This window comes from Spirochaetota bacterium (assembly GCA_017999915.1).
In the GTDB taxonomy this organism is placed as follows: domain Bacteria; phylum Spirochaetota; class UBA4802; order UBA4802; family UBA5550; genus RBG-16-49-21.
The window spans coordinates 288,358-345,404 of the sequence record JAGNKX010000002.1 but is presented as its reverse complement, the minus strand read 5'-3'; the positions used below and the strand labels follow the sequence as shown (position 1 = coordinate 345,404).

Annotated in this window: 56 protein-coding genes, 1 tRNA gene and 1 other RNA gene (2 of these 58 only partly in view); 33 read left to right on the top strand and 25 right to left on the bottom strand. The window is 53.6% G+C overall.

The features are described from left to right. The 4 genes from hypF to KA369_05590 form a co-directional block, all read left to right on the top strand. Window positions 1-1,261: the 3' portion of a carbamoyltransferase HypF gene (gene hypF, locus KA369_05605; GenBank protein MBP7735432.1), read on the top strand. Its footprint begins 1,022 nt before the window's first position; only the last 1,261 of its 2,283 coding nucleotides appear in the window; its start codon lies off the left edge, out of view; its stop codon occupies window positions 1,259-1,261. Window positions 1,262-1,386: 125 nt separating this feature from the next. Beyond that, a complete protein-coding gene (locus tag KA369_05600) occupies window positions 1,387-2,769 on the top strand; it encodes a hypothetical protein (protein ID MBP7735431.1) in 1,383 nt (460 codons plus the stop codon). 437 nt (window positions 2,770-3,206) lie between these two features. Further along, window positions 3,207-5,876 carry a HAMP domain-containing protein gene (locus tag KA369_05595; GenBank protein ID MBP7735430.1) on the top strand — a complete coding sequence of 890 codons (2,670 nt, stop codon included), beginning with the start codon at window positions 3,207-3,209 and terminating at the stop codon, window positions 5,874-5,876. A 110-nt stretch (window positions 5,877-5,986) separates the two neighbouring features. Further along, complete coding sequence (locus KA369_05590) at window positions 5,987-6,817, top strand: SDR family oxidoreductase (GenBank protein MBP7735429.1); 831 nt, start codon at window positions 5,987-5,989, stop codon at window positions 6,815-6,817. 77 nt (window positions 6,818-6,894) lie between these two features. Here KA369_05590 and KA369_05585 read toward each other — a convergent pair whose 3' ends face one another. Then, on the bottom strand, window positions 6,895-7,695 hold the full coding sequence (locus KA369_05585; protein MBP7735428.1) for an ABC transporter permease: 801 nt from the start codon (window positions 7,693-7,695) through the stop codon (window positions 6,895-6,897). Next, entirely contained in the window at window positions 7,692-8,657 is a 966-nt protein-coding gene (locus KA369_05580; GenBank protein ID MBP7735427.1) for an ABC transporter ATP-binding protein, read from the bottom strand. The genes KA369_05585 and KA369_05580 overlap by 4 nt, the downstream gene beginning before the upstream one ends. 534 nt (window positions 8,658-9,191) lie before the next feature. On the opposite strand from KA369_05580, the gene KA369_05575 reads away from it, so the two are divergent. Next, window positions 9,192-10,751 (top strand): hypothetical protein, encoded by a 1,560-nt coding sequence (locus KA369_05575; protein MBP7735426.1) that lies wholly within the window; start codon window positions 9,192-9,194, stop codon window positions 10,749-10,751. A gap of 609 nt (window positions 10,752-11,360) precedes the next feature. Here the strand turns inward: KA369_05575 and KA369_05570 are convergent. Genes KA369_05570 through KA369_05555 form a run of 4 tightly spaced genes read right to left on the bottom strand, consistent with a single transcriptional unit; the run spans window position 11,361 to window position 13,992 of the window. Next, window positions 11,361-12,365, bottom strand: coding sequence for a radical SAM protein (locus tag KA369_05570; GenBank protein ID MBP7735425.1), 1,005 nt, complete (start codon window positions 12,363-12,365; stop codon window positions 11,361-11,363). Between the two features lie 8 nt (window positions 12,366-12,373). Then, window positions 12,374-12,643, bottom strand: a complete 270-nt coding sequence (locus tag KA369_05565; protein ID MBP7735424.1) for a PqqD family protein — start codon at window positions 12,641-12,643, stop codon at window positions 12,374-12,376. A 9-nt stretch (window positions 12,644-12,652) separates the two neighbouring features. Next, window positions 12,653-13,519 carry a hypothetical protein gene (locus KA369_05560; protein MBP7735423.1) on the bottom strand — a complete coding sequence of 289 codons (867 nt, stop codon included), beginning with the start codon at window positions 13,517-13,519 and terminating at the stop codon, window positions 12,653-12,655. Next, the gene (locus KA369_05555) at window positions 13,486-13,992 is read right to left on the bottom strand and encodes a hypothetical protein (protein MBP7735422.1); all 507 of its coding nucleotides are present in this window, start codon (window positions 13,990-13,992) and stop codon (window positions 13,486-13,488) included. The genes KA369_05560 and KA369_05555 overlap by 34 nt, the downstream gene beginning before the upstream one ends. A gap of 375 nt (window positions 13,993-14,367) precedes the next feature. On the opposite strand from KA369_05555, the gene KA369_05550 reads away from it, so the two are divergent. After that, window positions 14,368-15,588, top strand: a complete 1,221-nt coding sequence (locus KA369_05550; protein ID MBP7735421.1) for a nucleotidyltransferase family protein — start codon at window positions 14,368-14,370, stop codon at window positions 15,586-15,588. Between the two features lie 95 nt (window positions 15,589-15,683). Then, window positions 15,684-15,935, top strand: a complete 252-nt coding sequence (locus tag KA369_05545) for a hypothetical protein (protein MBP7735420.1) — start codon at window positions 15,684-15,686, stop codon at window positions 15,933-15,935. Between the two features lie 45 nt (window positions 15,936-15,980). On the opposite strand, the gene KA369_05540 is transcribed toward KA369_05545, so the two are convergent. From KA369_05540 to hypA, 4 genes are all read right to left on the bottom strand, one after another. Further along, window positions 15,981-16,217, bottom strand: a complete 237-nt coding sequence (locus KA369_05540) for a HypC/HybG/HupF family hydrogenase formation chaperone (protein MBP7735419.1) — start codon at window positions 16,215-16,217, stop codon at window positions 15,981-15,983. Between the two features lie 172 nt (window positions 16,218-16,389). Next, window positions 16,390-17,394 (bottom strand): hydrogenase expression/formation protein HypE, encoded by a 1,005-nt coding sequence (gene hypE, locus KA369_05535; GenBank protein MBP7735418.1) that lies wholly within the window; start codon window positions 17,392-17,394, stop codon window positions 16,390-16,392. Continuing rightward, complete coding sequence (hypD, locus tag KA369_05530) at window positions 17,391-18,458, bottom strand: hydrogenase formation protein HypD (GenBank protein ID MBP7735417.1); 1,068 nt, start codon at window positions 18,456-18,458, stop codon at window positions 17,391-17,393. Before hypD ends, hypE begins: the two co-directional genes overlap by 4 nt. Then, a complete protein-coding gene (gene hypA, locus KA369_05525) occupies window positions 18,458-18,838 on the bottom strand; it encodes a hydrogenase maturation nickel metallochaperone HypA (protein MBP7735416.1) in 381 nt (126 codons plus the stop codon). The genes hypD and hypA overlap by 1 nt, the downstream gene beginning before the upstream one ends. Before the next feature lie 169 nt (window positions 18,839-19,007). Between hypA and KA369_05520 the strand changes: the two genes are divergently transcribed. The 8 genes from KA369_05520 to KA369_05485 all read left to right on the top strand — a co-directional run bounded on the left by KA369_05520 (window position 19,008) and on the right by KA369_05485 (window position 25,872). After that, the gene (locus tag KA369_05520) at window positions 19,008-20,231 is read left to right on the top strand and encodes a glycosyltransferase (protein MBP7735415.1); all 1,224 of its coding nucleotides are present in this window, start codon (window positions 19,008-19,010) and stop codon (window positions 20,229-20,231) included. A 61-nt stretch (window positions 20,232-20,292) separates the two neighbouring features. Continuing rightward, entirely contained in the window at window positions 20,293-21,729 is a 1,437-nt protein-coding gene (locus tag KA369_05515; GenBank protein MBP7735414.1) for an SDR family oxidoreductase, read from the top strand. Window positions 21,730-22,085: 356 nt separating this feature from the next. After that, window positions 22,086-22,808 (top strand): hypothetical protein, encoded by a 723-nt coding sequence (locus KA369_05510; GenBank protein ID MBP7735413.1) that lies wholly within the window; start codon window positions 22,086-22,088, stop codon window positions 22,806-22,808. Window positions 22,809-22,826: 18 nt separating this feature from the next. After that, entirely contained in the window at window positions 22,827-23,279 is a 453-nt protein-coding gene (locus KA369_05505; GenBank protein ID MBP7735412.1) for a hypothetical protein, read from the top strand. A gap of 84 nt (window positions 23,280-23,363) precedes the next feature. Next, window positions 23,364-23,712: RNase P RNA component class A (rnpB, locus tag KA369_05500), an RNA gene on the top strand. 167 nt (window positions 23,713-23,879) lie between these two features. Further along, window positions 23,880-24,176, top strand: coding sequence for a hypothetical protein (locus KA369_05495; GenBank protein MBP7735411.1), 297 nt, complete (start codon window positions 23,880-23,882; stop codon window positions 24,174-24,176). A gap of 137 nt (window positions 24,177-24,313) precedes the next feature. After that, window positions 24,314-25,270: a signal peptide peptidase SppA gene (gene sppA / locus KA369_05490; protein MBP7735410.1), complete on the top strand. Its 957-nt coding sequence runs from the start codon at window positions 24,314-24,316 to the stop codon at window positions 25,268-25,270. Next, a complete protein-coding gene (locus KA369_05485; protein MBP7735409.1) occupies window positions 25,267-25,872 on the top strand; it encodes a YIP1 family protein in 606 nt (201 codons plus the stop codon). The genes sppA and KA369_05485 overlap by 4 nt, the downstream gene beginning before the upstream one ends. A gap of 2 nt (window positions 25,873-25,874) precedes the next feature. On the opposite strand, the gene KA369_05480 is transcribed toward KA369_05485, so the two are convergent. The 3 genes from KA369_05480 to KA369_05470 are packed head-to-tail and all read right to left on the bottom strand — an operon-like array spanning window position 25,875 to window position 28,326. Beyond that, the gene (locus KA369_05480) at window positions 25,875-26,687 is read right to left on the bottom strand and encodes a metal ABC transporter permease (protein ID MBP7735408.1); all 813 of its coding nucleotides are present in this window, start codon (window positions 26,685-26,687) and stop codon (window positions 25,875-25,877) included. Then, window positions 26,684-27,451 carry a metal ABC transporter ATP-binding protein gene (locus tag KA369_05475; protein ID MBP7735407.1) on the bottom strand — a complete coding sequence of 256 codons (768 nt, stop codon included), beginning with the start codon at window positions 27,449-27,451 and terminating at the stop codon, window positions 26,684-26,686. The genes KA369_05480 and KA369_05475 overlap by 4 nt, the downstream gene beginning before the upstream one ends. Window positions 27,452-27,465: 14 nt before the next feature. After that, a complete protein-coding gene (locus KA369_05470) occupies window positions 27,466-28,326 on the bottom strand; it encodes a zinc ABC transporter substrate-binding protein (GenBank protein MBP7735406.1) in 861 nt (286 codons plus the stop codon). A 97-nt stretch (window positions 28,327-28,423) separates the two neighbouring features. Here KA369_05470 and KA369_05465 point away from each other — a divergent pair, with 97 nt between their 5' ends. The 3 genes from KA369_05465 to KA369_05455 are packed head-to-tail and all read left to right on the top strand — an operon-like array spanning window position 28,424 to window position 29,228. Further along, window positions 28,424-28,657 (top strand): hypothetical protein, encoded by a 234-nt coding sequence (locus tag KA369_05465; protein MBP7735405.1) that lies wholly within the window; start codon window positions 28,424-28,426, stop codon window positions 28,655-28,657. Beyond that, window positions 28,590-28,769, top strand: coding sequence for a type II toxin-antitoxin system HicA family toxin (locus KA369_05460; protein MBP7735404.1), 180 nt, complete (start codon window positions 28,590-28,592; stop codon window positions 28,767-28,769). The genes KA369_05465 and KA369_05460 overlap by 68 nt, the downstream gene beginning before the upstream one ends. Before the next feature lie 3 nt (window positions 28,770-28,772). Then, the gene (locus KA369_05455; GenBank protein ID MBP7735403.1) at window positions 28,773-29,228 is read left to right on the top strand and encodes a type II toxin-antitoxin system HicB family antitoxin; all 456 of its coding nucleotides are present in this window, start codon (window positions 28,773-28,775) and stop codon (window positions 29,226-29,228) included. A gap of 126 nt (window positions 29,229-29,354) precedes the next feature. On the opposite strand, the gene KA369_05450 is transcribed toward KA369_05455, so the two are convergent. After that, complete coding sequence (locus KA369_05450; protein MBP7735402.1) at window positions 29,355-30,854, bottom strand: hypothetical protein; 1,500 nt, start codon at window positions 30,852-30,854, stop codon at window positions 29,355-29,357. Window positions 30,855-31,025: 171 nt separating this feature from the next. Then, window positions 31,026-31,322, bottom strand: a complete 297-nt coding sequence (locus KA369_05445; GenBank protein ID MBP7735401.1) for a hypothetical protein — start codon at window positions 31,320-31,322, stop codon at window positions 31,026-31,028. 613 nt (window positions 31,323-31,935) lie between these two features. Between KA369_05445 and KA369_05440 the strand changes: the two genes are divergently transcribed. Then, complete coding sequence (locus tag KA369_05440) at window positions 31,936-32,319, top strand: hypothetical protein (GenBank protein MBP7735400.1); 384 nt, start codon at window positions 31,936-31,938, stop codon at window positions 32,317-32,319. A gap of 18 nt (window positions 32,320-32,337) precedes the next feature. Further along, a complete protein-coding gene (locus tag KA369_05435) occupies window positions 32,338-33,057 on the top strand; it encodes a tetratricopeptide repeat protein (protein MBP7735399.1) in 720 nt (239 codons plus the stop codon). A 21-nt stretch (window positions 33,058-33,078) separates the two neighbouring features. On the opposite strand, the gene KA369_05430 is transcribed toward KA369_05435, so the two are convergent. Both KA369_05430 and KA369_05425 read right to left on the bottom strand, forming a co-directional pair. Next, window positions 33,079-33,864 carry an OmpA family protein gene (locus KA369_05430; GenBank protein MBP7735398.1) on the bottom strand — a complete coding sequence of 262 codons (786 nt, stop codon included), beginning with the start codon at window positions 33,862-33,864 and terminating at the stop codon, window positions 33,079-33,081. Window positions 33,865-33,867: 3 nt separating this feature from the next. Beyond that, complete coding sequence (locus KA369_05425) at window positions 33,868-34,647, bottom strand: MotA/TolQ/ExbB proton channel family protein (protein ID MBP7735397.1); 780 nt, start codon at window positions 34,645-34,647, stop codon at window positions 33,868-33,870. Between the two features lie 276 nt (window positions 34,648-34,923). On the opposite strand from KA369_05425, the gene KA369_05420 reads away from it, so the two are divergent. The 4 genes from KA369_05420 (at window position 34,924) to KA369_05405 (ending at window position 38,947) form a co-directional block, all read left to right on the top strand. After that, a complete protein-coding gene (locus KA369_05420; GenBank protein MBP7735396.1) occupies window positions 34,924-35,523 on the top strand; it encodes an MBL fold metallo-hydrolase in 600 nt (199 codons plus the stop codon). 169 nt (window positions 35,524-35,692) lie between these two features. Next, complete coding sequence (locus KA369_05415) at window positions 35,693-36,346, top strand: SagB/ThcOx family dehydrogenase (GenBank protein MBP7735395.1); 654 nt, start codon at window positions 35,693-35,695, stop codon at window positions 36,344-36,346. Window positions 36,347-36,577: 231 nt separating this feature from the next. Next, window positions 36,578-38,029 (top strand): hypothetical protein, encoded by a 1,452-nt coding sequence (locus KA369_05410; GenBank protein MBP7735394.1) that lies wholly within the window; start codon window positions 36,578-36,580, stop codon window positions 38,027-38,029. 36 nt (window positions 38,030-38,065) lie between these two features. Continuing rightward, window positions 38,066-38,947: a hypothetical protein gene (locus KA369_05405; GenBank protein MBP7735393.1), complete on the top strand. Its 882-nt coding sequence runs from the start codon at window positions 38,066-38,068 to the stop codon at window positions 38,945-38,947. Here the strand turns inward: KA369_05405 and KA369_05400 are convergent. Further along, window positions 38,930-41,122 carry a SpoIIE family protein phosphatase gene (locus KA369_05400; GenBank protein ID MBP7735392.1) on the bottom strand — a complete coding sequence of 731 codons (2,193 nt, stop codon included), beginning with the start codon at window positions 41,120-41,122 and terminating at the stop codon, window positions 38,930-38,932. The genes KA369_05405 and KA369_05400 overlap by 18 nt on opposite strands. A 286-nt stretch (window positions 41,123-41,408) precedes the next feature. Here KA369_05400 and KA369_05395 point away from each other — a divergent pair, with 286 nt between their 5' ends. Beyond that, window positions 41,409-41,921 (top strand): GNAT family N-acetyltransferase, encoded by a 513-nt coding sequence (locus tag KA369_05395; protein MBP7735391.1) that lies wholly within the window; start codon window positions 41,409-41,411, stop codon window positions 41,919-41,921. 48 nt (window positions 41,922-41,969) lie between these two features. Here KA369_05395 and KA369_05390 read toward each other — a convergent pair whose 3' ends face one another. Beyond that, on the bottom strand, window positions 41,970-43,055 hold the full coding sequence (locus KA369_05390; protein ID MBP7735390.1) for an endonuclease/exonuclease/phosphatase family protein: 1,086 nt from the start codon (window positions 43,053-43,055) through the stop codon (window positions 41,970-41,972). A 290-nt stretch (window positions 43,056-43,345) separates the two neighbouring features. On the opposite strand from KA369_05390, the gene KA369_05385 reads away from it, so the two are divergent. Beyond that, on the top strand, window positions 43,346-44,119 hold the full coding sequence (locus tag KA369_05385; protein MBP7735389.1) for an HAD-IA family hydrolase: 774 nt from the start codon (window positions 43,346-43,348) through the stop codon (window positions 44,117-44,119). 401 nt (window positions 44,120-44,520) lie between these two features. Continuing rightward, window positions 44,521-46,065 carry a Fic family protein gene (locus KA369_05380; GenBank protein MBP7735388.1) on the top strand — a complete coding sequence of 515 codons (1,545 nt, stop codon included), beginning with the start codon at window positions 44,521-44,523 and terminating at the stop codon, window positions 46,063-46,065. 407 nt (window positions 46,066-46,472) lie between these two features. On the opposite strand, the gene KA369_05375 is transcribed toward KA369_05380, so the two are convergent. Beyond that, the gene (locus KA369_05375) at window positions 46,473-46,805 is read right to left on the bottom strand and encodes a HigA family addiction module antidote protein (GenBank protein MBP7735387.1); all 333 of its coding nucleotides are present in this window, start codon (window positions 46,803-46,805) and stop codon (window positions 46,473-46,475) included. A 16-nt stretch (window positions 46,806-46,821) separates the two neighbouring features. Beyond that, the gene (locus KA369_05370; protein MBP7735386.1) at window positions 46,822-47,103 is read right to left on the bottom strand and encodes a type II toxin-antitoxin system RelE/ParE family toxin; all 282 of its coding nucleotides are present in this window, start codon (window positions 47,101-47,103) and stop codon (window positions 46,822-46,824) included. Window positions 47,104-47,700: 597 nt separating this feature from the next. Here KA369_05370 and KA369_05365 point away from each other — a divergent pair. After that, window positions 47,701-48,015 carry a hypothetical protein gene (locus KA369_05365; protein ID MBP7735385.1) on the top strand — a complete coding sequence of 105 codons (315 nt, stop codon included), beginning with the start codon at window positions 47,701-47,703 and terminating at the stop codon, window positions 48,013-48,015. Then, window positions 47,999-48,682 (top strand): hypothetical protein, encoded by a 684-nt coding sequence (locus KA369_05360; GenBank protein MBP7735384.1) that lies wholly within the window; start codon window positions 47,999-48,001, stop codon window positions 48,680-48,682. Before KA369_05365 ends, KA369_05360 begins: the two co-directional genes overlap by 17 nt. Before the next feature lie 71 nt (window positions 48,683-48,753). Here KA369_05360 and KA369_05355 read toward each other — a convergent pair. Then, window positions 48,754-48,828, bottom strand: a tRNA-Asp gene (locus KA369_05355). An 86-nt stretch (window positions 48,829-48,914) separates the two neighbouring features. Then, window positions 48,915-50,309, bottom strand: a complete 1,395-nt coding sequence (locus tag KA369_05350) for a CoA-binding protein (GenBank protein MBP7735383.1) — start codon at window positions 50,307-50,309, stop codon at window positions 48,915-48,917. On the opposite strand from KA369_05350, the gene KA369_05345 reads away from it, so the two are divergent. The 3 genes from KA369_05345 (at window position 50,308) to fmt (ending at window position 52,155) form a co-directional block, all read left to right on the top strand. Continuing rightward, window positions 50,308-50,457: a hypothetical protein gene (locus KA369_05345; GenBank protein ID MBP7735382.1), complete on the top strand. Its 150-nt coding sequence runs from the start codon at window positions 50,308-50,310 to the stop codon at window positions 50,455-50,457. The genes KA369_05350 and KA369_05345 overlap by 2 nt on opposite strands. Before the next feature lie 256 nt (window positions 50,458-50,713). Then, on the top strand, window positions 50,714-51,226 hold the full coding sequence (gene def, locus KA369_05340; protein MBP7735381.1) for a peptide deformylase: 513 nt from the start codon (window positions 50,714-50,716) through the stop codon (window positions 51,224-51,226). Next, complete coding sequence (gene fmt, locus KA369_05335; GenBank protein ID MBP7735380.1) at window positions 51,223-52,155, top strand: methionyl-tRNA formyltransferase; 933 nt, start codon at window positions 51,223-51,225, stop codon at window positions 52,153-52,155. The genes def and fmt overlap by 4 nt, the downstream gene beginning before the upstream one ends. Window positions 52,156-52,207: 52 nt before the next feature. On the opposite strand, the gene KA369_05330 is transcribed toward fmt, so the two are convergent. Together KA369_05330 and KA369_05325 are read right to left on the bottom strand one after the other, a co-directional pair. Next, the gene (locus KA369_05330) at window positions 52,208-54,373 is read right to left on the bottom strand and encodes a PAS domain S-box protein (protein MBP7735379.1); all 2,166 of its coding nucleotides are present in this window, start codon (window positions 54,371-54,373) and stop codon (window positions 52,208-52,210) included. A gap of 186 nt (window positions 54,374-54,559) precedes the next feature. Continuing rightward, complete coding sequence (locus tag KA369_05325; protein ID MBP7735378.1) at window positions 54,560-56,371, bottom strand: DEAD/DEAH box helicase; 1,812 nt, start codon at window positions 56,369-56,371, stop codon at window positions 54,560-54,562. A 475-nt stretch (window positions 56,372-56,846) separates the two neighbouring features. On the opposite strand from KA369_05325, the gene KA369_05320 reads away from it, so the two are divergent. Next, window positions 56,847-57,047 carry the 5' portion of an HNH endonuclease gene (locus KA369_05320; protein ID MBP7735377.1) on the top strand. 93 nt of this gene lie beyond the right edge of the window, so 201 of the gene's 294 nt are visible here — the first part of the coding sequence; it begins with the start codon at window positions 56,847-56,849; its stop codon lies off the right edge, out of view.

Here is a 57,047-nt window from a genome sequence, read left to right as displayed (position 1 = left end):
CGACGACACGGTGTTCGAGCGGCTGGGGCGCATCGCCGATTATTTCGTCACCTATGACCGCGAGATCATCGGCCAGGGAGACGACAGCGTCCTTTACGTGGTGAACCGGAAGCCCTACTTCATACGGCGCTCCAGGGGCTATGTGCCGGTCCCGTTCCTTTCCGGGGACGCGCCGGCGAACATGCTCGCCATGGGCGGCGACCTGAAGAACAGCTTCGCCCTGGCCAGGAAGAATTTCATCATCATGAGCCAGTACCTGGGAGACATGGCCGATCCCCTCACCTACGAGGTCTTCCGGCGAACGGTGGGGCACTTCATCGGGATCTTCGACGCGGAGCCTGAGGTGATCGTGGCGGACGAGCACCCGGCGTATCTTACAAGGCAGCACGCGGAAGAGCTGGCGTCGGGGGGGAAGCGACTCATCGAGGTCCAGCACCATCACGCCCATGTCGCCTCTGTCATGGAGGAGCACGGCCTCGAGGGCGCGGTCATCGGCATCGCCTTCGACGGCACCGGCTACGGCAGGGACGGCACCCTCTGGGGGAGCGAGTTCCTGGTGGCCACCAGGGGCGGCTTCGAGCGGGCGGCCCACTTCAGCGCCTTCCCCCTGCCCGGCGGCGAGAGCGCTATCAAGGACGTGTGGAAGATCGGCCTCTCCCTGCTGCACCGGCGTTTCGGCGATAACTATCCGGTCATGGCGCGTGATGGGGATTCAGCGGTCGTCATCGAAATTATAAAGAAGAAGATCAATTCGCCCCTCACCTGCAGCATAGGGCGGATATTCGACGGCATCGCGGCCATCCTGTGCATTGCCCGCTCCGTCAGCGCCGAGGCTGAGGCCGCGCAGCTCCTGGAGGAGGCGGCCCTGCGGGGGAGGGCGCCGGAAAAACCCTATCTTGTCCCGTTCTCCGACGGCGAACCGATAGTTATCGGTACCGATGACCTCACGGCTTACGTCGTCTCCCTCGTGGAGAAGGGGACCGCCGTCGACGACATCGCGGCGGCATTCCACCAGAGCATCATCCACACCACGGCCGCCGTGGCGGAGAGGATACGGGAACGGAGCGGCATCAACGGCGTTGCCCTGAGCGGCGGGGTCTTTCACAACCGGGTCCTCCTGGAAGGCATCATCGATCTCCTCTCGGAGAAAGGCTTCACCGTGTACACCCATAAGCAGGTTCCCTGCAATGACGGATGCATCGCCCTGGGCCAGCTCGCGGTGGCGAAAAAGCTTCTTGGATCGCCGGAAAATAAAAGTTAAAAAAATATCACCAAAACTTGACTTTCCCCCCTTCCTTGAATATTTTCATTCGGTTGCGCCTTTATTAAGATGGATGTCTGAGATGTGACACGGACCTTCCATCGGGCCGGCCCGGAGGATTTGTCATGTTGAGAGATATAAAGCGCAGGGAAACCGCGGCATCCATGATGCTTGCGGGAGTTATGGCCGCGGCGCTGGTTATTGCGTCCTGCAACGGCCATGGCGGGGAGCGGGACTATGGCGCCTCATTGCTGGCCTCGTCGTATTTTGCCAATCAGGAGCTGCCGGTAAAAGGCGACGGCCTGTACGTGTCGCCCGACGCAAAATCCAACCTGACGGTCAGCGGCCCGGTCCGCGTGCTGAAGCTTTCCGGGACGCGTTCCCGGATGGGTTATGCCTACGGGTATCTCCTCGCGGCGGAGATCATGAATACCATGAATCGGTTTTCCTGCTGGGTGGCTTCCCATCGCAACTATGATTACGCGGCGCTTGGGGACCGCCAGGCCTATGTGGCGTGGGACCCCGACTCACTCGCCGAGATGCAGGGTATGCTTGACGGGATGGGGGACGCGCTCCCAGAAGGGGACCTCGCGGTGAGGCCGGCGGGCGGCGTCGCTCACCGGGTAAACCTGGACGACCTCAAGATACTGAACACCCTGGCCGACTGGGCCTGTTCGAGCTTCAGCGTCTGGGGCGGGGGAAGGTCCCTGGACGGGGGATCGACTCTCATGGCGCGCAACCTGGATTATTATATCGATCCGGGCGCCACCATCAAGCGGAGCCATGTCATCATCTCGTATAATCCTTCTGCCGGCACACGGTGGGTCAATGTGGCCTTCTGCGGCATCATCGGCTGCATCAGCGGGATGAACGAATACGGCGTGGCCGGCATTATCCAGAACACAATCCATCTGCCGAACACCGATGCCTCCGGGTTCATTCCCCGCTCCATAGCGCTGCGGAAGGTGCTGGAAGGCTCTGACGGGTCCTCGACGCCGGCCGATATTGAAGCCATGCTGGAAGGATTCCCCAACTACAACGGCTGCAATTATCTCTTCGCCTATCCCTCGGCGGGACGGACAGGGGATGACATCGCCGCGGTCATGGAGTATGACGGCAAGGCGGATCATCCCGATGGCAGGGTGACGCACCGCAAGCCGTCGGACAACGGGACATTGCCCTGGAATGCAGATTATGACCAGAGGGTATCGCTATCCTACGCGATAATCAATACCAACCATTACCTGAAGCGATACAGTGAAATCAGCTATGTTGAATCCGCCAAACGGTACTGCACCATCAAGGAGATGCTGCCGGTTGCCCTGGGCGACGGCCATGTGAGCAGGGAAGAAGGCAGGGCAATCATGGAGGCAGTGGGAGGATACGGCACTCTCCACACGGTGATCTTCGAGCCGGATAATCTCTTCTTAAGAATATATCTTTCAAGCGGAGACAGGGGCGCCTTTGAGTATCCGGAGCATGATTTCCTGTTCGAGGAGTTGTTTTGATGACCAGCTATCTGGATTTAGTTTTGCTCTGACCCCACCTTTTTCCCAGGCGAAAGGTTCGTTTCCCCCGATAGTTATCGGTCCATGGATGCTCTGACCCCGGTGTGGACCGATAGTTATCGGTAATGCACGCCTGCTGGTTCGGCAAGATGCCTCAATCCTGGATGCGAAGCCCCCTTGTCTGGATGCTCTGACCCCTTCTTCCAGATCAAGACCGGCAAGGATCCCCGTGACATAGTCAATGTGACCGGCCGATGGCGGTTTCTTCTTTTATAATATGTAATCCCTCGTCTTGGCTATTTTGCCTATTCTGCCCGGATATTTCTTGACAGTCCGGTTGGTTTGTGATCAGTTATTTTATTATAAGCCAAAGGTTTCACGAATAGTAGCGCGGATTGACTGTCGCGCCCATGGGAGCCGATGAATTAGGGGGGAAGATGGGAACGGAACGAATATTTTATTTAAACTCATTTTCCATCGGCTCTCTCATTGCCGTCACCTTCTTTGTCGTCGTTGCCCTTTTTTTACTCTCCCTCAGGCAGAAATCAAAGGCGACCTTACACCTTGGCCTGGCTTTCGCCTTCCTGGCTGTGTTCAATTTCGGCTACCTGATCTGCGCCAGCATTTACCATCCCCTGGCGGCCTTTCACCGCTGGATCACCGTCGCCTGTATCCTCATCGCCGAGATACACGGCAATCTTTTTTATCTGTGCTATCCCGAAGTGACTTATCCCCGCTTTACGAAGTGGTACGGCAGGATCGCCTATGGCCTGATGAGCCTTTGTATCATATTTTTCTGTGTAATGACCGTCAGGGCTGAACGGGTCTTTCTCTACCACGGGCACTACTGGGACTTCAACGCCGATGAGATCAGCAAGTATATCGGCATCGTGATCGTCGCCAATATCGTCATAACCATAATCGTCGCCATCTGGAAAGTAATTGTCCTGAAAGGAAGGGAGCGCTGGATTGTCGCCCTCCTCGGCGGCGTCTATCTCGTGTCGAATATTATTCCGTCGCTCCTGAATACCATGAGCAGGGACGGCGTGGTCGGGCGTGATATATTCAACAACGTATGGGTCCTGCTGAATCTCACCGGTTACTTTTTCATGACCATCGTCTATCTCAATAATTCCAGGGACCGCTTCTCCTTCATCGGCAAGATCATCGGCATATCCCTCGTCGCCTTTCTGATCGTGCTCCAGTTCTCAAGCTATATCTCCCTCCAGGAGCGGGACGAGGCCTATGACGAGATTTACCACCGGGAGATGGATATGACCCTGCAGACCGGCCGTCTCACCAGGGCGGCGCGATACCGCTTCGTCTATACGGTCGATAAAGACGAAGTGACGGCCCATGATGGGGTTGACCCGGATGGGTTCCCGTCCATCGGCGTCGACCTGACAAACGCCTATTATTACGGCATGCTTAAAACATATTTCCGCGACAAGGATTTCACCGGGGCGAAGCGCTTCCTGGAGCAGGGACATCCCTATTTTGGCGGCTACAGGGGCGGATTGAAGGCGCTCCTTGAGAGCAAGCCGGAGAACGCCGCAGATCCGGTGAAGCTTCTGGATGATGCGATAGGGTCCCTGAACAAGACAACCTTTTATCATGGGAGTAAGATCCGGCAGATGCCCGATGATGGGTTTCGCGGCGTCATGGAGGCCTACCTCGCGAAGGAGCACAAGGGCTTCGGTCCCTTTGCCGACGCCATGAAGCGTCATCTTGCGGAGAGCGGCTCCACGGGTAGGGACCTGAAGGCGGAGATGCTGCGCTACCTCGCGCCGGTCCAGAAGCCCGGATCGCGCGTCTACCGGACCGCTTCCGGGAGCGGGGCCCACTATGTTTCGTTCTGCCGCGCCGATTATAAAGGCGGTCTCGTCCACGAGGTGGGCTTCTCCTACGAGGAGTACCGGGGATTCATGCACAAGTCCGTGCTGAAGCTCGTCCTCCTCCTGGGCGTCGTCCTGGTGGTGGTCCGGTTCGGATTCCAGCTCTTTTTCCGCGGCGTTCTCATCACGCCGCTCCGGAACCTCTCGCACGGCGTGCGCTCCGTCAACGGGGGCGACCTGGAAACGTCCGTTCCCGTCATCATGGAGGACGAGATCGGCTATGTGACGCGGTCCTTCAACACCATGGTGGCGACGATACGGGGGATGATCGGCACCATATCCACGAACAGCTTCGAGATCAAGACCGTGAGCAAAGACATGGACCAGGCGTCCCAGCACCTGGCCGATATCGCCCGGGAGCTCACGGCCATCGTGGAGGAGGCTGCTTCGGCCTACGAGGAGATGTCGTCGTCCTTCGAGAAAAACCTCGATTCGATAAGGGTCCAGATGGACAACTCCGAGGGCGTCAAGAACGAGATCACCCAGATCAACGCCAAGAGCGGACAGCTCTCCCAGCGGGTATCGAGCCTCACCGACAGCATCAACGAGGCCATCCGGCAGGTCGACGTCGGCGCCGAGACCATAGACAAGTCGATACGGGCCATCAGCGGCCTCGCGGAATACCTGAAGCGCATCGAGGAGACGGTCAACTCCATCAACGAGCTGGCCGACAAGATCAACCTCCTGGCACTGAACGCCGCCATCGAGGCTGCCCGGGCCGGTGAGCAGGGGAGGGGCTTTGCCGTGGTGGCCGACGAGGTGAACAAGCTGGCGGACCAGACCACCGAGCTGGTCAAGGGGATCCAGTCCACCATCGTGCAGCATACGTCCCAGGTGGCCGGCGAGCTCCAGTATATCAGCGGCACCGCGGACATCTTCATGAACGTGAGGTCGAAGATCCTCGAGACCGGCGACGTGATGAAGGACGCCATCGCCTTCACCACGGGCCTGAACGGCATGAACACCGAGATCCAGACGAAGATCGAGCAGCTGAGCGGCATCTCCGGCGATATCTACACGTTTTCCCATGAGCAGGTTGACGTGCTGCAGGAGCTGACCAAGATGATCAACACCATCACCGATATAGCGCAGAACACCCTCCAGAACGCCGACGTGGTCCGGAGCTTTTCGAAGATCATCGAGCAGATATCCAATGAGCTCAATGACAACATAGAAGCCATCCGGAAGCGCGAGTCCCCGGACGAGCAATAAAAAAACGAAGCGGTTTATAAATCCGGTCGACAGAGAGCTCCCGCTCTGGTAGGATGTGCGCCGTAATGCCGATGCATCATATCCAACGCGCAGAAGGAGGCTCCACGGCCATGAATGTTTTTGACGGCAAGCGAATATACATCACCGGCGGCTCCAGCGGGATCGGCCTTGAGATCGCCCGGCAGCTCGCCTCTCAGGGCGCCGACCTGCTCCTTTTTGCCCGCGACCCTAAAAAGCTGGAGGATGCCCGCGCCATCGTCGATGACGCCCGCGGCGGACTTACCCGGCGAACCGGGGTAATGTCCCTTGACGTCGGCGACAACGCCATGACCGTGAAGGCCATCGGGCGCGCGGTGAAGGAGTTCGGCCCGCCCGATATGATCATCAATAGCGCCGGCATAGGAAGCGCCAATTACTTCGAAAAGATTTCCTACGACGAATTTGACCGGGTCATGAAGACAAATCTCTATGGCACACGGAACGTCATCGCCGCGGCCCTTCCCCATATGAAGGGTAGTGGCGGCACCATTGTAATTGTATCCTCGATGGCCGGTTTCATGAGCATTTTCGGTTACTCGGCGTACGCGACGTCGAAATTCGCCCTGATCGGTTTTTCCGAGGCCCTCTGCAGCGAGCTGGCAGGGCGCGGCATAAAGGTATTGCTTGCCTGCCCGCCGGAGACCGACACACCCTTCCTGGTCGAGGAGAACAAGACAATTCCCCCGGAGTGCCGGGCGATGAAGGACATCATGGGGACCCTCGGCGTCGGTTACGTTGCTCGGCACATCATACGGGGCATCGCGCGCGGAAAGTACCTGATCATGCCCGGGCATGTGGCCCGGTTCCTCTATTACCTCCAGCGTTTTTCCCCGGGGTGGGTGTCCCGCATGATCGCTGATAGCACCGTGAAGCGGGCGGCGAGGAAGAAAACATCCCTCTAACTCGATGGGAGGGGATAGGGGAGTTTGCTATACGGATTCACTCACACCTCGCCGAGAGCTTCAGATTTGGAGGGAAATCAGTATTGCACCAGGCTCCCGTCCCTCTTGGCCCTTCTGACGGCAAAGCGGAAGGTTGCGATGCTTATCGGCGCCACGATCATGATGAATAGCACCAGATTCATCATGATCGTGCCGATACTTTCAAAGCTTATTCGTGCCAGGAGAAGTTCCCTTAACGCTTTAACGGCATGTGTGATGGGGAGCAGTTCCGCCATGTGCTGTAGTGGTACGGGAAGGACTTCCACTGGAAAGATAACCCCCCCCAGGAAATAGCTCGAAGAACCAAAAACAAACCTGATCGGGTCGCCTTGTTTGAATATCATGATGAATGAAGCTGAAAGCATGCCTATTGCAAGGAATGATAAAAGAGTCAGAACAAGAACTATGATCGTGCCGAGGGCGTGTGCCAGGGATATATTAAATCTGAAAAAAAACACCCCAATGCCAATGAGGATTAGTGATTCAGCAAAGGCCTCAATGAAAGACCAGAGGGAATTGCCGATGAGAATGGTATAAATAGACGTGGGAGTGCTCAGAAGGGCCTCCAGTGTTCCCTCGATCTGAGCGGTCCGTATTTCATTGGAAAAGGCATCAAGGCCCACTGATACGAAAGTGGAAACCGCATATCCTACAAGCACATATGCGAAATAACTGCCGCCGTAGCGTCCCAGGTAGGGAGACAGTGTGCTGCCGAATGTTTCTCCGATGAAATAAAACATGAGGAGTGAGATGATGACTTTTGCCGCCTGAATCGCAAGGTTGAATCGGTAGCTCATAGTGATCAGCATATCTTTCTTTAGAAAGGCGGCCAGTTTCATATGGTGCCTCCCCCGGTGAGGCGTGAAAAGATGTCAACTATTGATTCTTCCCTCTCAACACATCGTGTAATTCGACCACCGGCTGCAACGGCGGCCTCTATGGCATCCGATATGCTTGTTTTTGTTGCCACTCGGCATTCGATGCTGCCGCGTGTTGTGCTGATAATGGTAACGGGGATTTTCGCAGCCCAGCTCTTTTGTGGCATACGGGAGAAATCCATTGTAAAAGTTATGCCGGGATTTACCATGGATGTGAGCTCAGATGGGCTTCCCTCGGCAATCACCGCACCTTCGCTGAGGAGGATAATGCGGTCTGCCAACTGCTGAACTTCGTAGATGTCATGGGTGCAGAGGAGTACCGTGGTCTTTCTTGCGGCGATGAAATTATCTTTGATCAGGGTATGTATGCCGTCCTTCGCAATCGGATCGATGTGGCTTGTTGGCTCATCAAGTAAAAGAATATCGGGATTATGGAGGAGGGCTCTGGCCAGGAGAAATTTTTGTTTGGTCCCTGTCGAGTAAAGGCGGAAGGGTTTGTCTGCTTCAGCCTCGATATTCAATTCTTGAAGAATGGTTGATACCATTCTGCGGAGGGTCCGGCTTGTATAACCGTATAGGGCACAAAAGAATTCAAGGTTCTGCCGGCCGGTGAGGCGCCAGTAAAAAGAGCGGTCGTTGGAAGCCATGACCCCAATTTTTACGGATTCCCTCGCCGCGGCATCGTCAAGGGAAGTGCCGAGTATTTCAATGCTTCCGCCATCAGGGGATACAAGACCGGCAAGTATTTTTATAACTGTTGTTTTACCGGCGCCATTGGGGCCGAGGAGACATGTAATCTTGCCTTGGGGACATTTGAAGCTTATATTGTTCAGTGCGGATATTTTTTTTGAAGCCCGCCATGGCAATAGTGACGGTATCCGATATATCTTTGAAGTATTTATGAATTCTATGGCTTCAGTCATGTGATCTACTCCGCCGCTACAATAATTATTATGACCCGCGTTGTATATTATTTTTTATGCATAAAATTCATTATTTTTTTATAATCAATTCATTTGGCCATGATTACCGGAACTGAGAAACGATATGCCTTGAATGTTATTATCCGAAATATCGGCATTGCGCCACGTACAAAAATAAATGCCACATTCTTTAGAGTTGACAAAAATTATTAATATTCGAATTGTGCTTGATAGTCATTATGTGCAAATCATGTCGGTTATTTCTATCTTGTTGCCTGTTGAATGCATATATTAAGAATTTATTGTTGTGGCGGCGATTCATTATGTCGATCGAAACCGGCGGGTCAATCATTATTGTCAAACCCCTTTATCATAGTTGCCGCGAAATCAACGAGTAATTGGGTGTCCGGGAGCCTCTTTTCCAGAGGCTCTTTTATTTGTGGGTCTTGATGGGGAAGGCTTGCATTCAAAATGAACGTTGTGCGGCCCTGTGCCAGTGTAACAGGCCGGCGTGAATCCAAATAAAGGTACCCTATGATAAAAAAGATCAATGCCCTGTTTTTATCAAGCTATGAGACATCTAACTTCACCATCAGGCACAAGGCGACGGCCCTTCTCTATTTTGATTTCCTGATGCTTTTTTTGCTGACGATGCTGATAGTGTCCTACGCCGTAATCAATCCGGCCGGTTTCCTCAAGGTCTCCGTCGGCGCCGGCAGTATCATGTCCTTCGTCATTCTCAGCATCTTCTTCATCCTGAGGGGCAGGCTGAACTACGCGGTCACGGTCTATCTCTTCCCGACCATAGCCCTGGTCATTGCGGCCCGCTTCGTCAATGCCATGACGGCTCCCAATACCGGCTTTACGTCGTACCTCTACTATTTCTTTTATATCATCGTGTTCACCGCTGTTTTCGGCGAGAAAAAACTGGTGCCTATCGTGTCACTCATTTTCATTGCGGCTAATATCGCTTTCTATGTTTTTGTCAGGGACAGGCTCGACGGGTCTTCGTTGCAGGCGGCGGGCACGGGTATCGCCAACAGCACCGCTGCCCTCCTCATTACCGGCGTCGTCTCGTATATCAACATAACCCTGTCCGGTCTGTCGAACCGGAAGCACAAGGAGGAGGCGGAAGTCAGCGGGAAGCACTATGACATCATTTACCGTATCCTTGATTCCATAAAGAGCATATCCTCCGGCCTCCGGGCCTCGGCTGACACTTTCAACCAGAACGCTGGGAATCTCACCTCGAGGTCCCAGGACCAGGCCGCGCTGGTGGAGGAATCGTCCGCGGCCATGGAGGAAAACACGTCGGCCATCGAGCGCGTCACGTCGGAGGCGGCCGTGCAGGCCGGCGCGATCAATAAGATCGAAAAGGCCATCGGCGGATTGAACGACCTTATCACGGATGTGTCGGGCAAGGCCGGCGCGATCATGAGGGAATCGGAGCGGGCCATGCGCCAGGGTGACGAGGCCCTGGTCGTTTCCAGCAGGGCCCTTGACGGCATGCAGAAAATTTACGGCAGCGCCGAGAAGATCAAGGATATAACCAAGCTGATCACCGAGATTGCCGATAAGACGAACCTGCTCGCGCTGAACGCGTCAATCGAGTCGGCGCGGGCCGGGGAGGCGGGGAGAGGCTTTGCCGTGGTCGCCGACGAGATCTCCAAGCTCGCCGACAACAGCACCTCGTCGGCAAAGGAGATATCCCTCCTGATCAACGAAACCAGCGGAAACATAAATTCCGGCTACGAGATGTTCAACGTCATTCACAACCATGTGCGGGACATCACCGGCACCCTGGCTGCGTCTAACAGGCTCAGCGCGGAGATGAACGACGTGACCGGCAGGCAGATGGAGCTGAGCGATACCGTGTTAAAGGACGTGCAAGGCATCAATGCCCTGTCCAGCAGCATTTCCACCGCCATGAACGAGCAGTCCATCAATATGGGCGAGCTGTCGCGGGCCCTGGACACCATCAACGAGATCGCCCAGAGCAACGCCGTGACGTCCCATGAAGTTCACGAGGCCACTGATAGCCTGATGGAAAGCGTCAGGCAGCTCCTGGACCTGCTGAACAGGGAAGAAGGATAGATGGAATTGTTTCATCTAAAGGTTTTATCTATTATTTATTGATTAAAATCTAATTTGTTTTATATTGCTTATTGGCTATGTCGCCATAGGTTATAATCAAAGGCCTTATTGTTGTGTATATTGTATACCACAATAAGTGTCATTTATTCGTCGTGCGTAATCATTGAGTTGACAAATTATATTATTATATTATTATGACTTTAATATATATACTATAGTCTGATTACTATTTATAAAAAATAATACAAATCAACTGGAGAAAAATGAGATGAAGAAGAATTATGTTACTCCCTCTATAACAAGCGAAGAGATAAAAGTTGGTGTATTCGGTTGCTATGGATCTTCGGGAGGAAATAACGGCGGCGGACAATTCCATCACTATCGTCGCCACCCTTGGTTTTTATTCTTTTGTTAATACTTTTTGTATCAATTGTTAGAATTAAATATTTTTAACTGCATAATCGAAACTTCTGGTTAACCCCAGAAGTTTTTTTATTAAGATGGGTTCCGCGCATCTCTGTTTATTAAATTATAAAAAATAATTAAAGCATGCAATAAGACAACAGAAATGGGAACAGAGTCGATTATATTTCCAAGGCTTCTAGATTTTCATCTCTTGATTTTTCCAGCAAGGCGGCAAGAACTCATCGGTGATCCATGAACTGATCCTGTCTCAAGAAATGCGATTCCGGGGCATCGTTTGCAATTATTCTTCAATTCACATGAGTAACAACCGGAAGCGTCTTCGGGCTTTGATGTCCTGAGCTTGATAATAAAGGGATCGGGATTGTCATGCCATATTTCTTTGATGGTGTTTTTCCTGATTGTGCCTATTTTTTTCCTCATTATGACACAGGGGTAAACATCACCCTGTTGTGCTATGCAGGCTGATGTAATGCCGGCCTTACAGCTCAAAATGGCTCCACCCTCGGTGTTTTCGTCGGGTATCAATCCGCCGTTGATATGAACGGGATCCAATCGGATAAATTCATTGTCAGACAACATGCTGGCCTGTATACCAGTATCTCCATCTGTCCGGGGAGATATAACAACATTAGCCAGGAAAGGCAACCCCAGGGATCTGCAAAGGTCGGCCATGCCATCTAACTCCGAATAGTTCTGCTTCAGTATCGTACCTTTGATTATAATATTAATACCTTCGGAACGCAACAGTTTCACGGCTTTCATCATACTGTTGAATGCCCCCGGGTGGCGCATCAATGAATCATGGGTTTCCGGATTTGCGCCTAAAAGAGATGTTTCAATTCTTGAAATCTGTAATTTTTTTATCAGTTGAACCTCGGCATGACCCAATGTGATTCCAGTTGTAAGTATTGAAACAATAAAGCCGTTATTTCTTGCTTCTCCAAGAATTGTCGGCAAATCATTGCGCAGAAAAGGTTCTCCGCCGGATATGCTGATATTAATGGTCCCTTCTTCACGCAGTTGTTTGAAGAGATTGGAAATCTCATCAATGGTAAGCTCATCTCCATGTTCTTCTGCAAGGAGGCAGTGGATGCAGTCGCAGGGGCAACGGTGGGTGACTTCAAGCATGGCGCTGAATATTTTATTCCGTGCCAGGTACTTATTGTAAACATTCGTGTACAGGTTCACGATGGTCCTCAGAAACGGACCAGATTTTTATCTTTTAAAGTGGTGAGAAATTCAATAAGATCTCCTTCAGCCCGTGATCTTTCAACGTCATATTCCTCGCATATTTTCTCAAGGATCGCCAATGCGGATCTGGAACCGTCGATGAATTTCCATATTAATCCGCCGATTTCATCGAGGTTGTGCAGTAGATCCCCCTTCTCGGTTATGATGATGATGGAATCACCGAGTTCCCTGACGCATAATCCCTCAACGATAAACGGGGTAAAGTTTAAATCCATGATTATAAGTCACGCTCCTTGTGGATGATATTCTTTTTCAATCTCACTCCAGAATCCCTTGTCCTGAAGGAATTCCAGTTTGCGCATCGGCACCAGATCATATATTTTGTCGGCCTGGTCCATCATGTGAATGAAGATTCTTGGAGAAAATTCATCCATCAGCGCAACGGGGGGTATTATTTCTTTGGCAAGCATTGTCACCGCTTCCCTTCTGCTTATATCTGATATGCGATGTTCTTTGCCGTGGTCAATGAGAAAAATCGACTTCAGCAGAGCCGAGCCCTTACGCTTCTTTTTATAATACCCGTTGAAGGGTGTGCCGAGACAGGAAACCGTTTTGCCGCTGAAGTCTATGAGGCATATTTCATCATTCATGATATGGTGCTCTTCGCTCAGTGCCGCGATCGTTGATTTGCCGGAGCCAGAAGGACCGACAAAGAGATATCCATTGCCGCGATAGATTACTCCAGAGCAGTGAATCAGCAGCGAATCCGAGTTGCTGATTTTGCAGCATGAGTAAAAAGCCTGGTACAACAGCTGTTCGAAGACCCTGGATACCGGGCCGCTTGTCAAAGCGTCGCTGACCCGTATTTTTATCGTATTGGGATCAGGTCCGGATTCTCCCTGGACCAAACCGCCTGCGATATCGATAATGGGGCCCGATATTTTTTTTGTTGTGAACAGTGAATCCGGGATATCAACGGTTTTTTCCTGATGGGCAATTTCAATGTCCAGGATAATCTCGGGATCCTTATTCGAGTTATCAGTGCCAAAGTATTCCATGAAAGCCATGACATGCTTTTCCGAAGGGCACACCATGGCAATGGTGCGATCGCCGACATCTAATCGGAATTCGTTCTTTTTTCTCGCAAACATTTTTTTATGAACCTGGGAAGTATCAGTATTGTGTTCCAGGCAGTAAGTGCGATCTGCCGGAATGATTCTTTTTTCGCTTTTATTCTTGCTTCACTATTGGAAATGTCGATACATGCTCCGGTCATGTCACTGATACCATCAATGACACCCACCACGCGTTCGGATCGAATCCACTTTCCAAACCGATTGGCATCGCCTTTTTGATAAATGACTTGCCTCTTGCCCAGAGGCAGTCGAATCAGAAAGCGATAGGTTGTCAATGAATTTCCATCTTTAAAAACGATAACGTCTCCGGGTTTTATCTTGTTGGCCGAACATGACCTGATGCTGATAGTATAACCGGGCATTATCAGAGGTGACATGCTTCCGGTCAGAACAGGGAGTTCGACAATTTCTCCATGGGGAACCATCCCGTTGATCAGGTTAAACCACAGGGATACTGTTTTTTGTTTCTCTTGTTCTGTTTGATTCATTATGAACGTGTTGTTGACTACCGATTAAAATTAAGGGAACTTCGAATTAACAAGCATGGATGCTTCCCCGGTGGCACCTCTGTTGTAATTGCTGCAGTTTAATATTTGTATAATGAAAATCAACACCATTCAAGGTGCTTAAAACCGGCAATTACAGGAGTTACCTCTTCAACGTATCCCTTTCAGATTAAAGATGAAGATAATAACATGCATATTATGTTTCAACAATAAAATAATTTTTAGTTGTACATACCGGTATGGTATAATGAAATTACCACTATCTAAAAACTTGCACATCGTGGCAGAAATCGGCTTAATAGAATATCGATAAATAATGTATACGCCACAGATCGAGAATAATGCGAGTGATGAATCATGAAAATTGAAGATATTCTTATCGTGGAGCTGTGTAAAAAGAGAAAGAACATAGCTCTTATTGAAAATATTTTACAAAATTCAAAGATCAATCTCGGTCGTTTTTTGTCAAAAGTTGACAAGCATTTGGTTAAACCTGTTGTTTTAAGTGAACTGGTCAAGTATCACTTGCCAGAACCGATGAAGTCCGAAATCTCTGCCGCAGCGAAGGAAGCGGTTCTCAATACAGTTCTTTTAAACCAGATGATATTAAAAGAATGTACCAGGATACAAACCGCCTTGGCGGATCATGGTATCGAATGCGTATTGATAAAAGGATTATCCCTTGATTTTACAGGATTGCGCACGGTGGGCGACATTGATATCCTCGTCAGGGAAAAAGACCTCCTGGCGGCGAATAAACTTGTTACACTTGTGGATTATAATTATGTCGGCGATATCATGAACCCCCTGGTCAGGAAGGAGGAGAAAAAGAATATTGCGCTGCAGATGGATTGGAATAACCAGTTTCAGTATTATAATAAAAAAAATGCGCTCCTGCTTGAATTGCACACCAATTTTTTTGAGAGATCTCGGGTCTATGAGTTTGACCTCGACGGGCTTCTGAATAATATTAATATTTTCTGGGACAAGAGGCTGTGGAATGAAAAACTGCGCTCATTTGTTTTGTGCAATGAAGACCTGTTGCTCCTCATGTGCCTTCATACGGCCCTGAAGCGCGCCCCCTATTCAAACCAATTTGTAATGCGAAACGCGCTGGATATAGCTGATCTGATTCAACAGGGGATCGACTGGGATAGGGTCCTCATGATCTCCGGTCAATTGGGGGTCTCTTCCTTTGTGCTTTTTTCCCTCAAATTATCGAGGCGGCTCCTTGATCTGGAGGTGCCGGAACATATCATCACCGATTTAAATGGTCAATGCACTTCGGGGCAGAGACTATGCGTCACGATTCACCTCGGATGCTTCCATGACCTGGTATCGAGCTGGTTCATCTGCACCAGGCTTTACAAATTGCTGGCGCCCTTCGTGTATCAAAAAAAATGGATGCCCCGGCTAAAGGGCATTTTGCTCATTGACCTTTTGTTCCCTCCTAAAAGGACTATGGCCAGTTTTTTCAAGTTGAAATGGGACAACCCCTTTGTTTACGCAACATATCTACTAAACCCCATCAGGTGGACTATCCTGATTGTACGTCGAATTATCGCGTTCTTTATGTAATACGCCACGTCAAGCGGGGGTGAACGTGGATTAATCAATTGAGATGGATTGACTTTGATCATTTCTCGCACATTACACCAATCGAGAGGAGAATCATGAGTGTTTTCGAAATTGTAATGCTTATCTGCTTCGGCTCGGCCTGGCCTTTCTCGATCTACCGGTCATGGAAGTCGGAATCCGTCAAGGGGAAGAGCCTGGTGTTCTTGGTCATCGTGATGGCGGGCTACCTGGCGGGGATTTTACATAAGGTATTCTACAATTATGACAATGTGATCTATCTCTATATAACGAACCTTGCCCTTGTGGCCGTCGATACGGCGCTCTATATCCGCAACAGGAAGGGATGATTCCTGGTCGCCGCGGCGCCTCTACCGGCCAATCGCCGGGCAGGATCAGGCGCTTTCTTCCTTCTCGAGCTGCTCAAGGTACTGGTCCCATACCTTGTCGATTTCGGCTGCTTCCTTTTCGTCGAGGCGCTCGATGATGAAGCCGGCGTGGACGATCACCTTGTCGTTGATCTTCACTTCCGGCATGAGAGAGATATCCACCGCCGTTTCAACACCGCGGGCTTCGGCAACGGCCCTGGTCCCCTCGATTTTCGTTATGGTCATCGGTACTGCAAGACACATATGGTTCTCCTTTTTGATGATACCCCTCCCTTGATGGGAGGGGATAGGGGAGGGTGATAGGAATTTTTCACCCCCACCCACGCCGATCGCTATTTGGACCTCCTGTCCGCGATCGGCACTGAAACTTCCTGTTCGGCGCCCCCACCCATTAAGGGGGAGGAGATTCGTAGCCTCAGCAGATCCTCGGCAGCTGCTCCTCGGTCAGGAGCGGCAGGATCCTCCTACCGCCTATGGCCGTTTCGATATAGGCCTTGCCGGGAAAGGCCGTCGTGATCTCTCCGATCACCGTGGCGTCCCTGCCCTCGGGAGTGGACCTCATCACATTTACGACGGCCTCTGCGTCTCCTTTGCCGGCTATGATGACAACCTTTCCCTCGTTGGCCGCGTACAGGGCCTCGATCCCGAGGATGCCGCACACGCCCCGGACCTCTTCCCGGATGGGGAGGGCGTCCTCTGACAGCATGGCGCTGTATTCTTTACCTTTTACGATTTCATTCAGCACGGAGGCGATGCCGCCCCGGGTCGGGTCGCGCATGAACTTGACGCTTTCCGGATAGTTATCGGTTATTTTCGAGATCATGTGGTTCAGGTGGGCGCAGTCGGATTGGAGGCCCCGGGAAAAGGAAAGGCCGTTGCGCAGGGCCATGATCGCCATGCCGTGGTCGCCGATGGTTCCGCTCACGATGATGCGGTCCCCGGGAACGATCGCCCGGCGCTGTATCTTCTTCTCGATGACGCCGATGCCCGAGGTGTTGATGAATATCCTGTCTGCCTTGCCGTTGGGGACCACCTTGGTGTCGCCGGTGACGATGGCGACGCCGGCCCTGTCCGCCTCGGCCTTCATCGAATCGAGGACGCGCTCCAGGTCCGCGAAGTCGAGGCCCTCTTCAAGGATGAGGCCGCAGGACAGGTAGAGGGGCCGGGCGCCCATCACCGCGAGGTCGTTCACGGTGCCGTTCACCGCGAGCTTCCCGATGTCGCCGCCGGGGAAGAAGATCGGCGTGATGACGAAGGTGTCGGTGGTGAAGGCGATGGAGACGCCGCCGACGCCGAGCACCGCCGAATCGTCGAGCTGCACGGTTCCCTCGCCGAAACGCTTCCGGATGACCCTTTCGATCATCTCGTTCATCAGCCTGCCGCCGCTGCCGTGTCCCGGCAGGATCTTCTTTGACATCATTTGCTCCAGTACTTGTAATAGGCCGCGCAGGGCCCTTCCGTGGAGACCATGCAGGGGCCGACCGGCTCCTCCGGCGTGCAGGCCTTCCCGTAGAGGGCGCACTCCGGCGGCGTGATGAGCCCGCGCAGGAGCTCGCCGCACCGGCATCCCTTCGCCGCTTTTGGCTCCGGGGGCGTCACCGGGAACTTCCGCGCCGCGTCGAAATCCGCGAATTCCTCGCGGAGCTCCAGGCCGCTGCCCGGTATTACGCCGATGCCCCGCCAGTGGGCGTCGGACGGGGCGAAGACCAGGTCGAGTATTTCCAGGGCCTTCGGGTTCCCCTCTTCCTTGACGACGCGGGTGTATTGATTGATCGTTTCGTTCTTATTCTTGCGTACGAGATCGACGAGGGAGATCATCCCCATCATGAGGTCAGGCGCGTCGAATCCGGAGACCACGCAGGGCCGGTTAAAACGGTTCGATATGAAGCGCCAGGGCCTTGTGCCGATGACGGCGCTCACGTGGCCCGGCAGGATGAACCCGTCGATCTTCACTTCCTGCGCGGTCAGGAGCGCGTCCACCGCCGGGGGAGTGAGCTTGTTCCCGGAAAGGATGGAGAAGTTTTTCAGGCCCCGCTTTTTCGCCTCCAGGACCGCCACCGCCTCGGCCGGGGCCGTGGTCTCAAATCCCACGCTGAGGAAGATCACCTCCGCGCCGGGGTCGGCTTCGGCCATCTCCAGGGCGTTCATGGGCGAGTACACCACGCGGATATCCATCCCCTCGGCCTTTTCCTTCGCCAGGGAGCTGTAGGACGACGGCACCTTGATCATGTCCCCGAAGGTGGCGATGACGGCGCCGTGGCGCTTCCCTATCTCGATGGCGCGGTCGAGGTAATCGTTGGGGGTGACGCAGACCGGGCACCCGGGGCCGTCCACCAGGGTGAGCCCCCCTGGAAAGAGGTCCTTCACGCCGGACCGGAAGAATTCCGTGGTATGGGTCCCGCACACCTCCATAATCCTGATCTCCCGGTCGAGCTTCAGGCCCCTGAGGCGGGCCGCCAGTTTTTTATTAAGATCGGTTCCCATCAGGTTATTTCAATGCTTACGATGGAAAACTCCCTCCCTTCCAGGAGCTCGATGTCGGGGGATTCGCATTTAACGCAGGTGAAGCTCCATTTCTTGTCCTTGAAGGCGTGCTCGTGGCCGCAGGCGCGGCACTTCACCTTGACCGGGACGTGCTCTATGTCCAGGACCGCGCCGTCGGCGATGGTGTCCTTGCTGAGCATGTCGAAATAGGACTGCGCCCATTCGGGTATGATATCGGAAAGCTGGCCGATCCTCAGGTTGATGGACTGGACTTTCTTCGCTTTGTTCTTGTTGGCGTGATCGAGGACGATGTCCAGGATGCTGCTCATGATGGATAGTTCGTGCACGTCGATCTCCCTGACTGTTGTGGAGTTTATCATACCGGCGATGAGCCTGTATATGTCAACCATTAATGCGAGTAAGAGGTTTAACGGCATTGATGCAATTTTTATTGGAGATGGAGGGCTATGCTTTAATAAAAATCGTTGATTATTTTCAAATATGAAGGTACATTGAATCCATCCACATCACCACTACCGGGAGAACGACATGAAGCAGGGAAAGGGAATTGAACTGATAGTCGGGATTCCATCGTACATGGAGGCTGATACCATCGGGTATGTCACAAAGCAGGTGGATATCGGGCTCAAGCGTTATTTCAACAATCTCCAGTCCCTCATTATTAATGTCGACAACAACAGCGAAGACGACACCAGGGGGGCATTTCTCTCCACAGAAACGGCGACCCCGAAGGAATACATATCCACTCCCAGGGGGGTGAAAGGGAAGGGGAACAACATGATGAACCTCTTCAAGGCCGCCCAGGCCCACGGGGGAACACTGAAGGCGGTCGTGGTCCTGGACGCCGACCTCCGGTCGGTCACCCCGGAATGGGTCAAGTACTTCGTCGAGCCGATCCTCAAGGGGCACGATTACGCGCTCCCCCGGTACAGCCGTCACCAGTTCGACGGCACCATCACCAACCATATCTGCTACCCGCTGCTCTATGGCCTCATGGGCGAGAACGTGAGGCAGCCCATCGGCGGCGATTTCGCCTTTTCGCCGCGCCTGGCCCGCTACTGGCTCGATCAGAAATGGCTCCCCACCACCAGGCTCTACGGCATCGACATCTTCATGACCCTGAACGCCATCATAGGCAAGTTCAGGATATGCGAGGTCGGCCTGGGGGCGAAGATACACAAGGCCAGCGCGCCGAAGCTGGGCCCCATGTTCACGCAGGTGGTGACGACCTTCTTCGACAAGGTGCTTTCGAAGAAGGCGGATTGGATCGGCATGGCGGAGGACAACCCGAAGCCCAAGCCGCTCTTCGGCATGAAAAAGCTCGACCCTCCCCAGGAGCTGGCCATCGACATACGCGACCTGAAGGACAAGCTGCGCAACGAGTTCCTGTCGCGGGAGAAGCTGCTGAAGAAATACCTGAGCCCCTACCTCTATCTCAATATCCGGCACATGATCGAGCGGGACCACTATGACATGGACACGCTGATGTGGACTCAGTCGGTCTACCAGATCCTGTTCACCTTCGATACCGGCACTCCCCGCATGAAAAGGGACATCATCGAGGCGCTGAAGCCGCTCTACTTCGCCCGCTCCGTCACCTTCGATTACGAGACGTGGAAATACCGGATCGACTTCGCCGAAGAGCTGATCCTGCACCAGGCCATGGCCTTCGCGTCGCAGAAGCCGTACTTCTACGGGCTCTATCTGAAGCGGGCCCAGGATAATGACGTGAAGGCGAGGAAGAAAAAGTAAGGGGGCGCGGATCGTCGCCGGACGAAGGGACGGCGAGGCGCTTCACAAGGGAGTCCGGCCGATGAAAATTCTCCTCACAGGCGCGACCGGGTATATCGGGCGCAGGCTGAAAGTCAGGCTCCTCGATGATGACAAAGTGGAATTGCGCCTCTTCGTCCGGAACGTGAAGAAGATCCGCGACGCATCCCGGCAGAAGGTCGAGATCGTCGAGGGATCGTCCTTTGACAGGGATTCCCTGCGGGCCGCCCTGAGGGGGATCGATGTCGCCTACTATCTCATCCATTCCATGGGGGCCTCGAAGGGCGATTTCAGGGAGCTCGACCGGGTCAGCGCCGAGAACTTCAGGGAGGCCTGCATAGAGGCCGGCGTCAAGCGGATCATCTACCTCGGGGGCCTGGGCGTCAAGGATTGCGCGAGCAAGCACCTCCTGAGCCGCATCGAGACAGGGGAGATCCTCTCCGCCCGCCCCGACCGGATCCAGACCGTCTGGTTCCGCGCCGCCATGATCATCGGCGCCGGCAGCGCCAGCTTCGAGATACTCTGGAACTTCGTCGAGAAGGCGCCGGTCATGGTCGCCCCCCGGTCGATCGACACCATGACGCAGCCCATCGCCGTCGACGATGTCCTCGACTACCTGACGGCCGCAAAGGACCTTGCCGCGAGCGGAAACCTGGTGATCGACATCGGCTCCGAACGCTTGAGCTTCAGGGCAATGCTCGAAAAAACGGCCGGGATCATAGGCGTAAAGCGGTATATCATACCCATCCCGAGCTGGACCCTCCGGCTCTCATCGGCGTTTTTTGTGAACATTTTCCCGGTCCCGCGCCGCATGACCGTGGCCCTGCTGAAGGGCCTGAAATGCGAGACCGTAATCCAGAACGACAACGCGGAAAAGTATTTTCCCCATATCGTCCCCGTCTCCTTCACGGCGGCCATGGGGCAGGCCATGTTCGACATCGAGTGCAACCAGGTGCTGAGCAGGTGGAGCGACAGCAGCGGCGCGGAGTTGTGCGACATCAAGGGTCATGACAATATAGCCCACGAGGTCCTCGTCGACCGGAGGAGCAGCGACTTCGGGACCATATCGCCGCACCGCATGTTCCGGTCCATCATGGCACTGGGCGGCGAGAACGGCTGGTTTACCTACCATTTCCTGTGGGAGATAAGGGGGTACCTGGACAAGCTTGTCGGCGGATACGGCATCAGCCGTGGTAGAAGGGACGCCTCCCACCTGCGCATCGGCGACAGCCTCGACTTCTGGAAGGTTGCCGATATCCAGGAGGACCGGCGGTTGCTGCTCCTCGCACAGATGAAGCTCCCGGGCAAGGCGTGGCTCGAGTTCCATATAGACGGCACGACCCTCGTGCAGACCGCCTATTTCCTTCCCTATGGATTGTGGGGATATGTCTACTGGTATATGCTCAAGCCGTCCCATTTCTTTATCTTTCACGACATGGCCAGGAACCTCATCAGGCGGGCGCGGATGATGGAAGATTGAATCGGGGCCCGTCATCGGCGGTAGCAGTCGCAAATTAGGGGGGGCATGGGTCATCCCCCCGCCCACCCTAAAAATATACTGCTATCGTCACCGGCGACGCCATTCTACGGGAAAAGGTCTTTACATATTTTCCGCAGACTATTATTGTGTCGCCCATCTGACACCACCCTGATAAATAATTCAAAATAGATTATCAGGGCCGGTTTCATAACGTGATTCCGTGAAACCCCGCATGTTTCTCGGCACATAACAAATAAAGGCGATACATCCATACATCCGAAGGCGCTGTTCGCGCGATGTGCCGTGGATGTTGTTGTGAAATCGCCTGTCGTATATCCAATTGGGGGCGTCAGCGCATGTTAAAACAGAACAGGGATCTCACTATCGACTATATCCGTGGCCTTGCCTGCATTTTCATGATGTGCATGCACACGATAGTCGATGATTTTACCGGTCTCGACCATATCCTTCTTTTTGCCAGCTACGCGCCGGCCATGTTCATATCCATTTCCGGCTATCTTGCTACGCAGCAGGCGAAACGGGACGATTTGTCAAAGATCATCATTCTTTATCTTTCGATTTTTTTTCTCGGCTTTTCATATAACGGATTCATGCCCCAGTATTATTTTCCCAATGTAAACCCGGCAGATGTGAATCCCGTGACAGTACGTCCCGATGGCATGAATTTTTTCCTCCGTATTGAATGCGAAGTGCTCCAGGCTATTGCATTGGGGTGTATCCTGGCGGCTCTTTGTTCTAAGCTCTTCAAGGACCGCTACTATCTGTATCTCCTGACCGGCATTGGCATATTCGGGCTTTTCAAGCTCCTGTCTCCCCTGGTGCCCGACTTCATGTACCGGAGCTTTTTCATCGCTCCCGGCGTTTTCCCCGCCATCCCCTGGGTGGCCTTTGCCTTTCTCGGCGTCTTCGCCTACGCCACGAGGAACAGGAACAATCTCATCCTGCTCCTGACTTCATTGCTGGTGTGCGTCCTGGTGTATTTCGCCCTTCAGTATGGCTTTGACTGGAAGACCATGAAGGAAAGCCATTCGGTCAGTAAATTCTCTATGTCCACCTAGTATATTCTCTGCTCCTTCGTGGTGGTCTTTTCTTTTTACTTCATAGTCCGGCTTGCGGGCGGCCGCCTGCCCGCCGGGAAATACAATCCCATCCTTTTTTTCGGCCAGAACTCCATGCTCTTCTTTTTTGTCCATTTCTGGTTCTGCTACTACATCCTTGCTCTTCAGATTAAGTTTTTCGCTGTCGCATGGCCCCTGATATTACTACTGACATACCTCTTTATGAGGCTGTTGCTTTTTATTAATGGAAAAATAAAGGCCAGAATGCATAACCCTGCTCTATGGATTATCCTGGCGGTCCTGATCTTCGGGACACCGGTGGTCTTCAGGTCCAATATCCTCCTTATTGTTAACCTTGAGTTCATCTACGGGCTGGTGCTGGCATTGAGATATCCCGAGCTTTCTTACAGGATCAAGAAATCCGGCAGGGAAGCTCAGTCGGCCGGCATCGGGGCCCCATCCGCCACGTAACAGGAAGGCCCGCCGCGGCCGCGGAGCGTGAAAAAACCTGAATTATACTTGCCACCCCGACGCCCTGTCAGTAGATTGAAAAACGGAGGGGACCACGCAGCAGCGCTGGCCCGCCGCGAGGCGGGCGGTGAGGAAAGTCCGAACACCGCAGGGCAGGGTGCCGGGTAACGCCCGGGCGCCGCGAGGCGATGGAAAGTGCAACAGAAAAGATACCGCCCCGCAAGGGGTAAGGGTGAAATGGCGAGGTAAGAGCTCACCGCGTTCCCAGTAATGAGAACGGCATGGTAAACCCCACCTGGTGCAAGACCAAGTAAGCAGCTGATTGAGAACGGCCCGTTCGAGGCTGCGGGTAGGTCGCACGGAACCGTATGGCGACATCCGGTCAAGATAGATTGCTGCATAAACAGAATTCGGCTTATGTCCCCCTCCTATCCATGATGGCCCCGCGCGGCAGGCGCGGGGCCATCGCCTATTATAAATAATACTTGATTTTTTTATCCCATTGCATATCTTTATTGATGTAAGGATGATTTCGGCCTGTTCGGTTTTGATTCGGCACCTGTCAGGGAGGAGCGTACAGCTCATTCAAGGAGGAGAGGGATGAAGCGATTAATAGTACTGGCGACCGTTGTTTTACTGTTTGGTGTTACCGGCGTTCTCCACAGCACGAAAATGGGCCTCTACCAGGTTGTTGAAGTGTACATCTGCGAGCAGGAAGTCATCCTGGCGGAAATGGTGGCCAAGACAAGCATCAGCCGTAAGGAATTGACCACCGTAAGCTACTGCACCTGCGACGGCGTCGATCCGAGCATGAAGGTCTATGTCAAGAAGAACAAGTGCGAGGCGCCCAGGGACCTGGTCTATGCCTGCATCTGCATCGGGAAAACTCACTATTAATAATTTCTCCGTTTACCGATAACTATCATTGTAAGGGATTGTTTCGCGGAGTATCGGGCGTTTCCCTTCAACCCGAAGGAGATGGGCGATCCTCATCCGTATCTTCGGCATCAGAATTTCATTCATAAGGCAAAGCAATGGACAGAAACAGGAAAATACTGATTTCCATACTGGCGCTGCTGGTGCTCTCGTCGGTCATAGCGATCGTCGATATCAGCCTGAACATGCAGCAGAAGCGCGGCGGCGTGTCGATACGGGGCCCGCAGGTAGGGTCGGGCGTCGGCATCGTCCGCGTCGAGGGGGCCATCCAGATGACGGGCGCGGGCTCGCCCCTGGCCATGGGCCAGGGCGCGGAAAGCATTATCAGGCGCCTCGACGACCTGGAGCACAACGGCGACATCAAGGCCGTGGTGGTGCGGATTAACTCCCCCGGCGGGACCGTGGGCGCCTCCCAGGAGATATACCAGAAGCTGTGGAAGCTCAGGAAGAAGAACATCCCCCTGGTCGCCTCCATGGGCGAGATGGCCGCGTCGGGCGGATACTATGTGGCCTCGGCCTGCAACTACATCGTGGCCAACCACGGCTCCATCACCGGGTCCATCGGCGTTATTGCGATGTCGCCGAACCTGCGCGGGCTGTTCCAGAAGATCGGCATTGACATGAACGTCATCAAGAGCGGGAAATACAAGGATATCCTTTCGTCGTTCCGGGACCTCAGGCCGGAGGAGCGCGAGCTCATTCAGGATATGATCGATTCGTCCTACCGGAAGTTCCTGAAAGACGTGGCCCTCGGGAGGAACCAGAACGAGTCCGACATAGAGCCGATCGCCGACGGCCGCGTGATGAGCGGGGAGACCGCGCTGAAATACAAGCTCGTAGACATGCTGGGGACCTTCGAGGACGCCGTTGACAAGGCCCGCCAGATGGCGAAGCTCTCCGAGGACTGCCCGGTCTACGAAGAGACGAAGACGCCATTCGAGCAGATGTTCATGAGGATGGAAGGGATGTTCCGCGGCGGAAGCCTGATGGACCAGGGTCTCCGGGAATTGCATATTGAGAACAACTACCGCATCGAGTACAGGTACGTGCCATGATCATCACGGAACTCAGATCGCTTCGCTGGGCGGACCTTTTCCTCTACGCCCTCCTGGACCCGCGGGCCCTGTACCGCCAGATCGACCGGCAGGAGCCGAAATCCTTCGCCCTGAGCTTTATCATGCCCGCGACGGTGGCAGTCATCGATATCATCACCCTGTCGCTGCTGGGAAGGGAGACGACCTTTTTTTACTATAAAATGACCTACGGGTGGATCCTCATGTTCCTCTACCAGGCCCTCACGGTGGTGATCTCGGCCGCCCTCATGGACACGGCGGCCCAGTTCTTCGGCAACAGGGGGAACATCCGCCAGCTCGTCATCCTGGTTAACTTTTCGCTCTTCCCGAAGATCTTCATCCTTCCCCTGACGTACATCTTCAAGGTGTTCAACTTCGCTCCCCTGTTTTTCTACACCTTCTTCTCCGTGGGGCTTTTCGTCTGGTCGGCCCTTATCGCGGTGCAGGGGATCTCGGAGATGCATTCAACCGACTTCGGGAAGGCCTTCGTGATCTACATATTTCCGGCGGTGCTGGTGGGAGTCACCCTCTTCTTCATGGCGGTGCTTCTCCTGATCTGCGGCGTGGGATACCTGGCGGGATAGGGTCAGCGGTCTGAGCGGAATAGCTTCACCGCGCCCAGGCTGAGGAAATAGATGACGGTCCCGGCCGTGACCATGGTGGCCCCGGCCGGCGTGTCCAGGTAGTAGGAGAGGAAGAGCCCCCCGACCATCACCGCCACGGTGTAAACGATGCCGATCATGATAACCTTCCGGTAGTTCCGGGACAGCAGCAGGCCGAAGCTCGCCGGCAGCACCACCAGCGCCGAAACCAGGATGATCCCCACTATCTTGATGCTGATGACGATGATTCCCGCGAGGAAGATGAGGAGCAGCGTGTCGAGGACCTCCGTGCGGACGCCGCTCACGGCCGCCACTTCCTCGTCCATGGTCATGAAGAGGATCCGGTGGATGAAGATAATGATAAAGGGAACGAAGACCGCCAGGACCGCCAGGGCGATGACATTGTCCGCCGCCGTCACCGCCAGGATGTTCCCGAAGAGGTAGCTCATCAGGTCGAAGGCGTATCCCTTTTTGAGCGAGAGGAAGATGGCCCCCAGGGCCATCGAAAAGGAAAAGAAAATGCCGATGCCCATGTCGAAGGATATCCTGCCGAAGCGCACCAGCTTGCCGATGAGAATTGCCGCCGCCGTGCAGAAGGCCAGTGACGTGAGGAACGGGTCGATGCCGATAAGCACGCCCAGGGCCACGCCGCCGAAGGCCGTGTGGGCGATGCCGGCGCCCAGGAAGGACATCTTCCGCATGACCACGAAGAACGAGAGGATGCCGAAAAGGATCCCCACGATGAAGCTCATGATGAAGGCGTTGCGGAAAAAATGGAGCTGGAACAGTTCAATCATTTATCGCCGCTCCCTTCGCAGTGCCTGTCGTGGCTGACGTAATAGACGTTTTTCCCGAACACGCCGGAAAGGGCCTCGTTGGAGAGGCATTCCCCGGGGGCGCCATGGAAGTGGATCTTCGTCTTGAGGCACGCCAGGCGGTCAACGATGCTCGACACCGCGCCGATGTCGTGGGAGACCATGACGATGGTCAGGTTCAGGGAGGCGCGCAGGGAGAGGAGCATCTGGTAGAAGTTGTCCTGGGCCAGGGAGTCAAGGCCGGTAGACGGCTCGTCCAGGAGCAGTATCCTCGGCCGTACCACCAGGGCCCGGGCGATCAGCACCCGCTGCTTCTGACCCTCGGAGAGGCTGCCGAAGTGACGGCCCATCAGGCTGTCCATCTCGACCTTCTTCAGGGCGTCGGCGATGTGCGTCCGGTCCTCGCCGTTCAGGCGCTCGAGCATCCCCTTGCCGGCGTAGCTCGCCATGGCGACCACGTCGAAAACGCTGACAGGCATGGTGTAGTCCACGGCGCTTTTCTGGGGGAGGTACCCGATGGAGCCGCGGGGCGTCTTCCGGGGCGGCCCGCCCAGGACCGTGACGGTTCCCCGGGTGGGTTTCTTGAACCCCATGATGGTGCGGAGGAGGGTGCTCTTGCCGCTCCCGTTGGGCCCCACGATGGACAGGATCTCGCCTTCGGCGACGTCAAGGCTCACGTCTTCGAGGATCACGGTGCCGTCGTAATGGACCCATACGTCCCGCAATGATATGACCGGATTGTTCATTCTATCATCCCGCTTTACCGCAGCGCGCCGGCCAGCTTTTTAGAGTTGTATTCCATGAGCTTCAGATAGGTCGAGCGGTCGCTGGATGCGGGATCGCCTATGCCGTCCAGCTTCACGATGGACCCGCCGATCTCGCCGGCCAGGACCCGGGCGGTCCGCTCCTCCGAGGAAAGGCTCACGACGATGGCGGTGACGCGGTCCAGCCGCGCCCGGTCGACGATCTCCTTCATCGACCGCACCGACGCCTTTTCGCTTCCTTCGCGCTGGACCGTGCCGGTGATGGCCAGGCCGTAATCCGCTGCGAAATAATTCCATGATTCGTGCCACTGGATGAAAGACTTCCTCGTTTTATTCGCGAACAGGGCGGCGATCGCTCTGTCGAGATCGTCCAGCTTCCTGTCATAGGACTTAAGATTGTTCCGGTAGTATTCGCCGTTGGCCGGGTCGACAGCGCTCATCTGTTTCGCCATGACCGCGGCGATCTCCCTTGCCTTCTTGACGCTGAGCCATATATGGGGGTTTGCTTCCGGTTCGCCCTTTCGCCGCTCCATCAGGTAGACCCGGGCGGCCGACGCCGGAAGGTAGCGCTCCACCCATCCGTCGAACTCCGGGGTGACGCCGATGAAGAGGGTGGTGTTCTCCAGGGTCCGGGCGATGGACGGCCTGGGCTCGAAGGAGTGGGGGTCGGCCCCGGCCGGGACCACGAAGAAGGCCGAGCCCCTGTCGCCGCAGATGGCGCGGGCCATGTCATGGAGCGGGAAGACGGACACCGCCACGCGGATACCGCCGGCCGCGGCGCTCTCATCCGGCTTTTTGCATCCCCATGGGCACATCAGCGATATAATTGCGGTGACAATGCAGATTTTTTTCGTCATAGTGGTGTCCATCCTGTGCGACGCCTATTGCGCGGCGTTTCTGAGTAAAGAACATGAATACAGCAATCGCCCTGTCGTGTCAAGAATTAGAGGATTGATGATGGATAAATATCAATGGCGCAGGGCCGTTCTGTTTTTAAGGATTTTTTCTGACAGTTTTCAATTTTCCGGATTATCTTTTACGCATTTTTTTATTGATTTTGCGATTGACTTTATTTTATTACCAATTATAGTTGGTATTTACAATCAAATCGAGGTTTCCAATGCCCCTGAGCGGCAAAGAAATGCTGAAATTGTTTCAAAAAGCCGGATGGATAGTTTTACGGACTAAAGGCAGTCATGTGATAATCGGAAAAGGCAATGATCGGGAAACCATCCCGCTACACAAAGAATTAAAGCGGGGATTGGAGTCATATTTATTGAAAAGAGTGAAGGGAGAATGATCGATGCATTACCATTTTAAAATACACAAAGAGGATGCGGGTTACTGGGCTTCCTGTGTTGAGCTAAAAGGCTGCAATACCCAGGCTGATACAATCGATCAGCTCAATTGTAACATGAAAGAGGCGTTGAATTTGTTTTTGAATGAACCTGATAACTCAAGGATTATTTTCCCGATGCCTCATAAGCATCTGTACGGGAAAGACATCGTTGAAGTTCCCGTTGAGCCTAAAATCGCCTTTGCCATTAAAATGAAATTATTCCGGCATAAGAAAGGGCTGTCTCAACGGCAGGTTGCGGATTTGCTGGGAATGAAAAACATCTACAGTTATCAGAGGCTAGAATCGACACGGAAGGCCAATCCAAACATCTCAACTATAGCAAGAATCAAAGAAATCTTTCCTGATTTTAAAATCGATGATATATTTATACATGAACGTTTAAAACATAAAAATTTATAATCGCGAAAATGCGAAGAATGTTTGGCGAATACGCCGATTAAATCATGGGTGAATTCTATGCTGAGAGAACAGGAAGGCGGGGACTTGGATCCCCGCCTTTCTGATTGTTCTATTAAACCTTGCTCGTTAGATCGACGGCACGTCAGCATCTATGCCAGCCCATGTTGTAATCCCAACAGGGTGATCTGAAATCAGCACAACTGACGTACCCGCACTGATACTTAAACTGAAAAGATCAGCTAGGGTAAACTTGGTGAAATCCGTGGAGAGCGCAGCCTGGAGCTGGGCATAGTCCGCAGCCCCGGTGAGTCCGTCCGTGTCATCCTGTCCCACCAGGTCGATGGAGAACACATTCTTCTGGAAATAGACCGGGTTCTTGATGCCTGTGATGATCTGCAGGCTCGCCACGACCTGGGCCGCGTTGGCTCCCCACAGGGTTGTGTCTATGCTGTTCAGGGCGGCCAGAAGAGCAGCCTGGTCTGAACCGGTCGTCAGGGATCCGCCGGAAATCAGGTTCAGGAACCAGAGACCTGTTTGAGTGCCGAAAGCGCCATAAACCTCCGAGTGACCATTCAAATAATAGAGAAGGCCGTCCGTGAAAAGCTCTCCCAGAGACCAGGCCTGGGCGTCCTCAAAGGGAGTGGCCACGGCGTCAAGCGCGGCTGACTGGCTTTGCAGCGGCAGCACCACGTTGACCACGGCCTTGCCCGAGGCAATGGAGCCCGCGCCATTGAAGAGATAGACCCTCTTGTCCGCATCTTCCCAATCGGTCCCGGCCACATTGAGCTCCTGGAACGGCATGACAAGGCCCTGGACCGTGTAACCGCCTTCCACGGTGACCACGCCCTGGGCGTTCTCGTTGATAAAGAAGGCCGCGTTGGCGCCGGTGTTGTTCCGGAAGTCTATGTAATTCTGCACGTACACGTAAGCCGTCCTGGTTATTTCCGTGCCGCTCACCGCTTTCTTGAATTCAACACGGACCAGGGTTTCGTTGGTCGGCTGTTCCTTGGGGAAATACCGGAAGAAAAGGACACCGTCGATATTCCCGGAGCTGTCTTTGAGGTAGTTGAGCTCAAGGGCTTTTTTGCCGTCCCTCAGTGAGTCCGAGCCGGTACTGTTCCACCATGTCTCAACCTTGTAGCCGCCGGCCCCGAAGGTGGCGCTGCTGCTTACTTTCGCGATATGGCCCGGGTGCGCCGTATCGGAGTTATCCGTGTAGGCCATGGCGGTGCCCGACGTGACAAGGCCCGGGTACCTGGCGACCAGCGTCTCGATATTGGTGATGATCTGGCCGGCCAATTTCACCAGCTCCTTGCCGATGAGGACCGATGAACGCACCGGCGTGTATATCAGCTTGAGCCTGTTGGTGGTAGTTCCCTGGGGAACCACGTCATTGATAACAGATTGGCTTGTGGAGCTGCTGGTATCCTTGGTGCTTGCCAGCGACGCCGGCACCAGCGGCAGGGCGTCGTAGCTCCGGGCGTCCTCCGTCACCATGGCCAGGGCCACGATGGGCAGCAGCTCCTCGTTTTTACTCTTCGAATCCTTCGCGCATGACAGGACCAACGCCATGGCCGCGATTATGCCGGCACTGAGAGACCGGCATATTAGGGTGTTTTTTTTCATGATACACTCCTCCTAAAAATGTTTTTATGTGGGGGGAATTCGCTTAGGTTGCTTTTGCTCGTTCCGATATAAATTATACAACGTTGCGGAAAGAGTCAACCCGGGTGGGTTAAAAAATTAAAAAAATTTGAGATTTTTCCCCGCCGCCACCGGCGGCGGGGACGGTTTTTCCTACTTTTTCTTGAATTTCGCCATGGCCTTTTCAAAGGCCTGGGTCATGTCGTTCACCGCCTGCTCGGCACCTTTCTTGATCTCGATCCATCCCTCGCCGCTAACTTCCTTGAGCTCCTTCAGCTTCACCTCCGCATCCTTCTTTTTCACCTTGAGCTCTTCCGCCATTTTGGCGTAATCTTCTTTCATAACAGAGGCGGCTTCGTTGCCCTGCTTCATCAGCTCGTCGATCTTCTTGTCCCATTCCAGGATTTTATCGGATAGTTTTTGCATGTAGGATTTTTGATCGTTATCCATAATTAACTCCTTGAAATTTGGTTTTGCTTTTATGTGTGATGTTCAATTGACTTGTTGCAAAACTGCTTATAATTAATCATATTTGCCCCGCCGCCGAAGGCGGCGGGGCAAATATCGTTGATTATTATGTTTTACAACAAGTCTAATTAGTAAAAATACCTAACAGTTTCCTGAAAAACTCCTTCATTGGAGTTTTTCAGGGTCGGTTTTACGAAGTGAATTCGTAAAACCTCACATTTTTCTCGGCTAACGCCTCGAAAAATGGCGATACATCCATGTATCGCTTAGCAGTTTGCTGTTTTTCAGCAAACTGCTAAATTGAATTATAATATATCTATTAATGTAATTTTATTCAATTAAAAATGCGTCTATTCTGACATTTTTGCATCATATTGAAACAATAATTTATAAATGTATAACGGTTGATTTTTTATTGCCCTAAGACACTCCATCCCGGTATTATAATGGAATCATGCATGGCCCCGTTTTTGCGAGTTTGCGGCGCAATACTATTTGACATTATGCCATGGTGATGCTTGCTGATATAGGCAGCGGTTTTTCCGGATCCATGTCTAAATGGCGGAGCGATATTCTGTTTCAAGAGGTGCGCACCATGAAAAGAGGAAATAAAACGGTTTCTCTCATTATAGCCACGGTCCTGGGGCTCCTGTTTGTCCCCATAGCCAAGGCCGGGCCCCTGGAGGACATGCAAAAAGCGCTGGCGCTGCTGCAGAAGGCGCGCAAAACATCGGCGGTGCAGCCAAAGAAGGAACATCTCACGAAGGTGAAGGAGATCCTCACCGTGACAACCTATGACGGCCAGGAGGACCGCGCGGCTGCCCTGATTTTGACCATGCAGGCCATCGCCGGGGTGAATGAGTTTAAACTGGACAAGGCGAACCGGAACATCGACATGGCCATCGTGAAGGTGAAGCACGCCATCCAGTCGATAAAGAAGAAAACGGCGGCTCAGAAAAAGGGAGCGCGGAAAAAATAGGCCGGAAAGGGAGCGATGATGAAAAAAGCGGTATACATTGTCATTTTTTTTATAATAGCGACGGCGATCGTGTTCGCGGCGAGATTCTTTAATTGCGGTAATCTGCGCGAGCGTACGACCAACTCGGATAAAAAGATCGAAGAGCTGAAAAAGAAAATCGCCGGTCTCGAAGAGGAAAAAATCAAGGATGCCAGGGCCATGAGCAGCCTGGCGAATAATTACACCTATCTCGGTACCCTCTATGTCGATAAGCGCCTCTGGGACCAGGCCATTGATTGTTACGAGAAAGGCATAAGCTACGGGAAGGACACGCCGGGCGTCTACTACTCCATCGGCCTCGCCTACGGCAACCGGGGAGCGGACCGGGACAGCGAAGAGGATATCGACAAGGCCGAGCGCTATTACCGGAAGGCAATAGCGATGCAGAATGACTATTCCGACGCGCAGAATGCCCTGGCGATACTTCTTTATTACCACAAGAACAAGAAGGATGAGGCCCTCTCGCTCATTGAGGAGGTCGTCGGGCGCAACAAGAAGAACTACCTGGCGCGGTTCACCCAGGCGCGGTTCTACTATGAAATGGACAAGCTCCCCCGGGCCCTCTCCCTCTACGAGGACCTGAACGCCGAGCTCGAAAAGCTGCCGCCTTCCCAGGTGAAGGATGAGTACATGAAAAACAGCAGGGATAACATCCAGCGCATCATGATGGAAATCGGGAAGAAAAGGAAGTCTGACTGACGGTTTCCGCCGCCGGCGTTCCTACCGCCACTCCTCGTCCGGCAGGGGCCGCGGGATCCTCTTGTCATCGGATTTTTTGAGGAAATGCTCTTTCAGGATGACGATATCGACGCGCCGGTTGTAGGCCCGTCCCTCGGCCGAGCCGTTGTCGTCTATGGGACGATATTCGCCGAAGGCCACGGAGGAGAGCCTGGACGGGTTTACGTCGGCGTCATCGGCCAGGTAGTGCAGCACGTTCAGGCCCCGCGCCGACGAGAGCTCCCAGTTTGATTTATACACTTCCTTCGCCTTCGGGACGCTGACCGGCGAGTTGTCGGTATGGCCCTCAATGCGGACAAAATTGTCGATATTCTTGAGGATGCGACCCACCTTCTTCAGCACGGAGCGCATCTCGGGCTTGATGCGGGCCGTTCCCGGCTCGAAAAACACGTCGCCGCTAAGGGTGATCACCAGGCCGCGCTCGTCTTCCATGATACGGACCGCCTTTGTTTCTATCTCGGGCTTGAAGGACTCCACGGCGCGCTTCATGATCTGCGACATGAACTGCTGGCGCTGGCTGCTCGGCAGGGCGATGATGTTATGCCCCAGGTCCATCAGGTTTCCCTTGGAGATGGACTTTCCCCCGGACATGATGCCCATGCTTCCCTTGAACGAGGACATCACGTAGAGGAACTCGAAGCCCTTGACGACCGTCTCATCCCCCATCATGACGATGAAAAAGCAGAGGAGAAGGTTGTTCAGGTCCCCCATGGTGGTCATCCACGACGGGGAGCCCTTGATCTGGGATTTTTTCTTTTTTCCCGCCATGGATTAATCGGCGACCTCTTCGGCGATTTCCTCCCTCATCTTAGGCGGCAGGAAGGAGACCAGCTTGTCCTTGACGATACGGGGGTTGTCCCCCGATTGTATGGATAGAACGCCCATGAGGACGATGGAGCGCATGAGCACTTCGTTGTTGGTCATGACATCGAGGCGCGAGGCCAGGGGCGAGCAGAAAAGATAACATATGATGGCGCCGTACAGGGTGGTAATGAGGGCGACGGCCAGGTACGGGCCGATGGCGGCCCTGTCGCTCAGGTTGACGAGCATCATGATAAGACCCATGAGGGTACCGATCATACCGAAGGCAGGCGCGAAACTCGCCCAGTCGTCGAACATCCGCTTGTTGTCGTCATGGCGGGCCGCCATCTGCTCGATCTCGGTTTCCAGGATATTCCTGACCAGCTCCGGGTCTGTGCCGTCCACCACGAGCTGGAGCCCCTTCTTCATGTAGGCGTCATCGAGCTCGTCCAGGTCGTCTTCCAGGGCCAGGAGGCCCTCGCGGCGGGCCTTTTCGGAAAAGGAAACGATGGTGACGATCAATTCGCTGTAGTTATACCTGGGCGGAAAGAGTCCGACCTTGAACAGCGTGGGGATGAGCATGACCTGTTTTATAGAATAGCCGACCAGCATGGCTCCGATGCTGCCTCCGACGGTGATCATGACTGACGGGATGTCGACGAACAAGAGCACGCTGCTCTTGGCAACGACAATACTGAATACAAGAAGGCTGAAGCCGCCGACGATCCCAATAATCATCCCTATTTCCATACTCTAACCCCTGAAAACATTACATTTATAATTGTCACTTGCTATTATTTTCGGTATATGAACGTATTTTAAAGAACAAAAAATATGTATAATCAGGGGTATTTTAAGAAGAGGGGAATCGGTTTATATGTATGGCCGGTCAAGTGACCTGGCTTTTGGCAACCCCGGCGGGTATCGGGACGTCATGAATTATTCCTTGTCGGGAAGGCATTGGTGTGTTAAAAGTATTTTTATGATAACGTATAGTTACATGCATAAATCAGGAAAGGGATTACCATGATCATCAGGCAGATTAAAATCGGCGGTTTTGACGAATTTTGCTATATCGTGGGAAGCGAAAAGGGGGGGGCCGGCGCCGTCATTGACCCCGGTGGCAATCCCGATGCGATCGCTGAAGAGGCGAGAAAGGCCGGCCTCTCCATCGAGTACATAATCCATACCCACAGCCACCTGGACCATACGGCCGGCACCGGGCGCCTGAAGGAGCTCACCGGCGCGAAGGTGGTGCGACACCGGCTGGAGGGCGGGGAGGGAAGGATCGATGTCCTTCTCGATGATGAAGGGACCCTTGCAGCGGGAGGGCTGGTCTTCACCATATTCCACACGCCGGGCCACACCCCCGGCGGCATATGCCTGTACGCGGGGGGCAATCTCTTCACCGGCGACACCCTCTTCGTGGGAGACAGCGGCAGGACCGATCTGCCCGGGAGCGACCGCGCGGCCCTGGGCGGTTCCATCCGGCGCCTCATGGAGCTGCCGGAAGAGACAGTGGTGTGGCCGGGCCATGATTACGGCCCGACGCCCAGCTCCACCCTCGGTTGGGAGAAGCGGCACAATGTCAACGCGAAGGAATACGGGTATTATAAGGTAGAATAGATGGGAGCACGTAGTAGCAGGCGCGGTCACGTGACCGCACCTGCATGATATGTGCATCCTCTTGGGGCCGGGTTTGTTCTGATTTTTAACGACGCGGATTTTATTTATATAAAAACAGTTGTATAGATTTTCGAAGTGTCTTACAATATCCTCATTGGAGGTGGTAATCATGAACAAAATTATTTTAACACTGGCGATCCCGTGTCTGGTCGTCGCCCTGTCGTGCCCGATGGTGTCGCTGGATTCCCCGAAGGTTGTCACGCTGGCCAGGCCGGCCATGACGGGAGGGATGCCGCTGATGACCGCTTTGACCAAGCGTCAGTCCAACCGCTCCTTTGCCGCGAAGAAATTGCCCGACCAGGTCCTGTCAAACCTGCTCTGGGCCGCCAGCGGCATCAACCGTCCCGGCTCCGGCAAGCGGACCGCGCCCACGGCGATGGACAAGCAGGAAATCGCCATCTACGTGGCCCTCGAAGAGGGCCTGTACCTGTACCAGCCGAAGAAACACGCGCTGGAGCTGGTCGAGGCGAAGGATGTGAGGGCACTGACCGGCAAGCAGGGCTTCGTGGACAAGGCCCCCCTCAACCTGGTCTACGTGGCGGATCTCTCGAAGGCGGCCGGTTTCAACCGGGAGGACAAAATCCTCTATGCCGGCGCCGATGCCGGGTTCATAGGGCAGAACGTGTATCTCTTCTGCGCCTCCGAGGGCCTGTGGACGGTCATCCGCGGCTGGATCGACAGGGATGACCTGGGAAAGGCCCTGAAGCTTAAATCGGACCAGATGATAATCCTGGCCCAGACCGTGGGGTATCCAGGAAAATAATCGATCCCCCGGGTCGGAACATCGATCAAGGGAACCCTGGAGACGGGCTGCTTCGAATGGCGCACGGCCCGGGGCGATCCCACCCCTGAAGAGTGGAAACAGGCCGAAAATTTTCCGGGCGGCGTCAAGCGTAAAGTTATTGATATAAATTGGGACATGGAAAAGGGTCGTTTCATCGTTGACGATAAATGACGGGACATCATATTTTAGGATAACGCATAAGAGACGGTTATGAAGATCGAAGCGAAAAAAAGCAAGTTGAACCTTACCAGTAACCAGGCCTCGAGGCCGGGAACAGGGCCGGCCAGGGAACCACGGCCGGAGCCGGAAAGGCCTTTCATCGCGGAGCCTCAGCCGAAGCCCCCTAAAAAAAGAATTCCCAGGATAAAGATGCCCCGTATCTCCCTGCCGGCGATTAAGCTGCCGAAAATAAAGCTGCCGATGCTGAAGCGGCCCGATTCCAGGGCGCCGAAACAGGGCCTGCCGAAGGCAAGGGGATCCAGGACAAAGTATGTCATCGTCCTCCTTGCCGCAATCCCGGCGCTGGCGGTCGCCCTGTGGCTCGGCATGAACCTCCGGAAGCACGCGGTCCCGGCGCCCCTCTTTACCGAAGGGAACCTGCCGCAGCCCCCGCTCGCGGACGACAACGGCTACGCCATACTCTATGACAACGAGGTCTACAGCGAGTACTCCCCCAGGGACCTCTGCGATATCAATCTCCTGAGGAACGCTTCGTCGATCGAGTTCTTTCTCGATAAAACGCGGGGAGAGTACACCGTCGCGAAAAACCTGGCCGGGCGCGAGGACGTGAAGAAGATGCTGGGCCTCTACCGCGAAATCATGAAGAAAGAGGCCTTCGCGGACATGGCCATGCCCAATCCCCAGGACCTCCAGAAAGTGCGCGTCTACATCGCCATGAACAATTCGGTGCTGGCCGCCGTTATAGCCTCCATGCAGCAAAAAAAATTCGGGGCCGCCTTCAGGATGATGAAGGATGAGCTGAGCCTCAACATTCGGTACATGCAGTCGGCCCGGTCGATGAACAATTACCTGATGTCCGTACAGGCCTATGACAAGTCCCTCGGCATCCTGAAGTCGATGCTGGCCCAGTTCGGCGATAAGCAGAAAATGGGCAATGACGCCATCGCGGTCTGCAGGGAAACCGGCGTCATGCTGAGCTCGTTCAATCCCCAGGGGATACCCCTCGACAGGATCGTCATGTTCGAATACATCCTTTCGTGGAAGAACACTTTCAACCCGGCGATCCAGAACCCCGAGGCCGCGACGCGCCATGGCATGAAACGGAAGGCCCTGGTGTTCTTTGACCGCGGCCTGACGCAGAAGCTCTACGACGAGCGGTGGAAGAAGCTTTACGAGCTGGCGAAGCGCCCCGACGCCAATACGCCCGAGGAGGTGCGGAAGCTGCAGGAGCTGCGCCATACGGCCGGGCGCTTCTGGTGGCTCCACAATGCGGTGGGGAAAAAATATCTCGATACCATCCCCATCCCGGTCCACCAGCTTTTCCAGGAGTCGAGGAACTGGACCACCGCCATCACCCAGAAGCAGGGGGATATCGTGTCCACAATCGGATCCCTCAAAGATGAGGTCCCGGAAAAGAAGCCGGCCCGGAAGCAGGCCCGGAAGCAGCAGAAACCGGTAAAGAAGCCGAAAAAGGGGAGGTAGCCCCATCACCGATGGATTCGGTTCTGAAAATTTGCCATGAAGAGAATGATAATTTTCGCCGGAGCGGTTATGGCCGTCGTCACCGCTTTCGGCTCCGCCCATGGGTACGGTGTCCCGGATTTCCTGGAGACGCCGAAGCCCTTCATTTCGCAGCCGCCCTTCATTCCCATTAATGATTTTTCTCCCGGGACATACCGGCTGACCGTGGCTGGTTTGTACGGGTATGAACGGTACCGCCTGCAGATCACGAAGTCCTTTGCCCTGCACCGGGGCGGCTTCCAACTGGCCGCTTCAGGCGCCTTCACGGGGGAGCTGGGCTGGAGCGTCGCCGCCGGCCTATCCTGCCCGGCGGCCGCGATCGCCTACGCCAGCATCACTACCGGCTCATGCATGGTGCCCGTTTCCGCGTCACTGGCCTGGAGATTTGCCGGGAAGCCGGAGAGGTTCGATGGCGTCCTCGTGGCGGCCATGACCTATTCCTATTCAGCCATACGGGGATATTACCGGAGGGACCTGCTGGGGCCGCCCTGGATGTTTTATCTTATCAGGGGAACGGCCCTTGCCGATGTTAAGGGTTCCGTCTATGGCATTGCCGCGGGGATCAGGCCCATGGTGCGCCTGACGAAGGGCCTGTCGCTGCGGCCCTTTGGGCTCTACCGGATCACCTTCGATGCTTCGGGATTCTATTACCATGTCCGGATTAAGTTCCTCGACGACGAGCCCGAAGAATCGCGCGCCATCGCCTTCAAATTCCGGCAGCGCCGGGACGCGAAAAAGCCGATCCATGAGATCATCGCGGGCCTTGAGCTGAACGTGTACGGCGTCGGGGTCCATGGCGCGGCGCAGTTTTCACCCGCCGTCGGCCGGACGATGGTCCAGGTCGGACTTTCCTACACCCATTCAATCATCGCGCAATGATACATGCCCGCGCGCCCTATGGACCGGGCGCGCCGTGAAATCCTCCCCGTCCCGCTCAACGCCGATCATGATGATGTCGTCATTGAGATCGTTCCCCGTGTGGTCGTTGATGATGTTGATCACCCGGTCCATTATCTCCGCCATGGGGCGGCCGCTGTTTTCCATGATGATCTTCTTGATGCGCTCCTCCCCGAAGAGCTCGCGCCTGGCGTTGAACTGCTCGTACAGGCCGTCGGTGAAGAAGAGGAGCCGGTCGCCGGACCTGAATTCGGCCTCGCCCATCACGCAGTTCGTGTGCTCCGTGAAGCCCATGGCGCGTCCCGTGGTGGCGAGCTCGATGATGCTCCGGCCCCGTATCAGGTACTGGGCCGGGTGGCCCGACGAGACATAGGCGACGGTCCCGGCGGAGGGATTGATGTCGATCAGGAACGACGTGAAGTACTTGGCGATGGGGCGGTAGTGGCGGTAGAACTTGTTGTTCAGCTCGGTGACGATCTCCAGCGGCGTCAGGGAGCCGACCTTCAGCATGTCGTATTCGCCCTTGATGAGCATGGTCGTGAGGGACGCGTGGATGCCGTGGCCCGTGGCGTCGGCGATGAAGAAACGGGCGGTCCGGTCGTCGACGGGGCAGATGTCGTAAATGTCGCCGCCCACTTCGATGAGGGGAATGTACCGTGCGCTGTAGCGCAGGCCCAGGATGCCGCCGGAGCTGGTGGGGAAGAGCGTCTGCTGGATGTTCTTCGCCACGTCGAGGTCGTTCTTGATGATGGTATACACGGCGTTAAGGCGCTGGTAGGCGTCGTCGAGCTCCGCGCGGGAGCGCTCCGTTTCCTGCTGCGCCCTGAGGGCGGTGTCCATCTGTTCCTGGAGCTCGTCGGTCTTTTTCGTCACTTCGGCGGAAAGATTCAGCGACAGGTGCTCCGCGGTCCTGAAGGCCTGGGCGAAGCGGCCGGACAGCACCGCGGACTGGAAGAAGATCATGATCACGAGCCCCACCGGCGCCACCTCCGGCGTGCCGATGATGAGCTTCACGGCGAGAATATCGTTGAAGCCCGTGATGAAAAAGGCGATGAACCCGGGGAGGATGTAGATCGCCCCGGGGCGCTTCCGCACGGCCGCGGTGATGATGCCGGCCATGAACCAGACGCCGACAACGATCAGCGAGCCTTCGAACAGGATGGAATAGGGCGAGTAGACGCGGCACGGGAGGAAGAATGCCGCCGCCGTGAAGAGAGCGCCCAGGGCCGTGAAAACAGCGAAGAGCCTCCCGGAGAACTCCTCCCGGAAGAGCTCGCGGAAGAAGAAGGCGAAGGTAATCCACCCGAGGGGTATGCTCGCATACACGATCGTGAAATGCGTTTCATACATGGGCCGACCGGGAAAGAGCCGTTCCAGGTAGCCGCTGGTGGCGATAAGGCGAAAGAGAATGACGGCGCATCCGAGGCAGAAATAGAGGCTGGCCCTGTCCTCCCGACGGAAGTACCAGAGTATCCCGTGGTAGATGGCCATCATGAGAATGATGCCCAGCGCGACCAGGCGGGCCACGTCGGAATACCAGAGCCGCTGCGAAAGCGCACGGTTAAGTCCCAGTTCGGGCACGCTGTAGGGGCCGCCGGAGCGGTGCGAAAAGTTCGAGTTCCTTACGGCGACGGTAATAATATCGCCCGACGAGGGCGGATCGAAGGCCTCAAGACGGGGATGAATCTGCGGTATTGACGATGCCGTGTCGGTGCCGAAGGTTCCGCTGGACATCAGCATGGCGCCGTTGACGTAGATCTCGCAGGCCGATTGGATCAGGTCGGCGGAAAGGGCAAGACGCTCTCCGGAGGCGCGCAGCTTGTCACCGTCGATCCTGACCCTGAGGCGGTACCACCCGTAACCATTCCCGGTGCCGGTGAGGCGGTCCCAGTACCCGGGTACGGTGATCGTCTTCCAGTCAGAGTCGTTGAAACCCGGGTCTGCGAAAGCCGGATCGTCCCGGAGCCAGATGAATTTCCAGTTCCCCCTGAGTTTGACCGTTTCTCCGCCGGTGAAATCGATGGAATGAATGTCGATAAAGCCATTGTCCGCGGCAGGTCGTTGGACTGCGCTTTTTTCCCCGGTGCATGATATGACGCCCGGGATAGTTAATAGAAGGAAAAAGACGATGATGACGGCTTTATAGATACGACCCATCCATGGGGATAGTTCTCTCCCGGGTTTGTAACATAACGGGCAGTATAATGGCTTTGTCATAGTAAATGAATGTGCTTCGGCTGCTAAATGATGTAAAATATTGATCATTTATAGATAAATGTCAGTATATGAAACAGGGCTATTTGGATGCAAGTAAAAAATGATCCGGGCGGGCGGGATTTTTTGTATTACTGTAGTATGTAAATTGTACTTGAATGATCATCACGGCCGTGATAACCGGAAATCATCGCCTGCGCAGCCATAATGGTGATTTTCATCCACTGATATGGAAGTGGCTGCCCTGAACAGGATAACAGATTTGAATGCAATAATTGAAAAAGCCGGCAGAGATGATTTAAAAGAGATCCTCGATCTTCAGCACCTGGCCTATCAGAAGGAAGCCAGCCGTTATAACGATTTTACGATACCGCCTCTTACCCAGACCATCGAAGAAATAACCGAAGAATACGGCTCCGCGCTCTTTTTAAAGCTGGTTGCCGGCGATACGATCATAGGCTCAATAAGGGGAAGAAAAGATGGAAACACCTGCCATGTCGGCAGGCTGATGGTTCATCCCGCGTTTCAGGGAAAGGGATTGGGGAAAAGGCTTATTGAGCGCCTCGAATCGGAATTCGCCGCGGACAGCGACATCGTCCGCTTTGAGCTCTTCACCGGGGAATTGAGCCATGACAATATCAGCCTGTATAAAAGCATGAATTACGCCATATATAAAAAAGTTCCCTATGACAGCGATAAGAGCATGGTATACATGGAAAAATTCACGAGGCATAGCCCCTGACCCGGCGCCCTTCCAGGGGCCGGGTACGAACCATGCTGATGTGATATCCTACTGTGCTTTGGGAACGATTATCTCCGCCACAAGGGGCAGGTGGTCGGATATCCTCAACGTGTCTTTCTGACGGATGTAGTGTTCCTTCACTTCCAAAGAAGCAGGGTAGAAAATGAAATCAATGGTCCTGTCCGGGCCCTTCACCGACGGGTCGTTGGGATAATGGCTCAGCCATTTGTGATAATCGGGTCCGTTGATCTCATCAAGGGACGGAATGGAGCGATACTTCGCAAACAGGGGCGCAAGCTCGCTCTCCCTGTTGAAATAGGCCCGCTGTTCCGGCGGGAGGCGATCGTAGGATTTCCCCGGAGGCAGCAGGTTGAAGTCTCCTCCCATTAACCATCCGGAAGCGTCTTTGGCGGCCCGGTCGAGAAGGCCCAGGACAAAGAGGACCTGCCTGTCCATCGTGTCCGATCCCTGGGCGAAGGCGTCAAAGTGGGTGTTGAATACCGCCAGGTCGTTCTGTCCCTCCACGGGAATGCGCGTCTCAAGGACGCAGCGCTTGAAATTGAACTGCTTGACGATGATGTTGTCTGGAATGATCGGCAGCTGGTGCCGCACCGCCTTGCTTATCATGTATTTCGAGATCACCGCGAGCTTCAGTCCCACTCTTCCCCTGATCCTCGGGTGCGGAACAAAGGCGGCCTTGTGATAAAACGTGGAAGTGTACGCGGAGTATTCCCTGGGAAGCAGGGCGAGGAGCTTCGCGACCTGGTCCTCGTAATCGGTCCTCATGGAGCCCTGGTCGAGCTCCTGCAGGAGGATGATGTCCGGCTTCTCGTCGATGATCACCCGGGCGATTTCGGCGCGGGTGGCGGTTATATCTTTCGGGGAAGGCCGCTCATCGGGACCGTCGCCCTTGAGAAGGTCGTAGAAAAAGACGTAGTTTTTTCCCGCCATGTATTGTATGTTCCAGGAGAGTATCCTGATCTTCTGCCCGGGCTTCAAGAGCGGCGTCGCCGGCAGTGAAACGAAGGTTTCGCTCTGCATCGGGGCGGGGTGAAAGGTCGTGCCATAAATAACCACCAGGAGGGTGAGAAACACCCCGGTTAAGATGATGCCGAGCCATTTTAATTTCTTCATGGAGATACCCCTGTATTTTTAATCGCAACGCGCGCAAATCCGGAACCCTGCTCCGGGGTTGAGAGCGCGAAAACAATATGCTGCATAATATCCCGTAGCTTGCCATGGTGCATTTTATAAAAGTATAACGTGTCCGGGGGAATTGGCAATAGTTTTTTTGATTGCAACGATAAAAGAAGGAGCAGGCCGGCTTTTTTTAAAATGAAAGAGTAGAAGTGAACATGGTCCGGGCCGGATCTGTCGCGGGAAATTGACTTGACCCCATGTTTTTTAAGGAACAAATGGGTCCCATGTTCGTATTATTGGACCTGGATGATACGCTTCTCGTTGAAGAGGATTCGGCATACCGGTCGTTTCTTGCCGTAGCCCGGCGCCTGCAACGGCGGCACCCGGTCGACCCGGAGGAATTCGTTACAACGGCGCGAACCTGCGCGAGGGAACTGTGGTATTCCCTGCCGGTTCACGATTACGCCAAAAGCATCGGCATCGCCTCCCATGAGGCGCTGTGGGCGGAGTTTTCCGGTGAATCGGCCATGGAAAAGGAATTGCGCAGGCACAGGGATCATTACCGGATACAGACCTGGATCAACGCCCTGGCCCGCCATGGCATCAGGGATGATATGCTCGCGGCGGAGCTGTCCGATCTGTTCAGGGAAGTCAGGGGAGCGAAACACGTACTCTTTGATGACGCGATTCCCTTCCTGGACCGTCTCCGGGATCTGAACGCGCCGATGGCGTTGATATCAAACGGGACACCGGACCTGCAGCGGGAAAAGATCGGCAAAAGCGGCATAGAGCGCTATTTCCGGAGCATTGTCATTTCGGGCGAGGTGGGCTGCAGAAAGCCGCGAAGGGAGATATTCGCCTGCTGCCTGGAGCGCCTGGGCTGCGCCGCGGATCAGGCCCTCATGATAGGCGACAGGCTGGACACCGACATCAAGGGAGCCAATGACACGCGGATCATGTCGGTGTGGCTGAACAGGGAACGAAAAGTGAATGACTCGGGAATTATCCCTCGACATGAAATTCATTCTCTCCTCGATGCGGTCCCTCTGTGCGCATGAATATGCGGTTCGGGCGCGCCCGTGTGATTGCCATGGAAGCGCCTGCACGATAGCTACCTGAAATTCCTCAATTTGAAACGTTTTGATCGCAGCGTGCTCTCATCTCATGAGAACACATAAAACATTATGCGACAAAATACCCCGCAGCTTGCTGCTGGGTATTTTATGAAGAACGGAACAGGCTGGTGTGGATTTCGGCGAGGTATGAGTTAAAAAAACAGAAAGTTCAAATAAATGGATTATTGGCCTTCTTTGAGTAGAAATAATCGAATAACTACAAAATATACTAAAAAAAGATCGACAGAATATACTTAATAATGAACAGCTGAAAATACTAATAATTACACAACATAATAAACTAATAATTGCCCGACTGATTAAAAGAGGCCGATAATAATAGCATGGCAACACCGGCAGAAAAACTAGCGTCGTCACTGGAGGTTTTGAAGAAGTTTCAAAGCAGTAAGGGCGTAGCTGTAATTAAATCAAAGGATATATCACGTACACACCGGGACCGTCTTGTTGGGAACGGCTTTATACGGGAAGTGATAAAGGGTTGGTATATCTCCACAAGGCCTGATGAGAAGAATGGAGACAGTACATTCTGGTTTACGTCATTCTGGCACTTTATTCCGGCATATTGCAACGAACGATTCGGCAGGGAATGGTTTCTGTCTCCGGAGCAATCATTGGCTATTCACATCGGTAATTTATCCGTTCCGAAACAATTGCTGGTTCGCTCGCCAAAGGGAAAAAATAATAAAATCGTGTTAATTCATGGCACGTCATTGTTCGATATGGCATCTGCAATGCCCCATGAAGACAGTATCATACAAAAAGGCGGTCTTAATCTGTATACAGTACCCGCGGCCTTGATCTCAACCTCTCCCGGATATTTTTCCCGGAATCCAACTGATGCCAGGACAGCGTTGTTGATGGTGAAAGATTCTTCTGATATTTTGGGCATGCTGCTTGAAGGCGGCCGCAGCCTTGTTGCCGGGAGGCTGGCCGGGGCTTTCCGTAATGTAGGGCGCGGGCGTATTGCCAATGATATTATCGGTTCCATGAAAAGCGCCGGTTATGATATACGGGAATCTGATCCATTTTCTGACGTGGTGCAGCACATAATAACAACGAGGAGTACATCTCCATATGTTAACCGCATTGTACTGATGTGGCAGCAAATGCGGAATACGATCATTGATAATTTTCCTGAATCCCCCGGTATGCCCAAGAATGCCGCCGCATATTTAAAGCAAGTGGATGAAATATATGTCAATGATGCATATAACTCATTATCGATAGAGGGATATCGTATCACTCCTGAAATAATTCAAAAGGTAAGAACCGGAAATTGGAAGCCGGATACTGATGCGCTGGACAAGGAATATCGTGATGCCATGGGTGCACGGGGTTACTGGCAGGCATTTCAGGCGGTGAAGAACAGTATTAACGATATCCTGAAAGGGAATAATCCGGGACTGGTTGCACGTAATGATCACAGTAAATGGTATAGAGAATTGTTTGCCCCGAGCGTTACTGCCGGTTTGCTTAAGGCATCTGATCTGGCCGGGTACAGAAAAGACCAGGTATATATTAAAGGGTCGAAACATATACCGCTGAATCCTGATGCAGTGCGCGATGCAATGCCTGCTTTTTTTGATTTATTGAACGAAGAAAAAGATCCCGGCGTTCGTGCTGTACTGGGTCATTTTGTTTTTGTATATATACATCCTTACATGGATGGTAACGGGAGGATTGCGCGTTTTCTAATGAACATCATGCTGGCTGCAGGCGGGTATGCGTGGACTGTCATACCAATTGAAAAACGCAATGAATACATGAATGCCCTTGAAAGGGCAAGTGTTGATCAGGATATCTTGCTATTCTCTCGTTTTGTTGCTAAGTTGGTGCAATCAAGCAGGAAGAAGCTTAAGTCAAAATAAGGTAGATTTGATAAGTTAAATGATGTATAGAATTAACATGAGAAGTGACACACGGCAATCCTGCGAAGGCCAAAAACGACACGGCACAAACTTTTTCAGTATACCACGAACTCCCCAAACAGGTCGGTGCGACCGGGCTGCAGCTCAATAGCTACCTGAAATTCCTCAATTTAAAGCGTTTTGATCACAGCGTGCTCTCATTCCATGAGAGCACGCAAAACATTATGCGACAAAATACCCCGCAGCTTGCTGCTGGGTATTTTATGAAGAACGGAACAGGCTGGTGTGGGTGTCGGCGAGGTATGAGATTGGAATGAAGAACATATCAGTTTCTGGATTGAATTCGTTTTTTGAATGAGAAGTATTCCCGGCAATCAGTTTGATCCAGATTCCTGATATGGTATCAATCAATCCTTCTCGTTACTTAATTCCCGATCTATCTTTTTTGTTTTCAGCGGGATGATCTTTCGATATTCCCTCTCACCTGCTTTCATTGCATCCCACAGCTCAACATCGGTCTGGAGTCCCATCCAGAATTCAACGGTTGTATGGAAAAGCCTGGAGAGACGTATGGCGGTGTCCGGAGTGATGGCGCGCTTCCCGGAGATGATCTCATTGACCCGGACCCTGGTTATGCCGAGACGCTCCGCAAGCTGCTGCTGGGTGAGTCCGAGCGGCTCTATAAATTCATATTTCAGGATCTCTCCCGGAGGCGTGGGTCTTCTATTCTTTGGTAACATAGTTGTGCTCCTTTGCTCAATGATATTGAACGAGCTCGACATTATAAGCATCGTGCTCTCTGAACTCGAAGCAGAGGCGCCATGGGCCGTTGACCGATATGGCCCATTGTCCCTGCCTGTCGCCTGCAAGAGGATGGAGCCTGTTTGATGGGGGCGCGCGCAGGTCAATCAGGTCATATGCCCTGTTCAGCATGTCGAGTTTCCTGATAAGTCGATCGGCAATTTCTGGCGGCACCTTTTTGTTGCGGCCGTTGTTCCAGAATTCCTCCAACCATTTATGCTTGAAATGCCGTATCATATAGACAATGTAATGAGTCATATGACATATGACAAGTATTTTTTGTTGCATGGTGTAAGATTGGTGAGCATAAAAAACGGTGGTTTTGATACAAAGCCGTCCTTGACTTGGAAGGTTAAAAAATAGCACAGCCCAAACCAAGTGGTTTGGGCTGTGTAAGCGGCTGCGGGCTAAGGACGACATAGCACAAACTTTTTCAGTATACCAGGAACTCCCCAAACAGGTGGGCGCAACCGGGCTGCAGCTCAATAGCTACCTGAAATTCCTCAATTTAAAGCGTTTTGATCGCAGCGTGCTCTCATCTCATGAGAGCACGCAAAACATTATGCGACAAAATACCCGGCAGCTTGCTGCAGGGTATTTTATGAAGAACGGAACAGGCTGGTGTGGATATCGGCGAAGTATGAGATCAATAGGAATATTTTATCAATATCGGGATTGATAGCCTTTTTTGAGTGAATTTCCAATATTATGCATATCAAAGGAGTTGCCCAACAATGTTGAAAAATATGTTATTTGTTGGGCAATTCCTGCTTGACTGGTTGCCCAACATGTTGTAAATTATTTGGTAATGTTGGGCAATAGCAGGAATTAGCCATGAGTACAATTAAAGATGTCCTTAAGGAAGAACTGTCGCGGCTGAAAAGGTTAAAAAGACGCTATGATCATGATATAGCCACACTGCCATCCGGATCCCTCTCAATAAAAAACAGAAAGGGAAGTGAATATGCATATAGGGCTTACCGCAGTAATGATAAAGTTAAAACTGATTATATCGGACCAGCCGATTCAGATGAAGTAAGAAGACTTAAAGAGAAGATCGGAAAGAGAAAGAAACTGGAATCACTGCTGAAGAATACCAATGAGCAGATTGTTGAGATAGAGAGGACCTTGGGTGGAAAAAAGATTTAAGCTGTTTCATGAAATAATAATCAAACTCGGTGAAACCGGTGTTTTAATGGACATTATTCTCATAGGCAGTTGGTGCCTTTATCTGTACCGTGATATATTTAAAGATGCTGATACCATGCCAGCAGTAAGAACTGTTGATCTGGATTTCCTTGTACCCAATCCTCCAAAGATCAAACATAAGGTTGATATTTCAAAGATGCTTGAAGAGCTAGACTTTGTAGAGGAATTCTCCCATCTTAGCGGCAATTCAAAATTCATTCATCCCGACCTGGAAGTTGAATTCATTATCCCTGAGAAGGGAAGAGGAAAAGACGGTCCCCACATCATCAACGAAATTAATGTGCGAGCCCAGGGCCTGCGGTATGTGGATTTATTGCAAGACCACACCATAATCATTCCATATAATAATTATCCGGTAAGAGTACCGGAGCCGTCAGCCTTTGTCCTGCATAAGTTGCAGGTGAGCGCCAGAAGAAGTAAGAAGGAGAAGAAGGTCAAGGACCTCGAAACCGCAACAGGCCTGGGTGATTATCTTGCAACTCATGAAGACCAGGTTGATAAGGTGAAAGAAATTTTCAGGAATCTTCCTGGTAAATGGAAAAGGGAGATACTCGAGGTAGCGAAAGAATATTCAGAAAATATTTATAAAATTCTGCATGGAGAATGACATCTAGTCATGCTGTACGGGTTTAAAACAGCACTGCCCGGACCAAAAGGTTCGGGCAGCGTGTAAGTTTGCGGGGTTGACGGGACTCGAACCCGCGACTCCCTGCGTGACAGGCAGGTACTCTAACCAAACTGAGCTACAACCCCTCGTTAGCGATGTACATAAAACAATATGGGTATTTTATGTCAATACTATTTTACGGTAATGACTAAAAACAAAATTGGTTTTTTCATTATTTACCCGCCTCTTCCATGGCCAATTTCCTCCTGAATTTGGCGTAGCTGATCAGGTTCGCCATGGCCTTGAATCCGTCGCGGGTATGTTCGATATAATACAGGCCCCTGTCGCGGTAGAACTTCCTCGCGTAATCGCTCACTTCCCTGAAGGTGATGGGTATGATCGGCTTTGATGTCGCCGCCATGTGCGACAGGATATAGTCGTTGTACTTCTCCGTCAGGGCGGCGTTTGTCTCGTCGGGCGGAAAGGAGAGGGTCGCGATGAGGTCGGTATTTTCGTCATCGATGAGAATTTTCAGGACCCGGTCCATGCCGCTGGTGAACCCCGAACCGGTCACGTCCAGGGGGTTTCCCGGCTGGGCGAAGGGGGGCAGGGCCTCCCTGAGGGCGCCGATCGTGGCCGGCGTGAAATCGGGCAGGTCGATGGAAAGGGAGCCGCACAGGTCAGCGTATACGCCGGCCAGGCCTCCCGAAAGAGTGCACGCGGCCAGTCGTCCGCCGGCAGGGAGGGGGCACCGGGAAAGGATTCCCGCCGTTTCTATCATTTCTTCTATTGTATCTACACGGATGATGCCGTTTTGGCGGAGAAAGGTGTCGGTGATGGCGTCGTTTCCCGCCATGGCCCCGGTGTGGGAGCGGGCCGCCATCACCCCTTTTTCGGAGCGCCCCACCTTGATGACCACGATGGGGATGCTTTTCCGCGCGGCCTCCCGGGCTATGTTTCTGAGGCGCGTCACGTCCTTGAATCCCTCGATGAAGCCGGCGATGACCCGTGTCGTGCCATGGTTCACCATGTGCTCAAGGCAGTCCTCGAAGGTTATGACCGCCTCGTTGCCGGAGGATACGAAAAGGGATATCCCCAATCCTTTTTTGAGTATCTTGGTGGCGATAACCTCGCTGGAGGCGCCGCTCTGGCCGACGATGCCTATGTTCCCGGGGATGAGGTCCCCCTCGATTGAGCCGCCGGCGAAAACGCTGGAGCCTTCCGCCACGTTCAGGAATCCCAGGCAGTTGGGCCCCTGGAGGGCCACGTCATTGGCCCTGCAGAAATCAACAAGCTCTTTCTGGAGCCGCGCCCCATCTTCGCCCGTTTCGGAAAAGCCCGATGATACGAGAAGGATGTTCCTGGTGCCGCGCCCGGCCAGGGCCCGCACGGTATCGAGGACCAGGCTGCTTCGCACGATCACAGCGGCGAAATCGATGACGCCTTCGGGCAGGTCAGCCACCGATGGCACAGCCGGAACGCCGCATACCTCCATCGCGCCGGGGTTCACCGGGTAGAATCGTCCCTTGAAGCCGATCCGCCCGGCATAGGTAAGGATGTTGTTGAACCATATGTTTTTCGACGAGGCTCCGACAACGGCTATATTATTCGGTGAGAAATAGCGCATGAGACGATCTTTAGGTTTCTGCATCATAGTCTGTTCCAGTGGCCGGCGGGCCGGCGAAATTATCATGTTCCACCTTGACGGCCAGTACTATTTTGACAAGAAGAAATTGGCGATTGAACCCGAATCAACGGGCACCGAGCGGCGGTGAATCCAACGCCCGATTCCCGGCGGCGGATCCGTTTAGTGTCGCGAAGGGATTATCAATTTTTTTTAATATCCTTGCAAAAATTCTTTCTCTGTTCCGCCCTTTGTTATATATTCAAATAATTGGATTGGTGATGTTCCCGCCGTTGAAATCTGCGGGGGCAATCCCGATGTATCATGGAAATAAACAATTGACAGGATGAGAACCGTTTCCATGATTCAACGCTATGAAAGGAATATTGAAAAGGAAAGAGGTCCCCATGGCGATCGATCTTATTTATTACGGCCATGACACGCTGAGAAAAATAGCCGAAGAAGTAACCACCATCGATGGAGCGCTTATAGATTTCATCGATACCATGTTCAACGTCATGTACCGCGCCAAGGGCCTTGGCCTGGCGGCTCCGCAGGTGGACCGGTCCCGGCGCGTCGTCACCCTCGATATTGATGACAACAAGAAAAACATCGTCATGGAATTGATCAATCCCGTCATAAAGGAGTTTTCGAAGAAAGAGGAGCCCTACGAAGAGGGATGCCTCTCCGTCCCCGGCATAATGGGCGAGGTGGTGCGCCCCGTCGAGATATCCGTATCGGCGCTCAACCGCGACGGCAAGGAGATCGAGTTCGAGGCAAAGGGCCTCCTGGCGCGGGTCATCCAGCACGAGGTGGACCACCTGAACGGCATTCTCTTCGTCGATCACCTCGAGGACTACAGGCGCAATGAGCTCCGCTCGGAGTTGAAGAAAATCAAGAAGCTCAACACCCGGTCATGAAGATAGGATTTTTCGGCACACCGGACCTGGCGTCCCGCGTCCTCGGCGACCTGGGGCGGATGTATGATATCGCCTTCGTCGTTACCGCTGAAGACAAGGAGGCGGGGAGGAACCGCGAGGTGCAATTCTGTCCCGCCAAGGCGCGTGCGATGGAGCTCGGCATACCGGTGCTGCAGCCGAAAAGCCTGAAGGACCCGGGGTTCCTGGAGGAGCTGCGCCCCTTTGAGGCGGACATGTACGCCGTTGTCGCCTACGGAAGCCTGATCCCGCGGTCGGTCTTCGATCATCCGCCCCTGAAGACCGTCAACCTCCATCCCTCGCTGCTGCCGAAGTACCGGGGCGCGGCGCCGGTGCAGTGGGCCCTGATCAAGGGCGAGAAGGAGACCGGCATCACCGTGCAGCTCATCAACGAAAAGCTGGACGCCGGCGATATCATCGTGCAGGAGCGTCTGGCCCTGGACGGGACCATGACCGCGGCCGACGTAATGGAGATCGTGTCGTCCCGCGGCGCCGGGCTGATCGACAGGGCCGTGACGATGCTCGCGTCGGGGAGCGCGGTCCCGCTGAAGCAGGATGAGTCGCAGGCGACCTATTGCGGCAAGATCGACCGCGACATGGCCATGATAGACTGGACCAGGTCCGCGGAGGAGATACATAACCTGGTGCGGGGCCTCAACCCGAAGCCCGTCGCCTTCTCGACTTTCCGGGGTGAGAACATCAAGATCTGGATGACGTCCCTGCCGGGCGGCGATGTTCCCGCTCCCGCCGCGCCCGGCTCCATCATCCGTTTCCAGAAAAAGCGCCTTTTCGCCGGTACCGGCGGCGGCTGCGTGGAGATACTGTCCCTCCAGCCGGCCAACAAGAAGATCATTGACGGCCTCTCCTTCATCAACGGCTACCGGCTGACTCCGGAAGACCGCTTCGAGTAATACCGTCGATTATTGCGGTTGGTGAAAATCCCCCGAATTTCCTTCTGCCGGATCAGAGCGGAAATATTATCCGGAAAAGAGCGTTTCCGCTATTTTGAAACTCGAGGCTTCCCTTAAGCTGTGCTGTAAGCATACTGACGATCTTCAGCCCCATTCCCTGTGATGTTTCTGGATTGAAATCCTTCGGGAACACGGAATCCTTATTGGCGACTTCAATGACGGCTTTTTCCTCTTCGTTTTTCAAATCAAGGCGTATGGTACTTTCCCCGGTCTTGTCGCGCCCATGCTTCACGGCATTCATAAGCAGCTCATTCAGGATTAAACCTATGGAAATGGCGCGTTTTGTGTCGATGCGCAGCTCGTCCAGCCGCGATTCAATGACGAATCTTCTTTTTTCGCCAGTATAGGTATCAAGAAGCATCCGCCCCATCTTGTCGATGTATCTGTCGAGCCTTATTTCCCGTATCTCATTGGATTGAAAGAGCAGGTCGTACAACGCCGCCATTGACTGGATGCGGTTTCTGATGTTCTTCAGCGCTTCCTGAGCGTGGGGATCGCGCAAGAGGTCAGTCTCAAGGCTCACCAGGCCGTTGATGATGGACATGCTGTTTTTAACCCTGTACTGCAACTCGTGCAGAAGGGTCTCCTTTTCCTTCAATGCCCTGTGCAGATTTTCCTCGATGCGTTTCCGGTCGTTGATATAGCGGTTGCTCCCCTGCAGTCCTGTAATTTTCCCTTTTTCGTCATAAATCCACGTTACGGTTATCTCGTCGAACAGGATAGATCCGTCCTTCGCGTATTGCTGGATCTCGATCATTTTTGATGGCGTTCTTTCAGCAGCTGGTTTCGACAGCTCATTGGCTATCTCTTTGCGTATGAAATCCACATATTCGGGAAGGACATAATCATCCAATTCCATCCCTATGGACTCTTCCTGTGTCCAGCCGGTCATTTTTTCCACCGATGGACTGATATAGGTGAAATGCCCGTTTAAGTCCATTGTCCATATCACATCAGTGGAATTATCAGCCAGCAGCCGATAGCGCCGCTCGCTTTCCCGCAATGCTACTTCCGCCTGCTTGTGCTGAGTTATATCCAACATACAGCCGACAAGCTGTGCGAAATTATTATTTTCGTCCCGCAGTATGTTGCCGATTTCAAATACCCAGACAAGGTCGCCGTTTTTCCTGACCATGCGCAGTTCCAGTGGAAATTCCTCGCCTTTGTCAAGAACGCGCCGTAAACTATCAAGCACAAGCGCATGATCGTCAGGATGGATGAATTCCATCATGCTGTGTCCGAGTATGTCATCCTCGGAGTAACCAAATTTTTTTACGTTCGGGCTGATGTACATCGCGACACCGTCGCGGTTAAGGACATATATAATAATGTCGAGATTTTCTATTATTACTTGGTATTTTGCGTTTGAATCACGCAGCGCTTCTTCCATCCAACTGCGGTAGCTGATATCGCGATTGCTCCCCTGGATGCCAATCGGATTCCCATCCTTGTCGAAAATCCAGGCAAGGTTGGATTCGACATTGATGATGGTCCCGTCTTTTTTATACTGTTTGAAATTCAGATATTTAGTCTTGCTGCGTTTTTCGGGAGGCAGGGACAGTTCATGGATGAGTTCTGCCTTGAACATGGAAACATACTGTGGGAGGATATAATCCTCATAGGTCATCTGATACGCCTCTTCCGGTGTCCAGCCGGAAAGATGAAATACGGATGGGCTTACATAGGTAAACTCGCCGGAGATATCCATGGTCCAGATAACGTCCCTTGAATTATCAGCAAGAAGACGGTAGCGCGATTCGCTTTCTCGGAGCCTGAGATGGGCTTCGTAGAGCTTGAAGGCCATGTCGATACTGGCCGTGAGGACCGTTTCACCGGCGCTTTTAAGGATATAGCCGTAATTCGTGATTTCCCTGGTTTTATCAACAACCTCCTTTTCGATGTGCGAGGAGAGAAAAACCAGGGGAATATCGTGATCCTGAAGGATCATCACCGCCGCTTCGGGCCCATCCATCCCGTCGCCAAGGTCGATATCCATCAGGATCATGTCTATCTGTATTTCTTCTTTACAACATTCAATGGCGCTTTCACCGTCGGACACGGTGATTACATCATATCCATGTCTCTGCAGCGTGGCGGATTCTGCCTCTGCTATCAATGCTTCATCTTCAACTAGAAGAATGCACTTTTTTATATCCATTACCGGAGGCTCCATTCATAATATTACGGTTATATTTCTATCTTGTCAAGAACACTCCAGGGAATCGGATTTCAGCCGATGAATACAACGAATCATCAGTTGATGAAATCATATACGACCAAGATTAAAAAACAAATTCCCGCTATCGCGGGAACTTGTTGCGGTTTCCATGCTGATTTTCTGTCATCACTTCTTTTTCTTGAGCTTGCCGAAGAGACCCTTGATCCCTTCCACCAGGGTCTTCGGTTTCTGCTTTTTCTCGTCTCCGATGATCCTGCCGGCCTTCTCGAAATTTTCGCCGTATTTGTTTTTAAAATATTCAAGGCGTTCTTCCGGCGACGCGTCCCTGGAAAGGGCCGGCTGCCTTTTACGATGCTGGTCTCTGCCCTGGTTCTGGCGCGGCTCGCGGCGCTTTTCCCGCTCGCGGCGCGGTTCCCGGCCCTGTGCCGGCGCCTGGGGTTGGGCCTGGACCGCTCCTTCCGCGGCCGGTTTCTTGCCCCTTCTGCGACGTTTGCGTTTTTTAGCCTGTTGGTCGTCGGCGCCTTCGGCGCCTGTGGCCTGATGGATCTGGCGATCCACGGGCGGGGCCGGCTGTGATTGTCTCTGCTCGCGGCGCGGTTCCCTGCGGGGTTCCCTGCGGGGCTCACGACGGGACTCGCGGCGCTGCTCATCCGCTGCCGGGTAGGCGCCTTCGACTGCGGCGGGGCGCTCACGCGGCTCGCGCCGAGGTGTTTCGCTACGGGGCCTGCGGCTTCCGTCCCTACCGCGGTCACGGTCACGTCCCTGGCCCCTTCCGCTCCGCGGCCTGTCGCCGCGTCGATCGCCGCGCTCCCTGCGGCCGCTGTGGATCGGCGCGCCTGCCGCTTCCACGATAAGGCCCTCCTCGGCCCATTTCACCGGGATCTTCATGCCGATGAGCTTCTCTATCGGCCCCAGGTTGAACACGTCCTCCTCGCAGGCGAGGGAGATGGCCCTGCCGGTCTTGCCCGCCCGGGCCGTCCTGCCGATGCGGTGAACGTAGTTCTGGCAGTCATCGGGCAGGTCGTAGTTGATGACCATGTCGAGGTCCTCGATATGGAGGCCCCGGGCCGCCACGTCCGTGGCCACCAGTATTTCGGTCTCGCCCGCCTTGATGGCGTCGATGATCTGCAGGCGCTTGCTCTGCGGAAGGTCGCCCGATATGTAGTCGTTGGTGATATTGTTGGCGTTGAGGCGCTTTGACACGCGCTCCGCGGTCCGCTTCATATTGGTGAAGATGAGGACGCTCTTCGGCTTTTCCTTCTGCATGAGCCCCAGGAGGAGATTGAACTTTTCGTCCTTGCCCACGTGGTACAACTCCTGGGTGATGAGCTCCACGGTGAGATGCTCCGGGTTAATCTCGATCTCCACGGGCTCGTTCATGTATTCCCAGGCGAGGTGCTTGACGCGCTGGTCCAGGGTGGCGCTGAAGAGCATGGTCTGGCGTCTCTCCGGCTGTACCATGTGCTTTATCATGTAGCGGATGTCGGGCATGAAGCCCATGTCGAACATCCGGTCCGCCTCGTCGATGATAAGTATCTCGAACTTGAGGAAATCGATCTTGCGCGATTTCTGGTAGTCGATCAGGCGGCCCGGCGTGCCGATAAAAATGTTCAGGTCTTCCTTGAGGAGGCGGTCCTGGGTGGCGTATCCGACGCCGCCGTAAAAGCACCCGGTCTTGAGTCCGGTCTGCTTGCCCAGAAGTATGGCGTCCTGCTCCACCTGCACGGCGAGCTCCCTGGTGGGAGTAAGAACGAGCGCTTTTTTGTGGCGGTACTTTTCTTCGGTCAGGAACAGGTTGAAAATGGTGATGAGAAAGGCTGCGGTTTTACCCGTGCCGGTCTGCGACTGCACCATGACGTCGGTGCCGACGAGGCTTTTCTGGAGGGTCGCTTCCTGCACCGGCGTGCATTCTACAAAGCCCGCGTCCTGGATACCCCCCATGACTGAGGGGTGGAGGTTTAATTCGGTAAATAGCATAGTATCCTTATGGTTTTGTTATGTATTAGTAGCGTCATAGCATCAGGTATTCTTGTTTCTCATTCCGTCGCGACTATGGCAAAACGTCCTTCGGCAGTTCAACAGGCCTTACCTGCGCGACCTGTGCCGACCTTTTCGAAACAGGTCGAATTACTCACTGCGCCGCTTTGCTTGGTGGACTGATCGGTTACCGCCCTTCAACAAGGCTCGGGAGCCGCGTAGCCGGGCCACATCACGGAGTAAATCCTGGGCCTATCAATGAGCTATTCGCCATGAAAGCCCCGTACAACATGGTTATGACGACTTCTATAAATCTCCCTCTTTCTGCTTTTTATATATATTGTCAATACAAATAATTTATTGAATAATAATTATTGACAAATAATATATCGCCGAAATATATTTAAAGGTCGCCCTGATATGGATATTCGCCCGGAGCCGCGGGGCGCCTGTGCCGGCGGCGGTTATAATTATGATGGTACATTTCGATACTGTTTCCGATGACGCCCATATTGGCAGGGAGAAGAGAAAGGCGCGCGAACTGCGCCATTCGGCATGGTGGCGGAGAAAGATAGCGACCGGTATCTGCCATTACTGCGGGAAAAAGTTCCCGCCCCGCGAGCTGACCATGGATCACAAAATCCCCCTGGGACGCGGAGGCACATCCGAGAAGATA

Excerpts from the sequence above, each read along its gene's own strand:
- KA369_05600 (MBP7735431.1), top strand. The coding sequence starts at position 1,387 with ATGTTGAGAGATATAAAGCGCAGGGAAACCGCGGCATCCATGATGCTT.
- KA369_05595 (MBP7735430.1), top strand. The coding sequence starts at position 3,207 with ATGGGAACGGAACGAATATTTTATTTAAACTCATTTTCCATCGGCTCT.
- KA369_05590 (MBP7735429.1), top strand. The coding sequence starts at position 5,987 with ATGAATGTTTTTGACGGCAAGCGAATATACATCACCGGCGGCTCCAGC.
- KA369_05585 (MBP7735428.1), bottom strand. The coding sequence starts at position 7,695 with ATGAAACTGGCCGCCTTTCTAAAGAAAGATATGCTGATCACTATGAGC.
- KA369_05580 (MBP7735427.1), bottom strand. The coding sequence starts at position 8,657 with ATGACTGAAGCCATAGAATTCATAAATACTTCAAAGATATATCGGATA.
- KA369_05575 (MBP7735426.1), top strand. The coding sequence starts at position 9,192 with ATGATAAAAAAGATCAATGCCCTGTTTTTATCAAGCTATGAGACATCT.
- KA369_05565 (MBP7735424.1), bottom strand. The coding sequence starts at position 12,643 with ATGGATTTAAACTTTACCCCGTTTATCGTTGAGGGATTATGCGTCAGG.
- KA369_05560 (MBP7735423.1), bottom strand. The coding sequence starts at position 13,519 with ATGTTTGCGAGAAAAAAGAACGAATTCCGATTAGATGTCGGCGATCGC.
- KA369_05555 (MBP7735422.1), bottom strand. The coding sequence starts at position 13,992 with ATGAATCAAACAGAACAAGAGAAACAAAAAACAGTATCCCTGTGGTTT.
- KA369_05550 (MBP7735421.1), top strand. The coding sequence starts at position 14,368 with ATGAAAATTGAAGATATTCTTATCGTGGAGCTGTGTAAAAAGAGAAAG.
- KA369_05545 (MBP7735420.1), top strand. The coding sequence starts at position 15,684 with ATGAGTGTTTTCGAAATTGTAATGCTTATCTGCTTCGGCTCGGCCTGG.
- KA369_05540 (MBP7735419.1), bottom strand. The coding sequence starts at position 16,217 with ATGTGTCTTGCAGTACCGATGACCATAACGAAAATCGAGGGGACCAGG.
- hypE (MBP7735418.1), bottom strand. The coding sequence starts at position 17,394 with ATGATGTCAAAGAAGATCCTGCCGGGACACGGCAGCGGCGGCAGGCTG.
- hypD (MBP7735417.1), bottom strand. The coding sequence starts at position 18,458 with ATGGGAACCGATCTTAATAAAAAACTGGCGGCCCGCCTCAGGGGCCTG.
- hypA (MBP7735416.1), bottom strand. The coding sequence starts at position 18,838 with ATGATAAACTCCACAACAGTCAGGGAGATCGACGTGCACGAACTATCC.
- KA369_05520 (MBP7735415.1), top strand. The coding sequence starts at position 19,008 with ATGAAGCAGGGAAAGGGAATTGAACTGATAGTCGGGATTCCATCGTAC.
- KA369_05515 (MBP7735414.1), top strand. The coding sequence starts at position 20,293 with ATGAAAATTCTCCTCACAGGCGCGACCGGGTATATCGGGCGCAGGCTG.
- KA369_05510 (MBP7735413.1), top strand. The coding sequence starts at position 22,086 with ATGTTAAAACAGAACAGGGATCTCACTATCGACTATATCCGTGGCCTT.
- KA369_05495 (MBP7735411.1), top strand. The coding sequence starts at position 23,880 with ATGAAGCGATTAATAGTACTGGCGACCGTTGTTTTACTGTTTGGTGTT.
- sppA (MBP7735410.1), top strand. The coding sequence starts at position 24,314 with ATGGACAGAAACAGGAAAATACTGATTTCCATACTGGCGCTGCTGGTG.
- KA369_05485 (MBP7735409.1), top strand. The coding sequence starts at position 25,267 with ATGATCATCACGGAACTCAGATCGCTTCGCTGGGCGGACCTTTTCCTC.
- KA369_05480 (MBP7735408.1), bottom strand. The coding sequence starts at position 26,687 with ATGATTGAACTGTTCCAGCTCCATTTTTTCCGCAACGCCTTCATCATG.
- KA369_05475 (MBP7735407.1), bottom strand. The coding sequence starts at position 27,451 with ATGAACAATCCGGTCATATCATTGCGGGACGTATGGGTCCATTACGAC.
- KA369_05470 (MBP7735406.1), bottom strand. The coding sequence starts at position 28,326 with ATGACGAAAAAAATCTGCATTGTCACCGCAATTATATCGCTGATGTGC.
- KA369_05465 (MBP7735405.1), top strand. The coding sequence starts at position 28,424 with ATGATGGATAAATATCAATGGCGCAGGGCCGTTCTGTTTTTAAGGATT.
- KA369_05460 (MBP7735404.1), top strand. The coding sequence starts at position 28,590 with ATGCCCCTGAGCGGCAAAGAAATGCTGAAATTGTTTCAAAAAGCCGGA.
- KA369_05455 (MBP7735403.1), top strand. The coding sequence starts at position 28,773 with ATGCATTACCATTTTAAAATACACAAAGAGGATGCGGGTTACTGGGCT.
- KA369_05450 (MBP7735402.1), bottom strand. The coding sequence starts at position 30,854 with ATGAAAAAAAACACCCTAATATGCCGGTCTCTCAGTGCCGGCATAATC.
- KA369_05445 (MBP7735401.1), bottom strand. The coding sequence starts at position 31,322 with ATGGATAACGATCAAAAATCCTACATGCAAAAACTATCCGATAAAATC.
- KA369_05440 (MBP7735400.1), top strand. The coding sequence starts at position 31,936 with ATGAAAAGAGGAAATAAAACGGTTTCTCTCATTATAGCCACGGTCCTG.
- KA369_05435 (MBP7735399.1), top strand. The coding sequence starts at position 32,338 with ATGAAAAAAGCGGTATACATTGTCATTTTTTTTATAATAGCGACGGCG.
- KA369_05430 (MBP7735398.1), bottom strand. The coding sequence starts at position 33,864 with ATGGCGGGAAAAAAGAAAAAATCCCAGATCAAGGGCTCCCCGTCGTGG.
- KA369_05425 (MBP7735397.1), bottom strand. The coding sequence starts at position 34,647 with ATGGAAATAGGGATGATTATTGGGATCGTCGGCGGCTTCAGCCTTCTT.
- KA369_05420 (MBP7735396.1), top strand. The coding sequence starts at position 34,924 with ATGATCATCAGGCAGATTAAAATCGGCGGTTTTGACGAATTTTGCTAT.
- KA369_05415 (MBP7735395.1), top strand. The coding sequence starts at position 35,693 with ATGAACAAAATTATTTTAACACTGGCGATCCCGTGTCTGGTCGTCGCC.
- KA369_05410 (MBP7735394.1), top strand. The coding sequence starts at position 36,578 with ATGAAGATCGAAGCGAAAAAAAGCAAGTTGAACCTTACCAGTAACCAG.
- KA369_05405 (MBP7735393.1), top strand. The coding sequence starts at position 38,066 with ATGAAGAGAATGATAATTTTCGCCGGAGCGGTTATGGCCGTCGTCACC.
- KA369_05400 (MBP7735392.1), bottom strand. The coding sequence starts at position 41,122 with ATGGGTCGTATCTATAAAGCCGTCATCATCGTCTTTTTCCTTCTATTA.
- KA369_05395 (MBP7735391.1), top strand. The coding sequence starts at position 41,409 with ATGGAAGTGGCTGCCCTGAACAGGATAACAGATTTGAATGCAATAATT.
- KA369_05390 (MBP7735390.1), bottom strand. The coding sequence starts at position 43,055 with ATGAAGAAATTAAAATGGCTCGGCATCATCTTAACCGGGGTGTTTCTC.
- KA369_05385 (MBP7735389.1), top strand. The coding sequence starts at position 43,346 with ATGTTCGTATTATTGGACCTGGATGATACGCTTCTCGTTGAAGAGGAT.
- KA369_05380 (MBP7735388.1), top strand. The coding sequence starts at position 44,521 with ATGGCAACACCGGCAGAAAAACTAGCGTCGTCACTGGAGGTTTTGAAG.
- KA369_05375 (MBP7735387.1), bottom strand. The coding sequence starts at position 46,805 with ATGTTACCAAAGAATAGAAGACCCACGCCTCCGGGAGAGATCCTGAAA.
- KA369_05370 (MBP7735386.1), bottom strand. The coding sequence starts at position 47,103 with ATGATACGGCATTTCAAGCATAAATGGTTGGAGGAATTCTGGAACAAC.
- KA369_05365 (MBP7735385.1), top strand. The coding sequence starts at position 47,701 with ATGAGTACAATTAAAGATGTCCTTAAGGAAGAACTGTCGCGGCTGAAA.
- KA369_05345 (MBP7735382.1), top strand. The coding sequence starts at position 50,308 with ATGAGACGATCTTTAGGTTTCTGCATCATAGTCTGTTCCAGTGGCCGG.
- KA369_05350 (MBP7735383.1), bottom strand. The coding sequence starts at position 50,309 with ATGCGCTATTTCTCACCGAATAATATAGCCGTTGTCGGAGCCTCGTCG.
- def (MBP7735381.1), top strand. The coding sequence starts at position 50,714 with ATGGCGATCGATCTTATTTATTACGGCCATGACACGCTGAGAAAAATA.
- fmt (MBP7735380.1), top strand. The coding sequence starts at position 51,223 with ATGAAGATAGGATTTTTCGGCACACCGGACCTGGCGTCCCGCGTCCTC.
- KA369_05330 (MBP7735379.1), bottom strand. The coding sequence starts at position 54,373 with ATGGATATAAAAAAGTGCATTCTTCTAGTTGAAGATGAAGCATTGATA.
- KA369_05325 (MBP7735378.1), bottom strand. The coding sequence starts at position 56,371 with ATGCTATTTACCGAATTAAACCTCCACCCCTCAGTCATGGGGGGTATC.